We start from the raw sequence: 47,637 nt of genomic DNA, 5'->3' as shown, positions 1-47,637 counted from the left end.
GAGGCTTCAATCGCTTTCACGAACTCCACATGGACCTGCGACGCCTGTGGATATGTGGATAACACCCTGACGGTCAGGCTAATTTAACGGCATTGTTCCATGGTGGACGCGGCATCGGGGTCGACCGCAATCAGACTCATGCATCCATGATATCCGTCCGGATGCCGCTTCGTGCTCTCGAACTGGAATTCGACCATGATTCTTTGAAGGAATTCGTGATCATCGTCGAGCGTTTCGCAAATGCCTCATCTCGGGCATTCGGATTGCCGTGTGGTTCCTTTTTGGGGTGGGGGCGGCGCGTCGGGCAGAGGGCAGGCGGAGCCTGCCCGACGAAAGCTGCACTCAGGGGCCGCAGAGGCTCCAAAGTCAAGGGTGGGACGGAGTCCCATCGCGAAGCGACGCCGAAGGCGCCCTTGACTTTGGAGGGGCGGCCCCGTACGCAGCGCCGCCCCCACCACAATTCCACGAACATCGATCATGCTATGGCGTACGATCCGATGGACCATGCGGCGAACGATGGCGCTGGTGGTGCAGTTTGCAAAGGAAGATGGTGATCTCAGAGTGGCAGTGACGCCTCGCTCGGTCGGCCTTCAGGGGATGGGTGTCGCGACGGCCGTGACCTGCGCGGTCATGGGGACGGTGACGGCTTGCTCCAGTGACGAAGCAGAAGGCCGACCTACGCGGGCGGCGTCGCCGTCGAGGCCGCCGTCGGGGCCGCCGAGTTGGCCCACGAAGCGGGCGTGGACTCCCGACGCGCATGTCGACGAAGCGGCCTGCCGGAGAAAGAAGCCTGCTCCGTGGCGGAAGTCGAGTGACCCTTATGCCGGGGCGGGGCCGCACTACGTCCACCCGATCAGGGTTCAGATGGACCCCGCCGCACCGGAGCACGCCATGGACAGCAAGGATCTGTCCACGATGCCTGATGACATGCAGCTGCCTCAGGAACGGATTCCGGACGCCTGGCAGCTCATCGCGTGCATCTACAGCGGCCACCCGACTCGCCGGGCCGGCACGGTGAAGTGCTATTTCAACAACGTGAAGAAGTCGAAGACGTTCCCGTTCTATGAGTCACGTTACGAGGTGATCGTGCGGGAGGCGCGGACCGGCAAGAAGGTGACCACGGTCAGTGTTCCTGGGACCAAGAGTCGCAACGGCAACTGCCCGAGTTTCGTCGTGGACGCGAAGGACACCATCATCTTGAAGCCGATGGACGGCCGTGCCCTCGGCGAGAAGCTCCGGCCCGTCTTTCGTGCCGTGAAGAAACCCTGATGCGCGCTGTGAAGAAACCCCTGATGCGCGCTGTAAAGAAACCCCTGATACGCGCCGTGAAGACGCCCTGATACGCGCCGTGAAGACACCCTGATAAGGACCGCGGCGCGGGCATCCGGACGGCATCGCCTTCTCAAGCCGGTCCCACTCCGGCGAACAGGTCGTCCTCGGGCAGCGACACCTCCACGTGGGATCGTGCCAGGTGGTAGTCCTCAGTAGGCCACACATCGCGTTCTGTATCGCGGTCGTGGAGCATGAATCCGGCGTTGGGGGCGACCTGCGTGGCGTGTGCCAGCAGCGCCCGGTCCCGCACCGGGAAGTACTCCGCGCAGGGCACCCTGGTGGTGAACTCCGGCGCGGGTGTGTCCTCGCCGAACTCGGACAACACCTCCTCCATACCGGACGGGATGCCGCGTGCCGTCATGCCGTCGTGCAACGCCTGGAACCATGCCTTCGACAGGGCGCCCTGGTAGTAGAGCTTGAGCGGCTGCCAAGGCCGTCCCGTCCCGGGGAACCTGTCGGGGATGCCCGCCGCCTCGAAGGCCGCGACGGTCACCTCGTGCGTTCTGATGTGGTCGGGGTGCGGGTAGCCGCCGGTCTCGTCATAGGTGATCACCACGTGCGGCCGGAACTCGCGGATCACCGCCACGAGGGCTTCGGTCGGCTCCTCCAGCGGTACGGCGGCGAAACAGCCGTCCGGCAGCGGCTCGCCGGCGGCGGGTAGTCCGGAGTCGACGAAGCCCAGGAACCGCTGCCGGACGCCGAGGATCTCTCGGGCTGCGGCCATCTCGGCGCGGCGGATCCGGGGGAGGTTCTCGCGCACGTCGGCCCTGTCCATGGCGGGGTTGAGCACGTCGCCGCGTTCGCCGCCCGTGCAGGTCACCACCAGCACGTCCACCCCCTCGGCGGCGTACTTGGCCAGCGTCGCGGCGCCCTTGTTCGACTCGTCGTCGGGATGGGCGTGGACGCTCATCAGGCGCAATGGCTGTGCTCGGATGACGCGAATGTTCACGCGCGCCTCCTTTCCGTCCAGTCCGCCAGGCGGCGGAGGAACGTGGTCGTGATGGGCGGCGGTGCGTCGGTGAGCAGCGCCAGGTGGAAGACGTGGGGCAGGCCCTCGTAGACGTCGAGTTCGACGGTCGTGCCCGCCGCGTCGGCCGCGGCGGCGAGCCGCCGGGCGTCGTCGACGAGGACTTCGGCCGAACCCGCCACCACCAGCAGATCGGGGAGGTCCGCCAGGTCTCCGTGCAGGGGCGACTGTGGCGGCTGGTCGGGCTGTGCTCCTGCCAGATATCCGGCGCGGACGTGCTCCAGCACGTCCTTGCTGATCAGGTCTCGGCCGTTGTTCGCGGTCAGCGACGGGCTGGACAGGGTGAGGTCGGTGAGCGGCGAGACCACGACCGCCGTCGCGGGCAGCGGGACGCCGATCTCCTTGAGTGCGAGCAGGGCCGACAGGACGAGGGTGCCGCCGGCCGACTCGCCGAACAACGTGATCCGGGACGCGGGGACACCCTGGTCGATCAGGCTCCCGTAGACGGCGGTCACGTCGTCCAAGGCCGCTGGGTACGGGTGTTCTGGGACGAGCCGGTAGTCCACGCCGAACACCGGACGGTCCATCGCCCTGGACAACCGGTACGCGAGTGCTCGTTCCGCTTTCGGATCGGTGTGCGCGAAGCCGCCGCCGTGCAGGTAGAGCGCTACTCCCGCCTCAGCCGCCGTCCGGGACGAGGCGTTCACCCACTGGCCCGGAACCCCGCCGGTCCGGGGGAGTGCGGGCGCCAGGTCGATGTCTCCGGGCGGCTCCGGTAGCCCGTCCGCCAGAAGGCGCAGGCGCCGCCTGATCTCCTCGATCTCCGCGGCGCCGCACTGGATGTCCACGCATGTCTCCTCTCCGCCGAGGAGAAACATAGGTTGAACCTAAATATGTGTCAAGCATGATTTGCAGCCACGCCGCCGCCCTACGACGGACGTGAGTGATGGCGCGGCATAGCTCGATGCCTGGCGGCCTGGCGGCCTGGCGGCCTGGCGGCCCGGCGGCCGGTGGCTCTGTGCGGGGGTGCGTTACTTCTTCGGCGGGGACGGCTTCAGGAGACGGGCGGCGAGGATCGTCGCGCCCCTTACCGCGGCCTGGTCGTCCAGCTCCGAAAGGGTCAGGCGGGGCGCGTCGCGGAAGGTCAGGCGGTCCGCCAAGCGGGTGGTCAAGGGGTTCAGGAGCGACTCCCCGGCTTTGGCCAGGCCGCCGCCGATGACGATGAGGGACGGGTCCAAGAGGAGCGTTGTCGCCGCCAGGCCGTCCGCGAGGCAGTCGAGTGCTTCCGACCAGACCTCGGCGGCCTTTTCGTCGTTCCGCCTGGCGCGGGCTATCACTTCCTCCGCCGGGACGGAGGCGCCGTAGCGGCGGGAGATGGCGGCGGCCGAGGCGTATCTCTCCAGGCATCCTCTGTTGCCGCACCCGCAGGCTGCGCCGTCCGGGCGGACGACCACGTGGCCTATCTCGCCGCTCCAGCCGACGGTGCCGGGGTAGGGCGTGCCGTTCAGGATCAGGGCGGCGGCTATTCCGGTGCCGATGGCCATGAAGACGAAGTCGCCCGCGTCGCGTCCCGCGCCCAGCACCGATTCGGCGAGGCCGCCCGTCCGGACGTCGTGGCCGATGGCGACGGGAATGGCGAGCCGTTCACGCGCCAGTTCGAGCATGGGGACGTCGCGCCAGCCGAGGTTCGCGGAACGGACGGCCGTGCCCGTCGATTCGTCCACGATGCCGGGCAGTGCTATTCCGGCGGCCTGCGCCGGGGAACCCAGTGCGGTCGCGCGGGACGCGAGGTGGGCGGCGAAGTCGAGAATGCCGCCCACCGGGTCCTCGCGGTCGGTGGGCCATGACTCGGTGAGCAGGATTTCGGAGTCCTGGGTGAGGGCGGCCTTCATGGAGGTGCCGCCCACGTCCAGGCCGATCAGGCTCACTTGATGGAGCCCGCGGTCAGGCCGCCGATCAGATACCGCTCGACGAAGATGAACAGGATGACGACCGGGATGATCGCGATCAGGGACGCGGCGAAAAGGTACTGCCAGTGCGCCTGGTACTGGGTGACGAAGGACGGGATTCCGACCGTCAGCGGGCGGCGGTCCGGGGACGCGGTGACGGTCAGGGCGACGATGTACTCGTTCCACGCCGCGATGAACGTGTAGACGACGGCGGTGACCACTCCCGGCATGGAAATGGGGAGGGTGACGCGGGTGAGGGCGCCCATGCGGCCCGCGCCGTCCAGGAAGGCTGCCTCTTCCAGCTCCTTCGGGATGCTGGAGAAGTAGCCGTGCAGGATCCAGACGCAGAACGGCAGGTTGAACGCCGCGTTCACCAGGATGAGCGACATCAGGGTGTCGGTCAGGTTCAGCGCGACCATTTCCCGGTAGATGCCGATGACGAGCGCGGTCGGCGCGAACATCTGCGTGACCAGGACGAGCAGCAGGAACGCCCCGCGCCCCCGGAAGCGGTTGCGGGCCGTGTAGTACGCGGCCGGCAGCGCGCAGGCGAGGGTCACCAGGGTGGCGGCGGCCGCGACGGTGAGGGAGACCCGCAGGTACGTCCAGACGGGGGCGGCCGACCAGACGTCGACGAAGTTCGACCACGTCCACTGGGAGGGCAGGTAGGTGCCCGGGGACTCCGTCAGCTCGCGCTCGGGCTTGAGCGCGGTGAAGAACATCTGCAGGTACGGCACCAGGAAGGCCAGTGCCACCAGCCAGCCGACGCCCGCGAGGATGACCTTTCGCGTTCGGCGGGAGGCGCGGACGGCCGCGCCCTCCGACGCGTCACCCGACGCCCCCTCGGCCCCCTCCTCGCGCGCACTGCTCTTGCGCATGGGCGCGGGGTCCTCGGGCAGAGCGCCCTCTTCCTCCGCGGCACGGCCGGTCATCGGATCTCCTCACGCCAGCGGGCGGCCCGCAGGTACAGCAGCACCATCACCAGGATCAGGACGAAGTTGACGACCGCCATCGCGCCGGACTCGCCGACGTTCTGGTCGTAGAAGGCGAGTTTGTACATGAACGTGGTGGTGGTGTCGGTCTTGTGGCCGGGCCCGCCGCCGGTCATCGCCCAGATGATCGGGAAGCTGTTGAAGACGTTGATCACGTTGATGATCGAGGCGATGAGGACGGCCGGGCGCAGCAGCGGGAGGGTGATCCCGAAGTAGGTGCGGAGGTGGCCGGCGCCGTCGACGCGGGCGGCCTCGTACACGTCCGACGGGATGGTCTGCAGCCCGGCGAGGATGACGAACGACGTGAACGGCAGCGACACGAACACCGCGACCCACATCATCCACAGCATCGCCTGGGTCGGGTGGGCCAGCCAGTTCACCGGCTCGTCGATCACGTGCAGGTCGAGCAGGACGCGGTTCACGATGCCGGAGTAGTTGTCCAGCATCCACTTCCAAATCAGCGCCGTCATCAGCACCGACGCCGCCCACGGGACGATGACGGCCCAGCGGACGACGCGGCGGCCCGGGAAGCGGGCGTTCAGCAGCTGGCCGAGCGCGAGGGACAGCACCATCGTGACGACCACGACGCCGGCGACCCACAGCAGCGTCCGCAGCACGACGGGGATCAGGTCGTCCTCGCCGAACAGGTCGGTGTAGTTGCCGCCGCCCCGGTAGCCGAGCGTGACGCCGGACGAGCTGATCTTCTGCAGCGACGTCCGGACCATCTCGATCACCGGCCACAGCACGACGACCGCGATGAGGACGAGCGCCGGGCCGAGCCACAGCAGCGGGGTCAGCGCGCGTCCGGTCCGCCGGAGGAGGGAGGGGCGGGGGGCCGGGGAGGTGACGGCCCCCCGCTCCTTGGCCGTGGCGTCCTGCACTCAGCCGGCCTTCTCGGCGGTTTCCTGGATCTTCTCCAGGACCTTCTTCGGGTCCTCGTTCGCGACGGCGGTGCCGAGGTCCTGCTTCACCGCGCCGGCGACCGCCGACCACGCCGGGTTGGACGTGGGGGCGAACTTGGAGCTGGGCAGCGCGTCCACGAACTGCTTCATGTACGGGTCGGCGCTGAGCGCGTCACCGGCCGACTTCGTCACCGGGAGGAAGCCCTCGGTGGTGAGGAACTTCGAGGTGTTCTCCTTCTGGTAGAAGAAGTCGAGGAACTTCTTGATGGCCTCCTTGTTCTTGCCGTCGTCCTTCTTGAACGCGGCGAGGACGTCCATCACGCCGAGCGTGTTGTGCTCGGAGCCGCTCTTGCTCGGCAGCGGCGCGACGCCGAAGTTCAGGTCCTTGTTCACCGGGTCGATGAATCCGGCCTTGGTGAACGGCCCGCCGATGGCCATGCCGACCTTGCCCTGCGCGAACTGGTTGAACACCGTCTTGCGGTCGGTGGTCTCGGGGTTCGGCTGGGTCAGCCCGGACTTGTTGAGGTCCTTGAGGAAGGCGAGGGTGTCGATGTTGGCCTGCTGGTCGATCGCCCATTTCCCGGACGAGTCGACCCAGCCGCCGCCGTTGTTCATCGCCCACGAGTAGAACTCGGCCTGCGACTCCTCGGGGCCGAGCGGCAGCCCGTAGCCGATCGCGCCGGCCTTCTTCACCTTCTCCGCGCCGGCCTTCACCTCGTCCCAGGTGGCGGGCGGGTCGGTGATGCCGGCCTTCTTGAACAGGTCCTTGTTGTAGAAGAGCAGGCGGGCGCTGGAGATGAACGGCAGGCCGTACTGGGTGCCGTTGTACTGGGCCTGCTCGACGAAGGTGGGCGTGAAGTCGCCGAGCGTCGCGGGCGACAGCACCTCGGACGCCTTGTAGATGAGGCCGTCGCGGGCGAAGTCGGAGAACGCGTTGTAGTTCAGGATGTCGGGGACCTGCTTGGTCTGGACGTAGGTCTTGACCTTGGCGTCCATCTGGGTCCAGTCGACCATCTCCAGGTTGACCTTGTACCCCGAGTTCTTGGCCTCGAAGTCCTTGATCAGTGCGTCCCAGTAGGGCTTGGTGTTGTCGTCGTAGATCGCGGCGACGAACTTGATGGTCTTGCCGTCGGAGTCTCCGCCCGACGAGCTGCCCTTGCCGCATCCGCTGACGCCGAGCGCGACGGTCAGGCCCGCCGCGACGACGCCCATGAGGTGCCGTTTCATCTGTCCTCGCCTCTCCGGCTTTCGCGCGTGCAAAATAGTGCTCGATGGGATGGCCCAGCGAGCACAATCGCGCGTGGTGGGGTCGAAGATAAACACCGGTCCGTACCAGTTCAAGAGGCGCATTACTCACGAGTCTCAACCGTTACGCGGCCCCGGAGCCGCGCGGAGTGGACGCCGTTCTGGTCTGGTGTTCACGCTGGGGTGGTCTATACGGCCCCGCCCGAAGCCTCGCGAATGCTCACGCTGGGTGATCGCCGCTCCGTCCTGATGCGGCCATCGGCGCCCCCGTCCCGGCGGGCTCCGTGCCCTCTGGCGGTCAGGGACGCCTTGGTCTTGGCCTGCGGCCTGTTTTGCCCGGTATTGACCGGGTAACCCCGGGGCCTATCCGACTGGACGGCCAGGTGGAGGCGAGGTGGACACGACATGAAGACCCGGTCCGGCCCGGGCACCGGCGCCGCGGCCGGCACCGCCGTCGGCGTCGCGGCGGGGGCCGGCGCGGTGGCGGCCGCGCTGTCGGCCCGGCGTCTCGGCCGCCGCGCGCTGCGCGGGGTGGTGCGCAGGGTCGAGCGGCGGCTCGAGCGCGGGACCCGGGGCCTCATCGAGCGGGCGGAGCAGGCGGGCCCGCTCGGCAAGGCGGCGGTGGCGGGGATCGCGGCCCTGCGGAACGGCAAGTCCCCGTTCCGCGCGCTGCTGACCTTCGGCTGGACGGCCCTGAAGGAGACCCTCGCCCGCATCTTCGGGCGCGGGCGGGGACGCAAGCCCACCAACATCGTCGAGCAGACCGACATCGGTGCGCCGCGCCGGCTGGTCTACGACCAGTGGACGCGGTTCCAGGACTACCCGTCCTTCATGAAGAAGGTCATCAGCGTCGAGCAGGCCGACGAGACGAAGCTGAACTGGAAGGCGAAGATCTTCTGGTCGGCGCGGACGTGGGAGTCCACCATCGTCGAGCAGGTCCCGGACGAGCACATCGTCTGGCGGTCCAAGGGGCCGAAGGGCCATGTGAACGGGGCGGTCAGCTTCCACGAGCTGTCCCCGGACCTGACCCGCGTCCTGGTCGTCCTCGAATACCACCCGGCCGGCCTGTTCGAGCGGACCGGCAACCTCTGGCGCGCGCAGGGCCGCCGGGCGCGGCTGGAGCTCAAGCACTTCCGCCGGCACGTGATGACGCATTCGCTGACCAGACCCGACGAGGTGGAGGGCTGGCGCGGCGAGATCCGCGACGGCGAGATCGTCTCCTCCCCGGGCTGACCGGCTCCCCCACGCCCCGACCCAGACGACCGACCCAGACGACTGACCTACACGACCTGCACGACCTGCACGACCTGCACGACCTGCACGACCTGTACGAACTGACCCAGACGACGACCGAGATCCAACTGATCAACTCGAGTGAGGTAGCACCATGGCACGCGGAATCCTGACCGGCGGATCGCCCGTCGGACAGATCGCCAAACGGCTTCCGGGCGGGCGGCGCAGCCGCGTTCCCGTCCTGGGCCGTGTCACCAAGAGCATCCCGAAGGCCCTTCCGAAGAGCCTGCCGGGCGGGCGGACCACCGGCGCGGCGGGCGGCGTCCTGCTCGGCGCCGGCGCGGCCGTCGCGGCGAGCCGCGCGCTCGCCGGGCGCCGCGGCGAGCAGAGCGGTAACCCCTCCGAGGCCGAGGAGAAGGACACCGCCCCGAAGGGCACGGCGAAGGACACGGCGGAGGACGACGAGAAGAACATGGCGAAGGACGGCGGCAAGAGCGGCGGCAAGGGCAGCGAGAAGAGCGCCCCGAAGGCCGAGGCCGGCGACAGCGGCAGCAACGGGCAGGGCGTTCTCGGCCGGCTCAAGGACACCGTCGGCGGCGCCCTCCCCGGCGGCGGCGGGGACGACGCCGAGGGCGACGGGAAGAAGAGCGGCAAGGGCGGCGGCGGTGGCGGCAAGAAGGTGAAGGTCACCAACATCGTCGAGCACATCGACATCGGTGCGCCGCGCCGGCTGGTCTACGACCAGTGGACGCAGTTCCAGGACTACCCGTCCTTCATGAAGAAGGTCATCAATGTCGAGCAGGCCGACGAGACGAAGCTGAACTGGAAGGCGAAGATCTTCTGGTCGGCGCGGACGTGGGAGTCCACGATCGTCGAGCAGGTCCCGGACGAGCACATCGTCTGGCGGTCGAAGGGCCCGAAGGGGCACGTGGACGGGACGGTCAGCTTCCATGAGCTCTCTCCGAACCTGACCCGCGTCCTGGTCGTCCTGGAGTACCACCCGCAGGGCTTCATGGAGCGGACCGGCAACATCTGGCGCGCGCAGGGCCGCCGGGCGCGGCTGGAGCTCAAGCACTTCCGCCGCTACGTGATGACGCAGTCGCTCACCCGCGCCGACGAGATCGAGGGCTGGCGCGGCGAGATCCGCGACGGCGAGGTCGTCCGGACGCACGAGGACGCGATCGCCGACGAGGACTCCGCCAGCTCCGGCAAGTCCGAGAAGACCGACAAGACGGAGAAGACGGAGAAGGCCGACCAGGCGGAGAGCGCGGAGAAGTCCGAGAAGAAGCCCGCCAAGGGCCGGAACGGCTCCAGCACCAAGTCCAAGGACACCGAGAAGGAGTACGAGGAGGTCTGACCGCCGGGACACGCCTCCCGGCGGCGCCCGGCGGCCCCCGGCTCATCCGCTGAGCTCAGCGGATGAGCCGGGCCAGCTCGACGCGCGACCGGATCCCGAGCCGGGTGAAGACGTTGCGGAGATGGTGGTCGATCGTCCGCGGGCTGAGCAGCAGCCGCGCCGCGATCTCCCGGTTGGTGGCGCCCTCGGCCGCCATCCGGGCGATGTGCGCCTGCTGCGCGGTGAGCGTGCCGAATCCGCTCGCCGCGCGCGGGGCCGCGGAGCCGGGGGACCGCGTGCCGCCCGTCCCCGCCGTCCCCCGTTCGGGGACGGGCGGCACGGCCGCCGGGGGCGCGACCGTCTCCCCGGCGGCGCGCAGCTCCGCCCGCGCCTGCGCGGTCCACGGGACGGCGCCGTACCGCTCGAAGATCCGTAGTGCGGCGCGCAGGTGGGCGCGGGCCGCGCGGGGCCGCCGGCCGCGCCGCAGCCGGTGGCCGAACAGCAGCTCCGTGCGGGCGAGGTCGAACACCGCACCGGCGGCCTCGTGCAGGCGCAGCGCCTCGGTGAAGTGCTCCTCGGCGTCGGCGTCCCGCTCGGCGAGCAGCGCGCGGCACCGGCGGTTCAGCGCCTCCCGCCCGGGAGCGCCGTTCAGCCCGGCGGCCCGGCGGGGCCCGTCGGCGGTGCCCATGCCCTCCGTCCAGGCGCGGAACCGCTCGTAGGCGCGGGCGGCCTCCTCGTGCTCGCCGGTGCGAACGAGCGCCTCGACCAGGTGCGGGACGGCGAACAGCCGCGCCGGGAGGTGCGCGAGCCCGGCGCCGCCCGGCAGCCGCAGCCGGGCGGCGGCGTCGGCGGGGCGGTCGGCGGCGAGGTCCAGGCAGGCGGGCGCCCACGACCCGAACGCGGCGGCGCGGGTGCGGCCGCGCAGGTCCGCGGTGCCGGTGAGCGGCGCCAGCCGCGCGGTCGCGGCGGCGGCGTCGCCGTTGAACGCGGCGGTGAGCGCGAGCGTGGCGAGCTGCTCGGTGGCGTGGCCGTGCAGCCGGGTCGCGCGGGCGAGGCGCAGCCCGTCGTGGCAGGCGGTGATCGGCCCCGGCGGGTGCCCGAGGAGCGCCTCGCACCGCCCGGCGACGAGCAGCGCGTACGACTCGGCGGGCGCGTCGCCGAGCCGCCGGGCGGACGTGGCGGCCTCGGCGGTGAGGTTGCGGGTGCGCGGCGCGTCCCCGAGCGCGAACGCGGCGAGCGCCGCCCACACCAGCGCCGGCGGGTCGGCGATGCCCGCGCCGAGCCGGACGGCGGTGCCGAGCAGGTCCGCCGCCTCCCGGTACCGGCCGCGGACCATCGCCGCCATGCCGCCGAGGTGCGCCAGCATCAGCTCGCCCCGGGCGCCGCCGGGACGCGTCGGAGAGGAGGGCGGCGACGCGGGGGCGGGCAGCGACGCCGCCCGGTCGGCGATCTCCAGATAGGCGTGGGTGTCCCCGGCGGCGTCGGCGGCCTCGGCGGCCCACATCAGCGCGTCCAGGGCCGCCTGGGCGTCGTCGCCCGCGAGCCGTTCGGCCGCGTCCCGCAGCACGGGCACCGCCGCCGCGGGGGTGCCCGCCGCGACCTCGATCTCGCCGCGCAGCAGGGCGGCGCGGGCGGCGCTCGTCCCGTCGCACGCGGGCGGCCGGACCTGCCGGAGCATCGCGCGGGCCCGCCGGGACCGGCCGCTCGCCCAGGCGTCGCCGGCGGCGGCGAGGAACCGGCCGGTGCGGTCGCCGTGCTCGACGGTGAGCGTCGCGGCCCGCTGCCAGAGCCGCCACGAGTCGGCGTAGCGGCCCGCGCGCCGGCAGGCCGCCGCGGCGTCGGCGAGCTCGGCGGCGAGCGCGTCGTCGGGTTCGCCGGCGACGGCCGCGCGGTGCCAGAGCCGCCGGGGCCGCTGCCAGTCCTGGACGAGGACCTCGGCGAGCAGCGCGTGCGCGTCCTGCCGTTCCGCGCGGGACGCGTCCGCCCACAGCGACGACCGGACGAGCCGGTTGCGGACCGCGACGCCCTCGCCCTCGAACCGCAGCAGCCCCGAGTCGCGGGCCGCGTCGAGGTCGGCGGGTTCGATGCCGTCCAGCCGGGTCGCCCGCGCCAGGGTCGCGGCGCCGAGCCACTCCTCGGCCACCGCCATCAGCACGAGCCGCCGCGCCCCGGCGGGGAGCCGCAGGTGGCGGCGCCGGAAGCGGGCGCGCAGCGAGCTGGAGGCGGGGAGCGCGCGCGGCGGCGGCGCCGCGCCGGACAGCTGCCCGGGTGTCAGCGCGGCGGCCAGCTCCCGGATCGCCAGGGGCCGTCCGCACGCCAGGTCGACGACCTCCTCGGCGAGGTCGCCCTCCCCGGCGCCCGCCGTACCGGCCCCGCCCGCGCCGCGGCCGCCTGCGCCCGTGTCCCCGCTCAGCGCGTCCTGGAGCACGCGGCGGCTCGCCTCCTCGGCGAGCGGCGCGAGCCGCATCCGCGGGATCCCCGCCAGAGCGCCCGCGCCCGCGTCCCCCGCCTCGTCCCCGTCCCCGTCTCGGGCTGTGTCGCCGTCGGCGGTTCCGGGGGCGCCGGTGCGGTCGTCGCGAACGGCGAACAGCACCGCGACCGGCTCGTCCTGCACGCGGCGCGCCGCGAACGCCAGCACCTCCAGCGAGCCGCGGTCGAGCCGGTGCGCGTCGTCCGCCCAGCACAGCACCGGGCCCTTCCGCGCGGCCAGGCTCAGCAGCTCGCACACCGCCGTGTAGAGGACGAACGGCGCGGCGCTCGGCGCCCCGTCCATGATCGTGCCGAGCGCGCCGCGGTGCGCGGGCGGGAGCTCGGCGATCTCGGCGGCGAGCGGCCGCAGCAGCCGGTGCAGGCCCGCGTAGCGGACGCCGGTCTCCCCGGGGACGCCGGTGGTCCCGAACGTCCGGAAGTCCTCTCCGGCCCTGCGGACGGCGGCCTCCAGCAGCGCGGTCCGGCCGATGCCGGCGTCCCCGGCGATGGTCAGCGCGCCGCCCCGCCCGCCGCGGGCCCGGTCGAGCATCGCCTCGATCGCCTGGAGTTCGCGCTCGCGTCCGTGCAGCTCGGTCCGGGACAGGGGCAAGGGCAGGGGCAGAGCCGGAGACGGGGACAGGGGGCGGGGAAGGGGGTGGGAGCGGGAGTGGGAGTGGGGCTCGGGATGGGGGTGGGTCATGCCGGTCCCTCCTCATCGGGGAACTGCCCTCGGCTGGGCGCCGTAGGAGGCTCCTCTATTGGACGGGGTCTCAAAAGGGAAGGGGACCATAGGTGAGCACGGTCACCCGCCGGCGGTCCAGAGCCCGCCTCCGTTTCGTGGCCCCGGCGCAATCCGGACGCGCCCCCGTTGTGAGCCCGCACAGTCTGGGCGCCCCGCGATGGCCCGCAGGCGCCCGCGATGGCACGATGAGGCCCCCGCGTTGTGCTGGAGGTGGCCCGCGATGACGGCAGGAAGGTCCGCGGCGGCGGAGGGGACGGCGGAGCGGCGGCCCGATCTGGCCGGCCCGGCCGACGGCGACCGGACCATCATGCGCAAGGCCGTGCTGCGGCTGTCGGACCGGCTCCCGGACCTCGCCGACCGGCTCACCGCCGAGATCCTGTCCGGCGACCGGGGCGACCGCGACGACGCGTTCCGCCACGACGTGTGGGAGATGTGCCACACCGGGCTCGGGCACGGGTTCCGGACGATCCTCGAACCGGGACGGGGCCGCGCCGACCTGGACTGGGCGCGCCGGCTCGGGCAGCGCCGCGCGCACCAGGGGCAGCCCCTCGACCAGCTGCTGCGCTCCTACCGGCTCGCCGGGCGGGTGTTCTGGGAGGCGGTCGTCGAGGTCGTCGGGCAGCACGACCCGGAGAACGTCCCGGCGCTGATCCGGCAGGCGACCCGCACCTGGGACACCATCGACCAGCAGTCCGGCGCCGCCGCGGCCGCCTACCACCGCACCGAGCTGGCGCTCGCGCGGCGCAGCGAGGAGCGGGTCCAGGCGATCGTGGACGCGCTGCTCGACGGGCAGGGCGCCGACGGCGGGCTGCTCGCGACGGCGACGTCCGTGCTGGGGCTGCCCGTCACGGGCCGGTACGCGGTCGTGATGCTGGGCGCCGAGTGCGGCTTCGGCGACGGCGTGGACCGGCGCCCCGCCGACACCGGCGGCATGCGGTTCATCTGGCGGCTGCGCACGGACGCGCAGGTGGCGCTGGTCGCGCTCGGCACCGCCTGCCTGGACGACCTGGTCGCCGCCGTCCGCCCCTACGCGCGCTCGCACGCCGGGGTGAGCCCGGTCGTCGGGTCGCTCGCCGAGCTGGGCGGCGCCCGCTGGTTCGCCGAGCTGGCGCTGCGCACCTGCCGCGGCCCCGGCAACCAGATCGCCCGGCTGGACCGCCGCCTCCCGGACGCGCTCGTGCTGTCCCAGCCGCGCCTCGCCGGCCGGCTCGGGCATGTCGCGCTCGGCGGCCTCGGCGAGGTCGATCCCGGGTTCCGCGACGTCCTGCTGACCACGCTGGAGACCTGGCTGGAGTGCGACGGCTCCGCGGCCCGCGCGGCCGACCGGCTGTTCTGCCACCGCAACACCGTCCTCAACCGGCTCCGCAAGATCGAGCAGCTCACCGGGCGGACGCTCACCCGTCCCGGCGACCTCGTCGAGCTGTCCCTCGCGCTCAGCGCGCTGCGGCTGCACGGCGCGGAGGGCGGCGCCGACGACGACATGGCCGGGCCGCCCGTGCGGGGAGGCAACGGGCGGCCCAGCCGGTAGGGGGAGCCCCGGGGTGCTGCGGGGCCGGGGCTCGGAGTCCCGGGTCAGGAGTTCGGGCAGGTGTCCCGGTACTCGGAGATGTTCAGGTCGCGGCCGGGCGGCGGGCACAGGAACTGGTCGTAGCGGGTGTCGTTGTCGATGTACCGCTTGAGCCAGGAGATGCTGTACTTCGCGATCGTCGTGTTCGAGATGTTCGGCGCGAAGTGGCTGGCGCCGTTCAGCTCCAGGTACGCCTTCTCCGACGCGGCCGGGATGCTGTTGTAGAACGGCTCGGAGTGCGTGGCGACCGGCGCGATCGTGTCCGCCTCCGCGCCGATGATCATCGTGGGGACGCGCACGTTCGAGAAGTTCTTCTGCAGGTCCCACGGGGTGAGCGGGATCGCGGCCTGGAGTGACGGGCGGTCCTCGGCGGCCTCCAGCGTCCCGCCGCCGCCCATGGAGTGGCCCATCACGCCGAGCCGGGTCGCGTCGATCCGGGTCCGGACGCTGCTGCGCTGGGTGAGGTAGTCGAGCGCGGCCAGCAGCTGCCGGGAGCGGCTGTCCGGCTGGTCGAGCCGGGTGTTGGTGTCGATCGTGAAGATCACGAAGCCCTGGGAGGCCAGCCGCGGGCCGAGCCAGGCCATGCTGCTCTGGTCGGCGGTGAAGCCGGGCGCGACCGCGACCGCGCCGAACGTCCCCTCGGCGGTGCTGGTCGGGTAGTAGATCGTCCCGCCGCCGAAGCCGGTGACGCTCAGCGACGACACGCTGGTCTGGGACGTCGCGAACGGGCCGCGCAGCGCCTCGATGCTGCTCACGGTCGGGGCGGGCCCGCGCTCGTAGGGGTTGTCGGCCGCGTGCGCGGCGGTCTGCGCGGCGGCCTGCGGGACGGCGAGCGCGCCGGCGGTGAGGGCGGCGGCGAGCAGGGTCTTCGCCGTCCGGCCGGGGGCGCGCCTGGGGATGGATCGCACGTCGGATCGCTCCTTCGGGGGGAGGAGCCGGGAGCCGGCTCCCCGGAAACGGGGGCGGAGCCGGGGGACCGGCTCCGGGTAGCGCACATTCTCGGCGCGCGTCCCGGCTCCCGGCATCGGCGAAATCGCCGGTCATTCCGGGACGGCGGCCCTGACCAGCCGGAAGTGGTCGAAGGGGCGCAGCGCGTCCGCCCGCCGCCAGGTCCCCGGCGGCACGGCGCGGCGGGGCTGAGCGGACGCTCTCAGCGGGCTGACAGCGTTCTGCCAGGCCGCCGCCGGAGGCTCGTCCCGGAAGGGAGAAACACCATGATCGACGTCCTCATCATCGGAGCTGGCCCGACCGGCCTGACCCTCGCGGTGGACCTCGCCCGGCGCGGCGTCAGCCACCGGATCATCGACCCCGGCGCCCGCACCGGCTCGCGCGGCAAGGGCCTCCAGCCGCGCACGCTGGAGGTCTTCGACGACCTCGGGGTGATCGGCGCGATCCGCGCGGCGGGCGCCGTGTACCCGCCGATCCGCGCCTACGCGGGAAGCGAGGTCGTGTGGGAGGGGCGGATGAGCGAGCCCAAGGCCGCGACGGCCGCCGTCCCGTACCCGATCGTCCTGATGGTGCCGCAGTGGCGCACCGAGGAGATCCTCCGCGACCGCCTCGCGGACCTGGGCGGACGGGTGGAGCGGGGCGAACTCGCCGCCTTCACCCAGGACGCCGACGGGGTCACCGCCACCCTCGCGGACGGCGGCACCGTCCGCGCCGCCTACCTCGTCGGGGCCGACGGGGGCCGCAGCACCGTCCGCAAGACCCTCGGCATCGGGTTCGGCGGCGAGACCCGCGACGAGGAGCGCATGCTGATCGGCGACGTCCGGACCGCCGACCTCGACCGGGAGCACTGGCACACCTGGGCCGACATGGCGACGCAGTCCCTGCGCCTCGGCCTGTGCCCGCTCCCCGGGACGGACGACTTCCAGTTCACCGCCCCGATCGCACCGGACGAGGACCCCGAGCTCACCCTCGCCACCTACCAGAAGACGCTGGAGGCGGCGACGGGCCGCACCGACGTCCGGCTGACGGACCTGACCTGGAGCTCCATCTACCGGGTCAACATCCGGATGGCCGAACGCTTCCGCGCCGGCCGCGTCTTCCTGGCCGGCGACGCCGCCCACGTCCACTCCCCGGCGGGCGGGCAGGGTCTCAACACCGGCGTCCAGGACGCCTACAACCTCGGCTGGAAACTGGCCGCGGTCATGGACGGCGCGCCCGCGTCCCTCCTGGACACCTACGAGGAGGAGCGGCTGCCCGTCGCCGCCGGGGTCCTCGGCATCAGCACGGCCCTGTACCGGAAGGCGGTCGAGGGTCAGGCGGACGCGCACCGGCGCGGTGAGGAGACCCAGCAGCTCCTCCTCGGCTACCCCGACAGCTCGCTCTCGGACGGCCCGCTCGGCGGCACCCGCGCCCAGGACGGCGTCCTGCACGGGAAGGACGGCGCCCGGCACCGCGTCCACGACCTGCTCCGCGGCCCCCACCTGACCGTGCTCGGCTTCGACGCGGGCTCGTCCGGCACGCGGTTTGCGCATTCCGGTGTCCGCGTCTTCATGATCGGGGACACGGGCGACTACCAGGACCCGGACGGCGAGGTCCGCGCCGCCTACGCCCCCGGCGGTGCGGCCCTGAGCCTCGTCCGTCCGGACGGCTACATCGCCTGCACGGGCGACGCCGACACGATCCGCGCCCACCTGGGCCGCCTCGGCCCCACGGCATGACGACCGGCGGCGGGGCATGACGACCGGCGGCGGGGCATGACGACCGGCGGCGGGGCGTCCGGGCGACCCATAGGATCGGGGCCCGAGCGTCCCCGCCGACCGTCCCGCCGACCGGAGCAGGCCCCACCGATGACGAATGCCGAGCAGCAGGAAGATCCGCTGGAGGCGGTGCGCGTGCTGCGGGCCGAGTTCGGCATCGACGCCCGGCGCATCGACCAGGTCGGGCGGCTGCTGGCCGCCGGTGACTTCCGCACCGTCGAGGACGTCGTCGCCGCCACCGGGACATCGCGGCGGACGGTCGAAGCGGTCTTCCGGGCCCTGGAGCCGGACCTCGAAACGTCCGGCGGCGGCAAGCGCATCGCACGGCGGAACGCCGCCGCGTACCGCGACGTGTTCGGTGAGCGCGAGCCGTTCGGGGCCCGCGACCCGTGGGCGGAGTCCGCGCGCCGCGACCCGGCGGCCGTCGCCGCGGCGGAGGCGCTGATCAATGCGGCGCCGCCGCCCGTGCAGGCGCTCGACCATGTGCCCGCCACCGCCGAGACCGTGGTCAAGCGGGCCCGCTTCATGCTGGACGGCTTCGACCTGACCGGCGCGCACGCCCTGTTCGTCGGTGACCACGACCTGACCTCGCTCGGCCTCTTCCTCGCGGGCGGGGCGCCGGGCCTGCGGGCGAGCGTCGTGGACGTCGACGAGCGGCTGCTGGAGTTCATCGACACGGAGGCGGCGCGGCGCGGCTGGGACGTCCGGTGCCACTTCGCCGATCTGCGGCTCGGGCTGCCCGCCGTGCTGCGCGAGTCCGCCGACCTGGTGTTCACCGACCCGCCGTACACCCCGGACGGCGTCCAGTTGTTCGTGGCCCGGGGCCTCCAGGGGCTCCGGGACCACCGCAACGGCCGGGTGCTGCTGGCCTACGGGTACGGGGAGCGGCAGCCGGCGCTGGGGCTCGCCGTCCAGAAGGCGCTGAACCCGCTGCATCTCGCCTACGAGGCGATGCTGCCGAATTTCAACCGGTACACCGGCGCGCAGGCGGTCGGCAGCGCCGCCGCGCTGTACGTGCTGCGCCCCACCCGCCGGACGGACGCCGCCGCCAGGTCCGCCGCGGACGATCCCCGCACCGCCATGTACACCCACGGCGCCCAGTCCGTCGAGGCCGGCGGCGGCCTGAGCGCCGAGTCGGCCGCCCACGTCCTCGAACTCGGCGCGGACCCCGCCGACAAGACGCTCCTGGCCGGTGCCGACTGGCCCAAGGACGTCCCGGGCCGCCGTATCGCGCTGCCCGCGTTCCTCGGCGCGCCGCTGCCCAGGAGCCTGCAAGACCACGGGACCGTGCTGGTCAACCTCTACCCGGGGTTCGGTGCGTCGGCGGTGCGGGCGCTGCTGGCGGCCAACGCGCCAAGAGCGGGGCTCGTGTGCCGTGACGACCTTCCCTTCCTGCGGGACGAGGCGGGGCAGCGGGAGTTCGCCCGCCTCATCGGGCCCAAGTACCGGATCGTCCGGTGGCTGCGCGGCACGCCCGGCCCCGGGCAGGCCCTCGTCCTCGCGGAACGGGCCCGGCCGGACGAGCGGTCCGGCGCCGCGCGCGTCCTCGGCTTCATGTACGCGCGGGCGCACGGGAAGCTCGGCAACGGCTGGCGGGAAGGGCTCATCGCGCTGCGGAAGGCCGCCGGCGGGACGCTCACCAAGGGCGAGGCCCGCGCCGCCATCGAGGCGTCCGCGAGCCGCCCGGACCTGCTGGAGCGCTCCCTGATGGACCTGCCGCTCCACCTCTTCGCCGTCCTCGAACGGGACGTCGAACGCTCGGTCGCGGCCCTTCCGGAGCAGCCGTCCTCCTGACCGGCGGCCCGCCTGATCAGGCGAATGGCCCGCCTGATCAGGCGCGGGTCCTGACCGTTCCGCCGTTGGTGAGCAGGATCTGCCCGACGAGCATGGGCAGCCGCTCGTCGGCGAGGAACGCGACCGCCGCCGCGATCTCGTCGGGGGTCGCGATGCGGCCCAGCGGCACCCGCTCCTCCTCCCGCCTGCGGAACTCCTCGTCGGCCACGGCGGTGCGCTCCGCGGCGTCCAGCAGCCACGGCGTGTCGATCACGCTCGGCGCGATCGCGTTCACCGCGATGCCGAGCGGAGCCAGTTCCCGGCCGAGCGCCTTGGTGAGCGCGATGATCCCGGCCTTCGCGGCGGACCAGGCGGTCGCCTCCGGCTTGCCGACCAGGCCGCTCTCGGCCGCGACCAGCACCATCCGGCCCCCGCCGCGGTCCACCATCCCCGGCATGACGGCCTGCGCGCACGCGAACGTCCCGCCGAGGTCGACGTCGATCACCCGCCACCAGTCGTCCGGGTCGTGGTCGGTGAGCGGGCCGGTGGCGAGGTGCGCGGCCCCGGCGACCAGGATCCCGATGTCGGTGCCGGTCTGCCGCTCCACCTCCTCGACCATGGCGGCGACCGCCTCCGGGTCGGCGACGTCGGCGGGCGCGGCGATGCCGTCCAGTTCGGCGGCGAGCTCCGCCACGTCCCGGTCCGGGCGGTCGTTGAGCGCGACGCGGTGGCCGCCCGCGGCGAGCCGCCGCGCGACCGCCGTGCCGAGCCCGCCGGCCGCCCCCGTCACCAGCGCGACCGCCATCAGATCACCGTCCCGGAGTTGGGGGAGAGGACCTCCCCGGCGCAGAACGTCCCCTCCTCGATCAGGTACGCGCCGGCGATCGCGACCTCCTCCGGCGTCGTGAGCCGCCCGGTCGGCACCGTCTGCAGGTACGCGGGCCGCCGCCAGGGCGAGTTGGGCCGCAGCATCGCGGAGTCGGTCGGGCCGGGGGCCAGCGCGTTCACCCGCACCCCGGACGGCGCCAGCTCCGCCGCCAGCGACCGGACGAGCCCGATCATCGCGCCCTTGGCCGCGATGTAGTGCGCCTCGCCGTCCCCGCCGCCGATCGCCAGCGCGGACGACACCCCGACCACGGCCCCCCGTCCCCGCCGCACCATGCCCGGGGTCACGGCCCGGCACATGTTCGCCATGCCGCCGAGGTGGACCCGCAGCATCCGCCGCCAGTCCGCCCAGGCGATGTCGGACACCGGGACGATCGCGTAGTGCCCGGCCGCGAACACCGCGGCCTCGATCGGGCCCAGCTCCCGCTCGACCCGCCGGACGGCGGCGTGCACCTGCTCGGGGGCGGCGACGTCCACGCCCACGCTGTGGTCGGCGTCCGCCGCCGGGGCGAGGTCCAGGCCCGCCGTCCGCCAGCCGCGGCCGGCGAACTCCCGCACCATCGCGGAGCCGATCCCCCCGGCCGCGCCGGTGACGAGTGCGACGCGCTCGCGCATCAGATCACCTCGAATCGCTCCGAAGATTCCAGGCAATCCCGACATCGGCGCAGGTGGCAAGGCCGTGGGGGTTTTGTTGGACGAACGCACGACGGCACGCCCGGAACGTCGTGCCCTTCTCCAACGCACGGTCTTCCCCAAATCACGGTCACGTGCCTCGGCCACCCCGCGCCCGGGTGAGAAGGTGAAAGTGTGACCAGCGATTCCGCAGTGCCGTACGGCACCGTCCGGCAGCTCCTGGAAGTGCCGAGGTTCCGGCTGCGCCTGGTCGCCGGCGAGGGCGGTCTCGACCGGCCGGTCCGCTGGGCGCACTCCACCGAGCTCCTCGACCCCGGGCCCTACCTGCGCGGCGGCGAGATCGTCCTGACCGCGGGCGCGTCGCTGCGCGACCCGGGCGCCTGCGCCGCCTTCGCCGAGTCGGTCAAGGCGGGACGGGCGAGCGTGATCGGCTACGGCGTCGGCGACGTGACCGACGACGTCCCGGAGGCGCTGCGGGACGCCTGCGCCCGGCTCGGCCTGCCGCTGGTCGAGGTGCCCGCCGAGGTGCCGTTCGTCAGCTTCACCGAGTGGTTCGCCGAGCGGGACGCCTCCACCCGCGACGAGCGCTACGAGCGGGAGGAGACCGGGCGGCTGCTGCGCATGATCCGGCAGGGCCACGCGTCGGCCGAGGTGCTGCGCGAGCGGATCGACGACGCCGGCCTCGACCCGGGCGCGCTGCTGGTGATCGCGATGGAGGGCGTCGACGAGGAGCTGCCCGGCGTCCTCGGCCTGGACGACGGGACCACGCTGCTCATCACCAACGACGCGCACGCCTGGTCCGAGCCGGCCGGCATCGGCAGCCCCGGCCCGCTCGATCACCTGCCGGTGTCGCTCGCCGAGAGCCTCGCCGGGCTGGACGCCGCGCGCCGCAGCGGCGGCGTGGTGCACGCCGCCGACCTCGCCACGTTCCAGGCGCTGCTCGGCCGGCTCGAACACGACCAGCTGACCCCGTTCGTCGAGCAGATCGCCCGCCCGCTGAAGGAGTACGACACCGCGCACGGCACCCGGCTGATCGAGACGCTCCGCACCTTCATCGACATGGGCGGCGCGGTCGGCGCCGCGTCCCGAGCCCTCTTCCTCCACCCGAACACGCTCCGCCACCGCCTCGCCCGCATCGAGTCCCTCACCGGCTGCGACCCTCTCCGGTTCGAGGACCGCGTCGCCCTGGCGATAGCGGTCTGGGCCACCCGCTGAGCCGGTTAGGGACGTATTTTCCTGGGCGCCTTTGTTTCGTGTGTGTTGCCATTTCCTGATGGTGGGGTGCGGTGGCCGAGGGTTCTTTCTCCGCTTTCTTGTCGAACGTCCGCAGGGAGCCCTGCGGGGGTCTTGTGGAGGGGGCGCGGCGGCGGTGATCCTCACGAGCAGTACAAAAGCCGCTGAACGGTTCAGATCGCACGGAATTGGATGCCCGGCGGGTGCGGACGGCGTTCGGTGCGGACAGGGGAGGGTGGCCTTCATGTCGGCGATCACCCCGGTCGGAGCGGTGCGGGGATCGCGGCGGCGAAATTCCCGCTGGTCACTTCAGTCCCGTCCGCCGTTCTCCGGCGCGCCGGTCCCATGATCCCGTCCGGCGAAGGGCCGCTGACAATGTCCCGAATATGACCGCGGACAGGACCGTATTCGGCGTTCCCGGCCGCCCCGGGACGGACCGGTCTACGTTGGCAGCGCACGGAGCCGTCGCCCCCGAAGGAGCGTCTGACGATGACGAATGCGACCAGCGGCCCGGTCCAGGGATCGCAGGCGAAGATCAACACCGCCGTTCCGCAGTCCGCCCGGATCTGGAACTACTGGCTCGGCGGCACCGACAACTACGAGATCGACCGGGTCGCCGGCGACCAGTACGTCGCGCTGTACCCGGGGATCGTGCCGATCGCCCGCGCCGGGCGCTACTTCATGGACCGCGCGATCAGGTTCCTCGCCCTCGAACGCGGCGTCCGCCAGTTCATGGACTGCGGCACCGGGCTCCCGACCGTCGACAACACCCACGAGATGGCGCAGCGCGCCGCCCCGGACTCGCGCGTCGTTTACGTCGACAACGACCCGCTCGTCCTCGCGCACGCCCGCGCCCTGCTGACCGGCACGCCCGAGGGCCGCACCTCCTACATCGACTGCGACCTGCACGACCCCAAGACGATCATGGCTCGGGCGGCGGAGATCCTCGACCTGTCGCGGCCGGTCGGGCTGCTGCTGATCGGGGTGATGGGCCACATCGTCGACCCCGAGGAGGCGTACGGCGTGGTCCGCGGGCTGGTGGAGCCGCTGGCGTCCGGCAGCTACCTGATCCTGCACGACTCCACCGACCAGAACGAGGCGTTCAACGCCGCGCAGCGCGCCTACGACGCGACCGGCGCCATTCCGTTCCGGCTCCGCAGCCCGGAGTTCATCCGCGCCTATTTCGAAGGGCTGGAGATGGAGGAGCCGGGGCTCGTGACCAGCGGCGCGTGGCGGCCCGAACTCCCGGGGATGGAGGTCGAAGAACTTCCGACCCTGTGCGCGGTGGCGCGGAAACCCTGACGCCGGAGGGAGGTCGCTCACCGTTTCCTTCCCGCAGCACTGCGTGAAGCTATAGTGAGGGCGGTCAAGCCATCCCCCCGATGGGAGTCCCGTTGGCCTCCGTCACGAGCAACGGCGTCACCAGCAGCGGTATCACCGGCAGCGGCATTACCGGCGCGGCGGGCGCGGCAGGGAAACGGCCGGCGCGGGCGGCGCGCCCCTGCGGGGACCCGCTCGTCCCCCGGATGCTGCTCGGCAGGCGGCTGCGCGAGCTGCGCGACCGGTGCGGGCTCTCCCGGCGGGAGGCGGCCCGGCTCCTGCACGGGTCCGAATCGAAGATCGCCCGCCTGGAGGTGGGCAAGACCGGCTGCCGCCCGCGCGAGATCGCCCGGCTGCTGGCCGGGTACGACGCCGCCGAGGACGAGCGCACGACCCTGCTCGCCCTCGCCGAGCAGACGACGGCGCACGCCTGGTGGCACGACGACGCCGACATCCTCCCGCAGTGGGTGCGGCCGTACCTGAGCGCCGAGCAGGCCGCGAAGCTGGTCCGCACCTTCGAGGCCCAGTACGTCCCCGGCCTGCTCCAGACCGAGGAGTACGCCCGCGCGCTGATCGGCGGCGCCGCCTCCGCCTCGGGGGCCCCGGACGAGGACGACGTCGAGCGGCGGGTGGAGTTCCGGATGCGGCGGCAGCGCGTCCTGCGGCGCCGCCCGCGCCCGCTGAACCTGTGGGTCGTCCTCGACGAGCAGGCGCTGTGGCGGCCGATCGGCGGCCCGGAGACGATGCGCGGCCAGATCCGGCACATCATCGAGCTGTGCGGGCGGCCGAACGTCACCGTGCAGCTCGCCCCGCCCGGCATCAGCGGCCGGATCAGGGGCGACGGGCCGCTCACCCTCGTCCGGTTCCCGCAGCAGGGCCTCCAGGACATGGTCTACCTCGAACGCGCCGACCGCGCCCTGTACCCGACGCGGCGCGCGGAGATCGAGCGGCACTGGCACGACTTCAACACGCTGGTCACCGAGGCGGCGCCGCCCGAGCGGACCCCGCGAAGGCTCACCGAGCTGCTCGCCACCTTCTGACGCGCGACCCCGCTCAGCCGCGAACCGCTCAGCCGCGAACCACCGGCCGCGATCAACCGGGCCGACCACCCGGTGGGGCACCGACAGCGCACCTAAGCGGGCCGACATGGGCTCCCGCTGTCATGAAGTTACGCGAACATGAACATCCCGAGTTGAGTCTCCGGGATAGACGCATGACTCAACTCCAGTCCAACATAACGGAATGGGAAAAAGCGCTGACCAGCAGTGATCTCCGGGCCGGGTGCGCATATATTCCCGAGTGACCACTTCCGGCCCCTCTTCACGAATCCCGCATATTCGCGGGTCGCCCGGGGCGGTTCGGGGACGTACGTCACAGGGGCCTCACGATGGTCCATGTTTACCCGGGCCACCGCCCGGATATCGGGCATCGATGAACGCCCCGCGCCGCCGCCGCCCCGAAGGAACGCCATGTCCGTCAGCGAGCGTTTGTGGAACGAGACCGAGGAACGCCGCACCCGCCTCGAACTCCAATCCCGGGAGAACTTCCCGGTCGCCACCCGCCTGCTGCCCGCGCGCCACCGCGAGCATCTGCTGAACGTGTACGGCTACGCCCGGCTGGTCGACGACATCGGGGACGAGGCGCCGCCGGACGAGCGCGCCGGGCTGCTCGACCTCGTCGAGCGCGACCTCGACCGCGTCTACGCGGGCACCCGGGCGGAGCTGCCCGTCCTGCGCGACCTCGCCGGGACCATCAGCGCGTGCCGCATCCCGGCGGAGCCGTTCCGCCGCCTCCTGGAGGCCAACCGGCGCGACCAGGAGGTCACCCGGTACGCGACGTTCGACGACCTGCTCGGCTACTGCGCCTACTCCGCCGACCCGGTCGGACGCATCGTCCTGCACGTGTTCGGCGCCGCCACCCCGGACCGGGTCCGGCTGTCGGACAAGGTCTGCACCGCGCTGCAGATCATCGAGCACTGCCAGGACGTCGGCGAGGACCACCGCAACGGCCGGATCTACCTGCCGCAGGACGACCTCCGGCGGTTCGGCTGCACCGAGGACGACCTGACCGCCGCGGTCACGCCCACCCGGCTGCGCGGCGTGGTCGCCCTCCAGGCCAAGCGCGCGGCGGGCCTGCTGGACGAGGGCGCCGCACTCACTGGCCGGCTCCGCGGGTTCGCCCGCGTCGCCGTCGCCGGTTACGTCGCGGGCGGTCTCGCCGCCCTCGCGGCCCTGGAGCGCGGCGCCTACGACGTGCTGGGAAGCGCCTCCCGGCCGAGGAAGGCGCGACTGCTGGCCGAGTGGTCGCGGACTCTGGGAAGGAGATAGGCAGATGGACGCGCAGATGGACGCACCGAGCGCCTACCGGCACTGCGAGAACGTCGTGCGCACCCAGGCGCGCAACTTCTCGTACGGGATCCGGCTGCTTCCCCCGCCGAAGCGCCGCGCGCTGAGCGCCGTGTACGCGTTCGCCCGCCGCATCGACGACATCGGCGACGACCACGACGCGCCGCCCGCGACCCGGCTGGCCCGGCTCGCCGAGGAGCGGGAGCGCCTCGCCGACGCCGCCGCGCACCCGTCCGATCCGGTGCTGGTGGCGCTGTCGGACGCCGCGCGCCGGTACCCGATCCCGCTGGAGGCGTTCGGGGAGCTGATCGACGGCTGCGAGGCCGACGTCCGCGGCGAGACCTACGACACCTTCGACGACCTGCTCTGGTACTGCCGGTGCGTCGCGGGCGCCGTCGGGCGGCTGTCGCTCGGCGTGTTCGGCACGTCCGACCGGGAGACGGCGGTGCCGCGCGCCGACGCGCTCGGCGTGGCGCTGCAGCTGACGAACATCCTGCGGGACGTCCGCGAGGACGGGCTGAGCGGCCGCGTGTACCTGCCCGCCAAGGACCTCGCCCGGTTCGGCTGCACGCTGGAGCGGGACGCCTCGGGCCGGTTGACCGACGACCCGGAGCGGCTGGCGGGCCTCATCCGGTTCGAGGCGAACCGGGCGGAGGAGTGGTACGCGACGGGCCTGCAACTGCTGCCGATGCTCGACCGGCGCAGCTCGGCGTGCGCGGGCGCGATGGCGGGCATCTACCGGCACCTGCTGCGGCGCATCAAGGCCGACCCGCTCACCGCGCTCGATACCCGCACCTCGCTGCCGACCTGGGAGAAGGCCGCGGTGTCGGCCATGGCGATGTCGGGAGTGCACCGATGACCACGCGCACGGGGGACGCGCGCGCGGACGGGCAGGGGGAGGTCGCCATCGTCGGCGGCGGCCTCGCCGGGGTCACCACCGCGCTGGCCCTCCAGGAGACGGGCATACGCACGACCATCTACGAGGCGCGTCCGAGGCTGGGCGGCGCCACGCACTCCTTCACCCGCGGCGGGCTGACGGTCGACAACGGGCAGCACATCTTCCTGAAGTGCTGCTCGGCGTACCAGGGGCTGCTCGGCAGGCTCGGCGCGGCCGACCGCGTCCGCGTCCAGGACCGCCTCGACATCCCCGTCCTCACGCCCGGCGGCGCCACCGGGCGGCTGCGCCGCGCCAAGGCGCCGGGCCCGCTGCACCTGGTGCCCGCGCTCGCCCGGTACCGGCTGCTGCCGCCCGCCGACCGGGTCCGCGCCGTCCGGGCGTCGCTCGCGCTCGACCGGCTCGACCCGGACGACCCGGCGCACGACGGGACCACGATCGGCACGTGGCTCGCCCGGCACGGCCAGCGGCCCGCGGCCCGCGACGCGCTGTGGGACCTGTTCGTCACCGCCGCGCTCAACATCCGGCTGGACGAGGCCGCGCTCGGCCCCGCCGCGATGGTGTGCCAGACAGGGCTGCTCGGCCGGTCCGACGCCGCCGACATCGGCGTCCCCGCGATCCCGCTCGGCGACCTGCACGGCACGCTCGCGGCGGCGAAGATCGAGCGGGGCGGCGGCCGGATCGAGCTGGGCGCGAAGGTCACGGCCGTCGACGCAGGTCAGAAGCTGGTGGTGAACGGCTCCCCGGTGAGCGCGGACGCCGTCGTGGTGGCGGTGCCGCACCGGGTCGCGTCGTCGCTGGTCCCGGCGGAGGCGTCGCCGGAGCGGGGGCGGTGGGACGGCCTCGGCTCCAGCCCCATCGTCAACGTCCACGTCGTCTACGACCGGCCCGTCCTGCGCGTCGACGGGCGGGACGAGCCGTTCGCCGCCGCCGTCGGCTCGCCCGTCCAGTGGGTGTTCGACCGCACCGCGATCAGCGGCCTGGCCGGCGGCGGCCAGTACCTCGCGGTGTCGGTCTCGGCGGCCGACCGCTGGATCGACACTCCCACCGCCGAGCTGCGCTCGGTGTACCTCGCCGAGCTGGAGCGGCTGTTCCCGGCCGCCCGCCGCGCCCGCGTCACCGACTTCTTCGTGACGCGGGAGCGGCACGCCACTTTCCGCCAGAGTCCCGGCAGCGGCGCGCTGCGACCCGCGTCCGCGACCCGCCTGCCGTGGTTGTTCCTCGCCGGCGCGTGGACGGACACGGGCTGGCCCGACACGATGGAGGGAGCCGTGCGAAGCGGCCTCACCGCCGCCCGCCTCGTCCGGCGGCACCTGAACCGGGTGCGCAGCGACGGGGTGAGCGGCCGATGACCACCGTTCCGACCTCGATCACCGACGGGCGCGCGCTCGTCGACGACGCGATGAAGGCCGCCGCCGAGCGGCTCGACCCGTGGACCCGCCGGGTCGTCGCCTACCACCTCGGCTGGACCGACGAGGACGGCCGCCCGGCCGAGGCCGGCGGCAAGGCGCTGCGGCCCGCGCTGGCGCTGCTGTCCGCGCGGGCCGCCGGGGCGCCCCCCGAGACGGCGCTGCCGGGCGCGGTCGCCGTGGAGTTCGTGCACGCGTTCTCGCTGCTGCACGACGACATCATGGACGGCGACCGGACCCGCCGGCACCGGCCCGCAGCGTGGACGGTGTTCGGCCCGTCCGCCGCCATCCTCGGCGGCGACGCGCTGCTCGCGCTGTCGGAGGAGCTGCTGCTCGACCAGCAGACGCGGGGCGCGCACTGGGCGGCGCGCGCCCTCACCGCCGCCACGCAGCGGCTCATCTCCGGGCAGGCGTTCGACCTCGGCTTCGAGCAGCGCACCGACGTCACGGTCGACGAGGTGGTCGCGATGGCGGCCGACAAGACGGGCGCGCTGCTGGCCTGCGCATGTTCGATCGGCGCGATGCTGGCCGAGGGGCCGACGCCGCTCGTCACCGGGCTGACCGGGTTCGGCGCCGAGATGGGCCTGGCGTTCCAGCTCGTGGACGACCTGCTCGGCATCTGGGGCAGCCCGGAGACGACCGGCAAGCCCGTCCTGTCGGACCTGCGGGCGCGCAAGAAGTCGCTGCCGGTGGTGTACGCGCTCACCGCCGGGACACCGGAGTCGGCCCGGCTCGCCGAGCTGTACGGCAGGCCGGAGCAGCCGACCGAGGACGTCCTGCGCGAGATGGCGCGGCTGGTCGAGGCCGCCGGCGGCCGGGACTGGGCGTCCGCGGAGGCGGACCGGCGCATCGCCGCCGCGGAGCGGCACCTGGAGGAGTCCGGCGTGGACGACCTCGCCGCCGCCGAGTTCCGCGACATCGCCCTGTTCGTCACCTCCCGGGACCACTGAACCCGCCTCACGACAGAGCCCGGCCGTCCCGGCGCGGACGGCCACCCGCGCAAGAAGGAGATCGCCGAATGACGACGACGGAAGCTCCGGGGCTCACCGGCGCGGCGGCCGCGGCCGTCGACGCGGCCCGCGCCCACCTGCTCGGCCTCCAGTCGCCCGAGGGCTGGTGGAAGGCCGAGCTGGAGACGAACGTGACGATGGACGCCGAGGACCTGCTGCTCCGCCAGTTCCTCGGCATCCGCTCCGAGGCGGAGACGAAGGACGCGGCGCGCTGGATCCGCGGGCAGCAGCGCGAGGACGGCACGTGGGCGAACTTCCACGGCGGCCCCGCCGACCTGTCCACCACGATCGAGGCGTACATCGCGCTGCGGCTCGCCGGGGACCCGCCCGACGCCGACCACATGCGGCGCGCGGCCAAGTTCGCGCGGGACGCGGGCGGCATCGAGGGCAGCCGCGTGTTCACCCGGATCTGGCTGGCGCTGTTCGGCCAGTGGTCGTGGGACGACCTGCCGGTCATGCCGCCGGAGCTGATGTTCCTGCCGAGCCGGGTCCCGCTGAACGTCTACGACTGGGCGTGCTGGGCGCGGCAGACGATCGTCCCGCTGACGATCCTCGGGTCGCTGCGCCCCGTCCGGGACCTGCCGGTCGACCTCGCGGAGCTGCGCTCCGGCACCGTGCCCGCGAAGGAGGCGAAGGGCTGGGGGAGGGCGTTCAACGCGCTCGACCGCGTCCTGCACGTGTACGAGAAGCGGCCGGTGCGGCCGCTGCGCACCGCCGCGATGCGCCGCGCCGCCGACTGGATCATCGCCCGGCAGGAGGCCGACGGCTGCTGGGGCGGGATCCAGCCGCCGTGGGTGTACTCGCTGATGGCGCTGAACGTCCTCGGCTACGACCTCGACCACCCGGTCATCAAGCGGGGGCTGGACGGCCTGGAGCGGTTCACGATCCGGGACGAGAAGGGCCGCAGGCTGGAGGCGTGCCAGTCGCCGGTCTGGGACACCGTCCTCGCGATGAACGCGCTCGGCGACGCCGGTGCCGCACCCGACGACCCGGCGCTGGTGCGCGCCGCGCGATGGGTGATCGGCGAGGAGGTCCGCGGGCCGGGGGACTGGGCGGTGCGCCGCCCCGGCCTCCCGCCGGGCGGCTGGGCGTTCGAGTTCGACAACGACGTCTACCCCGACACCGACGACACCGCCGAGGCGATCCTCGCGCTGCGCCGGACGTCGCTGCCGGAGGCGGACGCGCCGATCGAGCGGGCCGTCCGGTGGCTGAACGGCATGGCGTCGAAGGACGGCGGCTTCGGCGCCTTCGACGCCGACAACACCCGCGAGCTGTGCACGAAGCTGCCGTTCTGCGACTTCGGCGCGGTCATCGATCCACCGTCCGCCGACGTCACCGCCCATGTCGTCGAGGCGCTCGCCAAGGAGGGCCTCGCCGAGACGACCGTGGTGAAGCGCGCGGTGGTGTGGCTGCTGAAGGCGCAGGAGGAGGACGGCTCCTGGTTCGGGCGCTGGGGCGCCAACCACGTGTACGGGACGGGCGGCGTGGTGCCCGCGCTGGTGGCCGCCGGCGTCCGCCCCGACAAGCCCGCGATCCGCCGCGCCGTCGCGTGGCTGGAGCGGCACCAGAACGAGGACGGCGGCTGGGGCGAGGACCTGCGCTCCTACGACGACCCGTCCTGGATCGGGCGCGGCGCGTCGACCCCGTCGCAGACGGCGTGGGCGCTGCTGGCGCTGCTCGCCGCAGGGGAGCGCTCCCCGGCGGTGGACGCGGGCGTCCGGTGGCTCGTCGACAACCAGCGGCCGGACGGCAACTGGGACGAGGACAACTTCACCGGCACCGGGTTCCCCGGCGACTTCTACATCAACTACCACCTGTACCGGCTGGTGTTCCCGATCAGCGCCCTGGGCCGGTATCTGGACGGCTCCTCATGACACGGCTCGTCGTCTGCGCCGTTCCCGGCGTCGAGGCCCGCGCCCTCGCGGGCCACGGCGCCGAGGGGCCGCGCGTGGTCCGGACGGGGGCAGGGCCCGCCGAGGCGCGGGCCGCCGCCCGCGAGCTGCCGGACCACGACGCGCTCGCCGTCGTCGGCTACGGCGACGCCCTCGACGACCGGCTCCGCCCCGGCGACCTGTTCGTGGCCACCGAGGTCAGGGGTCCGTCCGGGACGGTGCCGTGCCCGACGGCGGAGCCGCTCGCCGGGCTGCTGGAGCGGACGGCCGGCGGGGCGGCGGTGCATCGCGGGCCGCTCGTCACCCTCGACCGCGCCGCGACCGGCGCCGAGCGCTCCCGGCTCGCCGCGGACGGCGCGCTCGTCGCCGACATGGAGTCGGCGGCGCCGGCCGAGGCGGCGGACGGCCGTCCCTTCGCGGCGGTCTCCGTTATCGCCGGGCCGCCGCGCCGCCAACCGGTCGACCCCGCCGCGATGCAGGCCGTCGGCCCCGCCCTGCGCGCGTGGGCCGCCGCGGCCGGTCCGCGACGGCTGCTGCTCGCCGGTCCGCGCTCGTTCTGCGCCGGTGTGGAACGGGCCATCGAGATCGTGGAGCGGGCCCTCGACCTGCACGGCCCGCCCGTCTACGTGCGCAAGCAGATCGTCCACAACACCCATGTCGTGGACGAGCTGAGCGCGCGCGGCGCCGTGTTCGTCGATGAGCTGGACGAGGTCCCGCCCGGTGCGGTGACCGTGTTCTCCGCGCACGGCGTCGCGCCAGCCGTCCGCGACGAGGCCGGACGGCTCGGGCTGCGGGTCGTCGACGCGACCTGCCCGCTGGTGGCGAAGGTCCACGCGGAGGCCCGCCGGTTCGCGGCGTCCGGCCACCTGGTCGCGCTGATCGGGCACGCCGGGCACGAGGAGGTCGAGGGCACCCTCGGCGAGGCGCCGTCCTCGACGGTGCTCGTCCAGACGCCGGCGGACGCCCGCGCCCTGCCCGCGGACCGGCCCGTCGCCTACCTCACCCAGACCACCCTCGCCGCCGACGAGGCGGGCGAGGTGGCGGCCGCCATCACCGGCCGGTTCCCGGACGCCGTCGGCCCGCACACCGACGACATCTGCTACGCCACCACCAACCGGCAGCGGGCCGTCGCCGCCGTCGCCCGCGACAGCGACCTCGTCCTGGTCGTCGGGTCGGCCAACTCGTCCAACTCGCTCCGCCTCGTGGAGGTGGCCGAGGCGCACGGGACGCCGGCGGTGCTGGTCGACGGGCCCGCCGACATCCCGCTGGAGCGGCTCGCGGACGCCCGTGCCATCGGCCTGACCGCCGGGGCGTCGGCGCCGCCGTCCGTCCTGGACGCCGTCGTCGACGCGCTGCGCGGGTTCGGGCCGGTCGACGCCGAGGAGCGCACGGTCACGGTGGAGACCACCGAGTTCACCCTGCCAAAGGAGGTCCGGACACAATGAGCATGCCGCTTCGCCAGAGTCTTCGCATCGGGGGCTACATCCTCCGCAACAAGCTGCGCGGCAAGAAGAAGTTCCCGCTGATCGTGGAGCTGGAACCGCTGTTCGCGTGCAACCTCGCCTGCGCCGGCTGCGGGAAGATCCAGCATCCCGCCGACACCCTGAAGCGGCGGATGCCGGTCGAGCAGGCCGTCGCCGCCATCGAGGAGTGCGGCGCGCCGATGGTGTCCATCGCGGGCGGCGAGCCGCTCATGCACCCGCAGATCGACGAGCTGGTCCGCGAGCTGCTGAAGCGCAAGAAGTTCGTCTTCCTGTGCACCAACGCGCTGCTCATCCCGCGCAAGATCGACAAGTTCGAGCCGTCGCCGTACTTCGCGTGGGCCGTCCACATCGACGGGTTGCAGGAGCGCCACGACGCGTCGGTGTGCAAGGACGGCGTCTTCGAGGACGCGGTCGCCGCCATCAAGGAGTGCCAGCGGCGCGGGTTCCGCGTCACGACGAACACGACGTTCTTCAACACCGACACCCCGCAGACCGTCATCGAGGTGATGAACTACCTCAACGACGACCTCAAGGTCGACGAGATGATGATCTCGCCGGGGTACGCCTACGACAAGGCGCCCGACCAGGAGCACTTCCTGGGCGTCCAGGAGACCCGCGAGCTGTTCCGCAAGGCGTTCGCGGACGGCAACCGCAAGCGCTGGCGGCTCAACCACTCGCCGCTGTTCCTGGACTTCCTGGAGGGCAAGGTCGACTTCCCGTGCACGGCCTGGGCGATCCCGTCCTACTCGCTGTTCGGGTGGCAGAAGCCCTGCTACCTGATGTCGGACGGCTACGCGCAGACCTACCAGGAGCTGCTGGACGAGACCGACTGGGACTCCTACGGCCGGGGACGCGACCCGCGCTGCGCGAACTGCATGGCCCACTGCGGCTACGAGCCCACCGCGGTCATGGCCACGGTCGGCTCGCTGAAGGAGTCGATCAGGGCGATGCGCGACACCTGACCGCGGTATTGAAGACGAAACGCCCGGAGAGTGGGGATAAACCCCCACGCTCCGGGCGTAACGATCTACGATGGCGGCCATGGCTGACGAATGGCCCCCGGCCGAGCTGGACTTCGACAAGCCCACCATCGCGCGCGCCTATGACGCGCTCCTCGGCGGGAAGGACAACTTCGCCGCCGACCGGGCGCTGGCCGACCAGACGGCCGCGCTGATCCCCGGGCTGCGCGAGTCCGCGGTCGAGAACCGCAAGGTCCTCGTCCGGGGCGTCCGCTACCTGGCCGCGGAGGCCGGCATGGACCAGTTCCTCGACCTCGGCAGCGGGCTGCCCACGGTCGAGAACACCCACGAGGTCGCCCAGCGCGCCAACCCGGACGCCCGCGTCGTCTACGTCGACATCGACCCGCTGGTCTCCGTGCACGGGCGGGCGATCCTGGCGAACAACGACGCCACGCGGGTGATGGTCGGCGACGTCCGCGACCCGGCCGCCATCCTCTCGGACCCGGCGGTCAAGGGCTTCATCGACTTCTCCCGCCCGGCCGTCATCATGATGGTCGGGATGCTGCACTACCTGTCACCGGACGTGGTGGACGGCGTGGTCTCCGCCTACCGCGACGTCCTGGCGCCGGGCAGCCACCTTTTCATGACGTCCCTCGTGGACACGGGCCTGCCCCAGCAACAGGAGCTGGCCCGCATCACACGAGAGAACCTCGAAGAGGGCTGGGCGCGCACGCCCGCCGAGATCGAGGCCCAGTTCGGTGACTTCGAACTGGTCGAACCCGGCGTGACCTACACCGCCCTGTGGCGTCCCGACGGCCCGGTGGACCCGGACAACCTCACCCCGGGAGAGCAGCTCGGGATGGCCGGGATCGCCATCAAGCGTCGCTGAGCTTCTTCGGCCGGTACGCCTTGTACTCGCTGCCGGAGTCGAGGCCGTAGTCCCGCGTCCGGTAGTCGGTGCCGTAGTGGCCGCGCTGCTCGTACGCCCAGTACGACGTGTGCGCCTTGTTGGCCCACTTCTCGAAGATGACGACGTGGCGCGTCGTGTTGGTGCCCTGGGCGTCCATCACGAGGTCGCCCTTCTTCAGCTCGGACATCTTGATGCGCTCGGTGAGGCGCGAGGACGTGAGCCCGACGGTGTTCGTCCCGGGCTTCGGCAGCCCGAGCGTCATCGCCACGAAGCCGGAGCAGTCGGTGCGGTAGCCGTTGTGGTAGTCGCTCTGGCTGTAGGGCACGCGCTTGCTGGTGTGGGGGTGCCAGGTCTTGGCCCGCGCGATCACCTTCGACCGCTCGTCGAGCTCGGTGGACGCGGTGGAGCCCTTCTCCGGGGCTGCCTTGGCCGCGTCGGGCGCGGCGGCGCGCTGCTTGGGGATGCTCTGGACGGAGGCGACGGACTTGCCCTCCTCCGACGACGGGCTCGCCGTCGCCTGGAGGGCCGTCGCGGCCACGCCGATGGCGGCGAGGCCCAGGATGGCGCCGTTGGCCCGCGGGCTGAGCCCGAAGAGCCCCGGCTTCTTGCCGGTATTGCCAGTGCCGTGCTTGCCCGTGCTGTGCTTGCCCGTGCTGTGCTTGCCTGTCAAGGGGGACTCCTTGCTTCCATAAGCCGCCTACCGGGTTAGCTGACGGGTTCGGACGTGGAAGTCGCCCTACGGCCTGACAGGCCGATTCACCCCAGTGCGAGGGTGGGTCCCCGGCTCCGCGCTGTGGCGGATTCGGCGGGTGCCGCTGCGAGAATGAAGAGAGCGGCGCTGCTGTTGTAGGGCCCGTTCGAGGGCGCGGGCGGCGTGCATGGGAGGCGCCGCCGGGCGACGCGTGGGGCGCGCCGCCCCCACCGGCTCGGTGCCAGGTGGGACAAGAACGCCTGGTGAGCGCCTTGGCGGGGGCCAAGCTACTCAAACCATCAAGAGAGTGCAAACTGCGACAAAATCAACACCCCAGCTCAGACCCCCTGCCGCGCCTGCTGGTGGGGGCTGCGGGCCCGCCGGGGCCCGCCCGGTGGGCCCTGCGAGACGGGTGCCGCCCGCCGGCTCGTCCTCCACCACGTGACGCCGGGGGGCGAGTGGGCGCCGGGGAGATGGAACGGGGCGGGGGCGGGGGCGAGACCCTGCGGGATGGAACCTGGCGGGACGCTACGGGGTCGGCGGGAAAGTGCCGCCAAGTGAATCCGCACTTCACGCTCGCTTTGCGTTCCGCGTCCGCTCGGGATGGGCGGTGCGGCCTTCGAGGATGATCATTAGGCCATTCTGTGCGCCATGGCCGAATTGCGATGCATCAGAGTATGATCACCGGGCGGATCCGGGCTCAGGGAGCATTCGATGGCGCATCGGAAAGCGGCCGTTCACGGCCTTGTCCTCCTCGCGATGCTGGGCGCCGCGGCGTGCGGCGGCGGATCGGACGACGACGCCGGAGCGGCTCCGGCCGCGACGCGGTCCGCGCCGCCGAGCCCGGCGGAGACGACCGAACCGCCCGAAACAGACCCGGGTGCCGCCCCCGGCATCCGCGGCGCCCGCGCCGCGCTGCAGGCGTTCCTGCGGGGGCAGGCGGCGGGCGACACGTCCGTGTGCCGGTACGTGGCCAAGGACAGCGAATTCGTCAACGGCCCCGCGCTGAGGGGCGACTGCCGCAAAGGCGTGAAGGACACCCCCCATCTGCTGCGGCCCCGGGAACGGCTCGCGCTGGGCCAGGTCCTGGCCACCGGCGGCGAAATCAACAAGGACGACGAGGCGGTGCTGCCCTTCTCGGGGCTGCGCTACACGGACGGACACCTGACGGAGTCGGCGCTCCAGCCCGAGTTCGTCCTCCGCCGCAACGGCGACGGGATGTGGCAGATCGTCCGCTGACGCCGCGGCGGGCCGGCCTCCCGGAGACCCCGTGGCCGGAAGACCGTGCCCGGCCGCCGGGCTCCGCCGCGTCCCGCCGCCCCGCCGCCCGCCGGGGCGCGCCGCCCGCCGGGGTGCGCCGCCCGCCGGGGCGCCGGGATCAGGCGTCGTACATGCGGATCCAGTCGATCTCGAGGGTCGCGTTGCGGTTCTTGTCGATGCCGCGCGCGGTCAGCTTCTTCAGCTCGGGCATCCAGTCGAGCTGGATCGCCTGGCCCATCGCCCGCGGGGGCTGCACGTCCTGCCTGGTGGTGTGGAAGTGCCGGCGCCCGTCCACGTACCCGTTGATCTCCTTCGGGGTCCACTCGATCGCGAACGTGTGCCACTTGGTGAGGTCGACGTTCGCGCGGCCGTCGATGCGGCCCGAGTTGCCTTCGCGCCCCTTCTGCTCCGACCCCTTCTTCTGGTCGAAGTGCAGGAAGAAGTTGGCGCCCTTCCGGAGCCCGTTGTCGCCGTAGGTCTCCATGTAGTCGATCTCGCCGCCGCCGCCCTCCGGCGCGGTGCCGCCCCCGCCGTTGACAGGCCACAGCAGCATGTTGGCGTTGTAGCAGGCGCAGGCGCGGTTCATCCGGACCCGCGCCTCCCAGCGGCCGTACTTCTGGTCGCCGTCGCGCCAGCCGAGCCCGCCCGTCGTCCCGTCCGGCCTGCCGGTGATCCGCAGCGCCCCGTTCTGGACGGTGACCGCGTCCGGGCTGCGCCGCCCGTTGCCGGCGTGCCCCTCGCCGTCGTACAGCTCCCACGCCTTCCGGTCGAGACGCCCGTTGAACTCGTCGTGCGCCACCGGACGCCCCCAGCCGTACCGCTGCGCCGCCGTCGCCGCGCCGGACGCGGGGGCGGCCTTCTTCTTGGACGTCCCGCCGGTCTTCTTGGTGGTGCGCTCGGCCTGCACGGAGCCGCGGGCGGCGTCCTCGGCGGCACGAGGAGCCTTCGAGGGGGCCGCCGGTTTCCCGGCCGGAACCGGGTGGAACTCGGCCGCCGTGCCCGTGCGGCCCACATCGGCGGAGCTCTCGTGCAGGGCGGCGAACGCCGAGACCCCGACCGTCACCGCCGTGACCGTCACGACGACGGCGCGTCTTCGGAATGAGAAGGACACGGTTCAACCTCCGCACCGGACGAATTGTGCCGACAGCCGATTCAGCCGATCCGCACTCCGTTAATTCGTCCGAAACCTACTTCGACCGCGCCGCGCGGCCCTAGGGCCCTAGGGCCCTACCGGCGGGCCCGGGGGACCTCAATCGCGTCCCGGCAGGTCAGTCCCGCGGGGGCATTCCGAGCCAGGTCACGATGGCCGTGGAACGGTTCGGCGCGCCGAGCTTGGCATAAAGGCGGTTGATGTAATTCTTGACGGTCTTCTCGGTGAGAAATAGCTTGGCGGCGATCGCCGAGTTCGGATGTCCCTGCGTGATCAGATCCATGACCTCGGCCTCGCGCTCGGAGAGCCCGAACCGCCGGCGCTGCTCGGCCGGGTCGGCCGCCGCGGGCGCGGCGGCGGGGTCCGTCCGCGCGGCGTCGATCAGCGCGGCCGACGCCGCCTGGGAAAGGGGGTGGGCCCGATGCCTCGCGGTGTCCAGCACCGCTGCCGACAGTTCCTCCGGGGTGAAGCTGTTGTGCACCAGGTAGCCCACCGCCCCGTTCCGGACGGCCGCCAGCACCACCTCCGGATCCTCGACCTGGGTGAGCATGATGACCCGGCTGATCGCGCTCAGTGCGGCCGCGGCGGAGACCCCGTCGACGTGCGGCATCCGGACGTCCAGCAGGATCACGTCCGGTGCCAGCCGCCGCGCCATCTCCACGGCCTCGCGGCCGTCGCCGGCCTCGCCCACGACCTCGATCTCGCCGCTCGCGTCCAGCGCCAGGGTGAGCCCGGAGCGGATGAACGGGTTGTCGTCCACCACCATCACCCGGCACTTCACACCCGCGTTCATTCGCCACTTCCCTCCATCGGCACCATCCCGCTCCCGGCCGGGGTTCTCCCGGCCGTCCCGTTTCGTGCCACTCCGCCGCCGGCCGCCCCGCCGGGGAACCGGACGGTGATGCTCGTCCCGCCGCCCGGAACCGACTCGACGGTGAGTTCCCCTCCGCCGCGCCGGGCCCGTTCGTGCATGCCGAGGAGGCCGTAGTGACCCCCGTCGGCGAGCTCGTGCAGCCAGCCGTCCCCGCCGGGGCGTCCCGGCAGGCCGAGTCCGTCGTCCCGCACCTCCACCCGCACGCCGTCCGGGCCGCCGGACACGCTCACCTCCACCGTCGAGGCGTCGGCGTGCCGCCGGACGTTCTCCAGCGCCTCCGAGATGATCGCCACGGTCTCGTGCCGGGGGTGCAGCGGCAGGTCGACGCCCTCCTCGATGCGCGTGACCACCCGCAGCCCCGTCGCCCGGCCCCACTCCGCCGCGAGCTCGGCGGCCACGACGTGCAGCGGCCGCTGCACGGTGCCGGACCGCAGCTCGGAGATGAGCGAGCGCGCCTGCCTCGTCGCGATCTGCGCGGCGGTGGCGATGCGCTGGGCCTCCTTCTCCGCCCGGTCCGGGGACTTGCGGACGAAGGCGGGGAGGCTCGTCGCCGCCAGCGCGATCCCGGACAGGGTGCCGCTCAGCGAGTCGTGCATCTCTCGGGCGAGCCGCGAGCGCTCCTCGGCGGCCACGGCCAGCGCCTCCGAGCGCCAGAGCGCCTCCTCCGCCGCGGCCTGCTCGTCGAACAGCCGCCGGATCACGGTTCCCACCAGGGCGCCGATCCCGTAGAAGGCGGGCATCGCGAGCAGCAGCGGGAGCGTCGTGCTGTGCCGGATGCCGTCCGTCCCGTCGCCCTGAAAGAGCGCGACGTAGTACAGGACGGCCTGCTGGAGGCAGAGCGCCACCGTCGTCGGCCACCGGTACAGCAGCCCCGCCAGACCGGCCGCGATCACCGTGACCAGGAAGTACGGGCCGAGGATCCCGCCGGCCTTGAGCACCGCGTAGCCGACGAGGACGTCGCAGGCCAGCAGGGCCGGCTGCGCGTACAGCCGGGAGACGACCTGCTCCCAGCCGAGCAGCATCAGCCCGGAGAGCAGCGCCACCCCCGCCAGCACACCCAGGGCCCAGAAGTCGCCCCGGACCTGCCGGTCGATGAGCACCGTCACCCCGACGACCAGCACCCGCACCTGGATGAGCAGCACGAACGCCGTGCCGATGCGGGATTCGACGGACCCGCGCAGCGATCCGGGAGCGTGCTTGGCGAGATCGGACATCGGCGGTCCTCCGCGAGTTCGTTCCGTCAGTCCGGAACCGTAAGCGCAGGCGTCTGCAAAGGGAACACTAGCCACATCTCCATTGGAGGTCGCTACGATGCCCACGACCAACAGTATTTCTACGCAAGAAGGGACGAAAGTGCCAGGCCGCAGGGCGGTCCCGCAGCCGGACGGCGTCAGCGACGCCGCCGGGTTCATCGCTCTGATGCGCAGGCTCCAGCGCTGGTCGGGACTCAGCCTCGCGGAACTCGAAGCCAGGATGGGCTCCGCGCATGTGCTCCTTCCAGAAGGCCTGGCCGGAATGCTCGGCGGAAGCACACTTCCGCGACGGGAAGTTGTGTCGGCATTCATCAGCGCTTGCGGATGCGTGCCCGAAGTGCAGGCCGATTGGATGCGCGCCTATGCGAGGGTCAGCGGCACGTCCCCCGCGCCTTCCCCCGCGCCTTCCGCGGCGCCTTCCGCGGAGGCCGCCGCCTTCACCCCGCGTCCATCGCGGGAGGCGCCGCAGGAAGAACCGGAAGTGCCGGAAAAGCGATCCCGCCCCCGCCACCGCAAGTCCGCGGGAAAGCGCCGCCACCAGCGGACGCGCCGCTCACTGTCCCCGCTCGCGGCCGCTCCCGCGTTCGTCACCGTCCTGGTGATCGCGGTGGCCATGCTGACCGGGACGGGCGACGACTCCGGCAAGCCCGAGGGCCAGCAGGACGGGAAGCGCCCGACGGCGACCCCGCCGGGCAACGGCTGGTACGGCATGCAGACGGAGACGTCCACGTCCGTCGGCGACTGCCTGTCGATCTTCCCCGACAACGAGTTCGCGCCGACCCTCTCCCAGGAGCAGTGCGACGAGGAGGACCCGCTGCAGCGCTTCTGGCTTGAGCCGGACGCGGGCGGCGTCTACGCGATCAAGGCGTACACGGTCAAAGAGCAGCTCTGGTGCCTCACACTGGACGCCCCCAACGACGGTGCACGCCTCCATCTGAAGGCGTGCGACGAGGCGAGCAAGTGGCAGCGGTTCACCCTGCAGGCGACGGAACCGCCGAGTTCCGGAAAGGCCGGCGACAAGACGTCCCAGCCGTCGCCCCTCTTCGCACTGCGGGCGGCCGAGACCCGCGACAAGGGAATGTGCGTGGGGATCGATTCCTCCAATACGGGGACCGTCCAGGCCGTCCACACGGCATGCACGAAGGCCGGGGTCTGGGGCTACAGCTTCATCCCGACCGTATCACCCGAATAGCCGGACCCGCATCCGAGTCCAAACACCTGCAAGTAGGGTCCCCAGATCGCAAGGAATAGGCCCTAGGGCCCTGACTCCGAGCCATTCTGAATGGCTACCTTCTCTGAAGTCAACGGCGGCCGACAACGAAGGCCCCGCTCCTTCAGAAAGGTTCAGCGATGAAGAAGACGAACGTACTGGTCGCGACGAGCGCACTGGGACTCACCCTGGCCGGCGGCGCGGTGGTCGCCGGCCTCTCGTCCGAGCCGGCGAAGCCCGCGTCCCCCGTCGCCGGCACCGGCACGCAGACCCTCTCGGGCGGGTCGCTCTCCGGCGGGTCCCTCTCGGAGCAGTCGCTCTCGCAGCAGTCCGCCGCGAAGGTCGTCAAGAAGTCCGACTACGGCCCCTGGAACAGCCACTTCGCCAACACGAAGCTGAAGTGCCGGACCTACGCCAGCGCCGGCACCTCCGGCGGCCGCATCTGGCACTACGGGAAGATCGAGTGCAACAAGAAGGTCGCGACCATCGACGTCTACTCGGGCATCAACCCGGGGAAGCCGGGGGTCTCGAAGAAGCTCTGCAGGGACACCAAGAGCTGCGCGGTCGAGGGCTGGGTGAAGAACCCGTCCGGCAAGCAGTCGTGGTCGGTGACCACCACCGGAGGCGCCGGAGTGCTGCTGCTCTCGGGCAGCCGACTCTCCGCCCACGTCACGTTCACCGCCTGACCGGCCGACACGAGCGCACCGGCGCCCAGCCCGCCCCAGCCTGGGCGCCGGTGGCCCCATCGCCGTTCCGTGTATGTTCCGGATCATGGATTCCGCACCAGGCGATGGCGCCCGCTCCTGGCCGATCCGCCATTTCTCACAGGCGAACCCGAAAGGCGAGGGGCAAGGAGACGTACCCGCTCTCCTGCGCAGGGCGGCCGACTCCATCGAAAAACTGGGCCCAGTAGAGATCCAGGACCTGATCCTGCACGAAGAAACCACCGCCGACGGCCCGTGGGTAAGTCTGACCGTCTACTTCCACCCCGCACCATGACCCGCACCGAGACGCGCAGAGAATGTGCACGAAGCGCCCTTATTCACATGAGGTGCCGCAGTGTGTATTCGGGAGAGGCGTAGTCGCCGCCCTGCGGACCGTCCTCGCGGAAGAAGTCCTCAGCCAACCCATCCGCAGCATCGACCGGCTCGTAACCGCCGGCGAGACTCCAGAAGCGCCGCGGGTTGGCGGAGACCGCGTACATGACGCTGAAACCGGCCTGGGGAGACGTCAAAGCATCCAGGAAGAACCCCTGGCAGTCGCGGGGGCTCAGCCACGTGGCCAGGTGCCGCGACTCGAACGGCTCGTGCTCCAGGCTGCCGATCCGCACGCACACGACTTCAAGGCCGAACTTGTCGGCATACAGCCTGCCCAGCGCTTCGACGGCGACCTTGCTGACGCCGTACAGCCCGTCCGGGCGAGGTGGCGCATCCGGGGACACTGTCTCCGAAATGGGATAACAGCCGGTCAGCCGATTGCTGCTGGCCAACACGACCCGGCGCACACCGGCGCGACCCGACGCCTCCAGCACATGATGAGCCACCAGCACACTGCCGCGCAGCAACGTGTCCAGCGGCGCCTCATCGGCGACGCCAGCAAGGTGCACCACGGCATCAGCGCCTTCAACGGCACGCATGGCCGTTTCAACGCCGTCCAGGTCGAGCGTACGAACCTCCTCCCTCGCATAGTCGGCGGACAGCGGCGATCGATCGACCGACACAAGCCGCTCAGCCGCAGCACTCAACGGTTCCCGGAGCACACTCCCGACCAGTCCGGCCGCACCCGTCAATACAACAGTCCCCAACGACACGCCCCACAGCCTTCCACCCACCACCGACACAACAAGCCCTCAGCGCGCGCCCGCATAGCGCGCAAGCCCGAGGCACCTGGCCAGAGAAGTCGGTGGCCGTCAGGCGCGAACGCCTTTCCAGTACTCCTCGTGGCTCATGACGAAGTCGTCGGGGCGAGCTCGGCGTAGAGTTCAACGCCGGAGCGCGCTAAGGCGTGCGCTATCGGCTATTCGCTGCGGTCTTGCACTGGGGAAGATTCTGCCTTATCGAGAGCCAGCGACCAGGGAAAATTATTCAATCGGTTGTCGCCAGAACCAGGGGCATGCGGTTTGAATTCGCCTGGGCCTCCTATGAGGATGCGGACACTTTCCCGCCGGAGTGTGTTGATGCTGCTCTGGAATGCGGTCCGGCTTGCTAGGGCCGTGTTAACGAACGGCAGCACTATTACAGGGATGCCCAGGGCGGGGGCCTCGGCGAGAATACCCAGTGCGTAGGTATCGCTTATGCCGTTGGCCCATTTGTTGATGGTGTTGTAGGTGGCGGGGGCGACGATGATGGCGTCCGCTTTTGGGGAGCGAGGTTCGCCTGGTTTCCGGTATTCGCTGCGGACGGGACGGCCGGTTTGGGCGTCTAGGGCTTGGGCGTCGATGAAGTCCAGTGCCGCGGGGGTGGCGATGATCTGGACGTCCCAGCCTCGTTGGTGGGCGAGCGTGACGAGTTTTCCCACGTCGCGGGCCGGGCCTGCCGCACACACGATGACATAGAGGACTTTGCGGCGGTCTGCCTCGTCGGTCACACGCGCACTCCGATCTCGGTGGTGAAGTCCCGTAGTTGCCGTTGGGTGCTGGGCGGCGCGGTGGCCATGAGGTCGCGCAGCATGTGATGGATGGCAGGGCGGGCCGAGATCTCTTCGGGGGCGAGCTGGTGCGCGAAGCGTAGGACGTCGTATGCCTTGTCGTGCTTGCCCCATTGGCTGAGGGCGCGTGAAGTGTCGATGAGGAGGGTTGCCCTGCGCTCGGTAAGGGGGATGCGATCCAGGTTGATGCGGCGGGCTTCCTGGATGGCGGCTCCTGCGTCGCCGAGCTGGAGGGCAATGTTGACGCGGTGGAGCTGGACGTTGGTGGGGCCGAACGCTGTCCAGCGGTGGTTGAAGTCTCCGCCGAGTTCACGGCCTGCGTTCTGAGCCTCGTCCAGGAGGGTGGAGGCGGTGTGGCGGTCGCTGCGGTGTCCGGCGGCTACGGCTCCGCGTAGGAGGAGTGCGCCGTAGACGGAGAGGAAGTCGGGGGTGCGCTCGTCGATGTCGTGGTCGATGCGTTCGGCGTAGGTGCTGGCGGTCTGGGTGGCCGCGCCGTGGTGGCCGTCGTTCATCAGAGCGTGCGTGATGATGCGGGCGCTGGATCCGATGATCGTTAGGTCATGGCTGTTGCGGGCGGCCTGCATGCTGCGGTCGGCGGCGACCCAGGCCAAGCCTTCTTGGTCCATCTTGAGCAGGATGCTTGCGGCGACGTGGTGGGCCTCGGCCGAGAGCGCTTCGGCCTTGCGGCGGGTGTCTCCCTCGTAGGTGCCGCATGCGGTGCGCAGGTCGGCCAGCAGGGTCGGGAGGGAGTTGATGACGGAGGAGTATCGGCAGTCTTGGTAGTTCCGTTTTGCGGCGGCCACGGCCTTGTCTAGGCGGGACGGGCTGAGCGTGGTCGCGTCTGGGGCGCTGCTGATGTCGGGGTAGCCGGCGAGAGCGGCGGCGAATGCCTCGACGCCTTCCAAGGGCGCACCGTCCCCGGGCAGGTCGGCGAGGATGGCGCTGAACAGGCTTGCTCCGGCGAGCTTTGTGAACGTCCTGCGGCGCACGGATTCCCCTTCCTCGACGTCGGGATCTACGTCCAGGGAACCCAGGAATGCGGCCGGAACCAAGCCCGCGGGCTCATCCCGAGGTGTGATGACCCTCGCGTGCGCGGTGGCCGCCGGGGCCGTGAGGTTACGGGGTGCCAGGCCGAGCGTCATACGGGCGGTGTCGGGCATCTGGAGCCCGTCGGCGATGCGCTCGAAGACCTCCAGGGTGGTGACCTGGCGTCCGCCCTTCTTCATGGTCTCGCTGACCTTGCCCTGCGACATGCCGCAGGCGATGGCGATCTGGGTCTGGCTGGCGCCGGTGTACTGGCGCAGGAGGTGGAAGACGGTTCTGATGTCTCGGGAGGTCAGGGCCTGGATCATCTGCGGGCGTTGCCACAGCGAGTCCGGGATGACGATCGGGTCTGACGCCCGTCCCGACATCGGATCCTCCTCTGCGTGACTTCGTCGTTGCCGAGCGTATATCCGATGGCGGGATATCGCCTGGGAATGGGCGCTGAACGGGCTTTGGCGGATCTTGGACGGCATGACGCAGCAGCGATAGACGGCCAAGACGGCCGACCGGAACTGCGCGGGTCGTGGGTGGAAGTTCGCCCACCCTGGGCGGGCGGTGCTGGTCGGGGTTCCGGCCGGTTCGGGGCCGGAGGTTGAGCGGGTGCCGTGTCGCTGGTGTGCGCCGCCGCCTGAGGTGCGGGCGGCGTAGTCCGAAAGCTGCGGGGCCGGTGGGGTTTCGTGGCGGCTGTGGCCTGGTCGTGCCGGGGTGGTAGGCGTGCGCGGCTGTGCCGGCGGGTGGTGGAGCGCCCGCAGGCCGCTGGTCCTGCCGGTCCCGCTTCCTTCTTCTTGGGAGTGGTGCCCTGTGGGTGTGTCGGTGCGGGCTTTGTCCCCGGGTGGCGCGTGGCGTCCGGCGGCGCTGGCCCTGGTGGCGGAGCTGGAGCAGCGGGGCCTGGTGGCCGAAGTGCGTGGACCGGGCGTGGTGCGGGTGCGCAACCCGGCCGGGGCCCCCGACGTCGAGGATCCGCAGGGGCAGGTGTTCGCGCCTGGGCTGGGTCAGGAGGTGGTGTGCCGTCGCCGGGACGGAGTGCTCTGGTGGTGGTGGGTGTGGACGGGGCCGACGCGCCATTCTCCGCCCGAGTTGGAGCCGCTCTGCCCGGTCTCCGATGTCGTCACGGCGGTGACCCGAATCGTGCGCGTCGTCTCAGTGCCCTTCGCCGAGTCCTCGGCCGCGTCGCCGCCTGCGGCCCCGGCCCCTGGCTCGTCGGGTCGGTGTGGGTGATGCGGGTGTCGTGGGTGTCCGCGGCCGAGGAGCGGAGTCGGCCAGTCGCAGCGGCGATCGAGCGGGAGTTCGCCGGGGTGGTGGCCTGGTACGGGCAAGCCACGGGTGCTTGGTGGGCGATGGTCCGGGTTCACGGTGGTGTGCGCTTGGTGGAGGCGCTGAGTCCGCAGGAGCTGCGGGCGGCGATCGTCCGGGCACAGGGATGGCCGTGGCCCAGATGAGCGGCGACGACGGTCACAAGGCCGGGCGCTCGGACAGCGGGCCTGGGTGCCCGATGAGGGGCCTGGGCAGTGGCCCCAACCGCGTTCCGCGTATGTTCCGGGGAGCGTGACGAGCGGCGGCTTCCGGTGGCGCATCGCTTCATGTGCAACAAACCCCGGTGCCTGGCTTAGTGCCTGGTCAACCGGGGTTCTTCACGGATTCTTCTGAGGTGCCCCCTGCAGGATTCGAACCTGCGCACACGGCTCCGGAGACCACCACCGAACACGGTTATAACCTGGGCAAATACCCGTAGATGCTCACCATCAGGGTCGCAGATGGAACACGCCACGCGGCTGAGTCGCGCTCTGATGAAGCCGTGCCCTGCGCCAAGCCGGATCCCGTTCACGGCACGCGCAGAGAGGCGGCTGTGGACGTCTGAGGGTCACGTGGTTCCGGAGTTGGACATAGCCGACAGATTTACAGAGAGACCTCTTAGACGGTGGTCAGTGTACTTGCGACCTGCAGTTATGCCCCCTGGTGGCCCCCAGTGCAAGCCTGCCTCCGTCCCGTGCCTGTTCCGTGGGGCACTCTCAACCCGTGACTGACAAGGACTCGAAGCAAGGTCCCACGATGAGGCGAACCACCACCCCGTAGAGTCGATCAGACCACATCAGTACCCTCGGTTGCGCTTCAAAGTTCCGCAACAGAAGATGACATCCTTGGATAGTCACCACAAACCTCACGAATTGGCTATCATTGCCTTATGGGCAAGGGATCTTCCAGTCAGAATCGGCCACCAACTCCGGAGCCAGTCAAGCGACAACTACGCCAGAATGCTGGCTTCGGATGCTGTAGATGCGGAATTCCCGTCTATCAATACCATCATATAATTGAATATAGCGTGGATCCGCATTTTCGAGTTGAAGATATGATGATCCTCTGCCCGTACTGCCACGACGCTGCCACCAAAGGGGCCATTCCGGAAGAGGAGCAGCGACGCATCCAGGCCAACCCACACAATCTAGCCAGAGGGTATGCGTCCGGCGCCATCAAGATTAATCAAAGCTACTGCGCAATTGCATGTGGCGAGACAATGTTCATCGGAAGCTCGTCAGTCATCAACGTGGACCAAGAGCCCTTGCTCAAAATGTCGGTAGGCGCGGACGGCTACATGGAAATATCCGCCAATCTATATGACGAACAAGGAAATACCCTGGCGGTCATCGATAGAAATGAATGGATCTCGGGCGACCCGGCCATTTGGGATATGGAGTCAGACCATCAGCGCCTCACCATCCGTGCCAAGAAGTATAAAGTATCCCTAATGATTGACGCCAAAGGCGAGCCGGTCCGGCTACATGGACGCTTTTTCCGCCATGGCCAGACAATTCGCTTGAACTCTTCAGGTTTCAGCGTGGATGGCGGAATAATCCATGATTCCCAAATGCAAGGAATCGCATTTGTCGGCTTCTCGATTGATTTTGACACCGTCCAAGAAAAGGTTCAATTTGTTCCATACTTGGGCACTGGAATGATAGTCAGCGAATGGGATCCCATCCAACGACTTATCAAGGCCGTTGACGCATGGAAGAAGTTGACCGAAGAGAAGTAGAACTGAACGGTTATGGACTTGTGTGGGATCAGGCCTCATGGTGCCCTATTGTAGGAATAAATAAGGCCCCAGTCATTGAATCGACTGGGGCCCTTGAGGATATCTTACTCGGAGTCCAAGTAAGAAAATGTAGGTTTGGGGTGCATCAGGAAATCGTGGTGGGAGATGTTCCAGGCGTAGGCGCCGGACATGGAGAAGGCGGCTAGGCCGTGTTTCAGAAGTCGTTGGGCGTGGTGGTTGGCTGCGCTATCGGTGAGCTAGCCAGATGATGGTGTCTTTGGCGATCTTGCTTGG

39 protein-coding genes and 1 riboswitch are annotated in these 47,637 nt (G+C 71.5%); of the genes, 22 read left to right on the top strand and 17 right to left on the bottom strand.

All coding sequences use genetic code 11. From position 1 onward, the window contains the following. Positions 1–516 precede the first annotated feature (516 nt). Positions 517–1,269 (top strand): hypothetical protein, encoded by a 753-nt coding sequence (locus tag CHF16_RS39855; RefSeq protein WP_143228246.1) that lies wholly within the window; start codon positions 517–519, stop codon positions 1,267–1,269. Between the two features lie 133 nt (positions 1,270–1,402). Here CHF16_RS39855 and mca read toward each other — a convergent pair whose 3' ends face one another. From mca to CHF16_RS35415, 6 genes are all read right to left on the bottom strand, one after another. Beyond that, the gene (mca, locus tag CHF16_RS35440; RefSeq protein WP_089330552.1) at positions 1,403–2,242 is read right to left on the bottom strand and encodes a mycothiol conjugate amidase Mca; all 840 of its coding nucleotides are present in this window, start codon (positions 2,240–2,242) and stop codon (positions 1,403–1,405) included. Between the two features lie 35 nt (positions 2,243–2,277). Further along, positions 2,278–3,147 carry an alpha/beta hydrolase fold domain-containing protein gene (locus tag CHF16_RS35435; RefSeq protein WP_245869732.1) on the bottom strand — a complete coding sequence of 290 codons (870 nt, stop codon included), beginning with the start codon at positions 3,145–3,147 and terminating at the stop codon, positions 2,278–2,280. 183 nt (positions 3,148–3,330) lie between these two features. After that, positions 3,331–4,227, bottom strand: coding sequence for an ROK family protein (locus CHF16_RS35430; protein ID WP_089330550.1), 897 nt, complete (start codon positions 4,225–4,227; stop codon positions 3,331–3,333). Beyond that, positions 4,224–5,177 (bottom strand): carbohydrate ABC transporter permease, encoded by a 954-nt coding sequence (locus CHF16_RS35425; RefSeq protein ID WP_245869731.1) that lies wholly within the window; start codon positions 5,175–5,177, stop codon positions 4,224–4,226. Before CHF16_RS35425 ends, CHF16_RS35430 begins: the two co-directional genes overlap by 4 nt. After that, positions 5,174–6,118 (bottom strand): carbohydrate ABC transporter permease, encoded by a 945-nt coding sequence (locus CHF16_RS35420; RefSeq protein WP_245869730.1) that lies wholly within the window; start codon positions 6,116–6,118, stop codon positions 5,174–5,176. The genes CHF16_RS35425 and CHF16_RS35420 overlap by 4 nt, the downstream gene beginning before the upstream one ends. After that, positions 6,119–7,366 carry an extracellular solute-binding protein gene (locus CHF16_RS35415; protein WP_089330549.1) on the bottom strand — a complete coding sequence of 416 codons (1,248 nt, stop codon included), beginning with the start codon at positions 7,364–7,366 and terminating at the stop codon, positions 6,119–6,121. It abuts the gene before it with no gap. 423 nt (positions 7,367–7,789) lie between these two features. Here CHF16_RS35415 and CHF16_RS35410 point away from each other — a divergent pair, with 423 nt between their 5' ends. Next, entirely contained in the window at positions 7,790–8,617 is an 828-nt protein-coding gene (locus tag CHF16_RS35410) for an SRPBCC family protein (protein ID WP_089330548.1), read from the top strand. A 154-nt stretch (positions 8,618–8,771) separates the two neighbouring features. Continuing rightward, a complete protein-coding gene (locus tag CHF16_RS35405) occupies positions 8,772–9,974 on the top strand; it encodes an SRPBCC family protein (protein WP_245869729.1) in 1,203 nt (400 codons plus the stop codon). A 55-nt stretch (positions 9,975–10,029) separates the two neighbouring features. Here the strand turns inward: CHF16_RS35405 and CHF16_RS35400 are convergent, their stop codons facing one another. Then, positions 10,030–13,122: a helix-turn-helix transcriptional regulator gene (locus CHF16_RS35400; protein ID WP_089330547.1), complete on the bottom strand. Its 3,093-nt coding sequence runs from the start codon at positions 13,120–13,122 to the stop codon at positions 10,030–10,032. 262 nt (positions 13,123–13,384) lie between these two features. Between CHF16_RS35400 and CHF16_RS35395 the strand changes: the two genes are divergently transcribed. Then, positions 13,385–14,692 carry a PucR family transcriptional regulator gene (locus tag CHF16_RS35395; RefSeq protein ID WP_089330546.1) on the top strand — a complete coding sequence of 436 codons (1,308 nt, stop codon included), beginning with the start codon at positions 13,385–13,387 and terminating at the stop codon, positions 14,690–14,692. A 44-nt stretch (positions 14,693–14,736) separates the two neighbouring features. On the opposite strand, the gene bdeA is transcribed toward CHF16_RS35395, so the two are convergent. Continuing rightward, positions 14,737–15,639 carry a bis(hydroxyethyl) terephthalate hydrolase gene (gene bdeA / locus CHF16_RS35390; RefSeq protein ID WP_089330545.1) on the bottom strand — a complete coding sequence of 301 codons (903 nt, stop codon included), beginning with the start codon at positions 15,637–15,639 and terminating at the stop codon, positions 14,737–14,739. A gap of 306 nt (positions 15,640–15,945) precedes the next feature. Between bdeA and CHF16_RS35385 the strand changes: the two genes are divergently transcribed. Both CHF16_RS35385 and CHF16_RS35380 read left to right on the top strand, forming a co-directional pair. Further along, the gene (locus tag CHF16_RS35385) at positions 15,946–17,397 is read left to right on the top strand and encodes an FAD-dependent monooxygenase (protein ID WP_089330544.1); all 1,452 of its coding nucleotides are present in this window, start codon (positions 15,946–15,948) and stop codon (positions 17,395–17,397) included. Positions 17,398–17,526: 129 nt separating this feature from the next. Further along, the gene (locus CHF16_RS35380; RefSeq protein ID WP_179271858.1) at positions 17,527–19,230 is read left to right on the top strand and encodes a bis-aminopropyl spermidine synthase family protein; all 1,704 of its coding nucleotides are present in this window, start codon (positions 17,527–17,529) and stop codon (positions 19,228–19,230) included. Positions 19,231–19,267: 37 nt separating this feature from the next. Here the strand turns inward: CHF16_RS35380 and CHF16_RS35375 are convergent, their stop codons facing one another. Further along, a complete protein-coding gene (locus CHF16_RS35375; protein ID WP_089330542.1) occupies positions 19,268–20,014 on the bottom strand; it encodes an SDR family NAD(P)-dependent oxidoreductase in 747 nt (248 codons plus the stop codon). After that, positions 20,014–20,709, bottom strand: coding sequence for an SDR family NAD(P)-dependent oxidoreductase (locus CHF16_RS35370; protein ID WP_089330541.1), 696 nt, complete (start codon positions 20,707–20,709; stop codon positions 20,014–20,016). The genes CHF16_RS35375 and CHF16_RS35370 overlap by 1 nt, the downstream gene beginning before the upstream one ends. A gap of 192 nt (positions 20,710–20,901) precedes the next feature. Between CHF16_RS35370 and CHF16_RS35365 the strand changes: the two genes are divergently transcribed. From CHF16_RS35365 to CHF16_RS35315, 11 genes are all read left to right on the top strand, one after another. Beyond that, a complete protein-coding gene (locus CHF16_RS35365) occupies positions 20,902–21,942 on the top strand; it encodes a PucR family transcriptional regulator (RefSeq protein ID WP_089330540.1) in 1,041 nt (346 codons plus the stop codon). A 507-nt stretch (positions 21,943–22,449) separates the two neighbouring features. Then, positions 22,450–23,262, top strand: a complete 813-nt coding sequence (locus tag CHF16_RS35360) for an SAM-dependent methyltransferase (RefSeq protein WP_089330539.1) — start codon at positions 22,450–22,452, stop codon at positions 23,260–23,262. A 92-nt stretch (positions 23,263–23,354) separates the two neighbouring features. Continuing rightward, the gene (locus CHF16_RS35355) at positions 23,355–24,320 is read left to right on the top strand and encodes a helix-turn-helix domain-containing protein (protein ID WP_245869728.1); all 966 of its coding nucleotides are present in this window, start codon (positions 23,355–23,357) and stop codon (positions 24,318–24,320) included. A gap of 429 nt (positions 24,321–24,749) precedes the next feature. Further along, entirely contained in the window at positions 24,750–25,607 is an 858-nt protein-coding gene (gene hpnC / locus CHF16_RS35350; protein ID WP_089330537.1) for a squalene synthase HpnC, read from the top strand. Between the two features lie 4 nt (positions 25,608–25,611). Further along, positions 25,612–26,484: a presqualene diphosphate synthase HpnD gene (gene hpnD, locus CHF16_RS35345; protein ID WP_218826990.1), complete on the top strand. Its 873-nt coding sequence runs from the start codon at positions 25,612–25,614 to the stop codon at positions 26,482–26,484. Next, the gene (hpnE, locus tag CHF16_RS35340; RefSeq protein WP_089330536.1) at positions 26,481–27,872 is read left to right on the top strand and encodes a hydroxysqualene dehydroxylase HpnE; all 1,392 of its coding nucleotides are present in this window, start codon (positions 26,481–26,483) and stop codon (positions 27,870–27,872) included. Before hpnD ends, hpnE begins: the two co-directional genes overlap by 4 nt. Then, a complete protein-coding gene (locus CHF16_RS35335) occupies positions 27,869–28,879 on the top strand; it encodes a polyprenyl synthetase family protein (RefSeq protein ID WP_089330535.1) in 1,011 nt (336 codons plus the stop codon). The genes hpnE and CHF16_RS35335 overlap by 4 nt, the downstream gene beginning before the upstream one ends. 68 nt (positions 28,880–28,947) lie before the next feature. Beyond that, a complete protein-coding gene (gene shc, locus CHF16_RS35330; RefSeq protein ID WP_089330534.1) occupies positions 28,948–30,813 on the top strand; it encodes a squalene--hopene cyclase in 1,866 nt (621 codons plus the stop codon). Continuing rightward, a complete protein-coding gene (gene ispH, locus CHF16_RS35325; protein ID WP_089330533.1) occupies positions 30,810–32,276 on the top strand; it encodes a 4-hydroxy-3-methylbut-2-enyl diphosphate reductase in 1,467 nt (488 codons plus the stop codon). The genes shc and ispH overlap by 4 nt, the downstream gene beginning before the upstream one ends. Beyond that, positions 32,273–33,277: an adenosyl-hopene transferase HpnH gene (gene hpnH / locus CHF16_RS35320; protein WP_089330532.1), complete on the top strand. Its 1,005-nt coding sequence runs from the start codon at positions 32,273–32,275 to the stop codon at positions 33,275–33,277. The genes ispH and hpnH overlap by 4 nt, the downstream gene beginning before the upstream one ends. Positions 33,278–33,356: 79 nt before the next feature. After that, the gene (locus CHF16_RS35315; RefSeq protein WP_089330557.1) at positions 33,357–34,163 is read left to right on the top strand and encodes an SAM-dependent methyltransferase; all 807 of its coding nucleotides are present in this window, start codon (positions 33,357–33,359) and stop codon (positions 34,161–34,163) included. Here the strand turns inward: CHF16_RS35315 and CHF16_RS35310 are convergent. Further along, positions 34,150–34,854, bottom strand: a complete 705-nt coding sequence (locus tag CHF16_RS35310; RefSeq protein ID WP_089330531.1) for an NlpC/P60 family protein — start codon at positions 34,852–34,854, stop codon at positions 34,150–34,152. The genes CHF16_RS35315 and CHF16_RS35310 overlap by 14 nt on opposite strands. An 8-nt stretch (positions 34,855–34,862) precedes the next feature. After that, a riboswitch (cyclic di-AMP (ydaO/yuaA leader) is annotated at positions 34,863–35,002 on the bottom strand. A 587-nt stretch (positions 35,003–35,589) separates the two neighbouring features. Here CHF16_RS35310 and CHF16_RS35305 point away from each other — a divergent pair. Next, positions 35,590–36,114, top strand: a complete 525-nt coding sequence (locus tag CHF16_RS35305; RefSeq protein ID WP_143228245.1) for a hypothetical protein — start codon at positions 35,590–35,592, stop codon at positions 36,112–36,114. A gap of 139 nt (positions 36,115–36,253) precedes the next feature. Here the strand turns inward: CHF16_RS35305 and CHF16_RS35300 are convergent, their stop codons facing one another. From CHF16_RS35300 to CHF16_RS35290, 3 genes are all read right to left on the bottom strand, one after another. Further along, entirely contained in the window at positions 36,254–37,246 is a 993-nt protein-coding gene (locus tag CHF16_RS35300) for a glycoside hydrolase family 16 protein (protein WP_089330529.1), read from the bottom strand. Between the two features lie 157 nt (positions 37,247–37,403). Further along, positions 37,404–38,078 (bottom strand): response regulator, encoded by a 675-nt coding sequence (locus CHF16_RS35295; protein ID WP_089330528.1) that lies wholly within the window; start codon positions 38,076–38,078, stop codon positions 37,404–37,406. Beyond that, positions 38,075–39,373, bottom strand: a complete 1,299-nt coding sequence (locus CHF16_RS35290) for a sensor histidine kinase (protein ID WP_089330527.1) — start codon at positions 39,371–39,373, stop codon at positions 38,075–38,077. The genes CHF16_RS35295 and CHF16_RS35290 overlap by 4 nt, the downstream gene beginning before the upstream one ends. Before the next feature lie 520 nt (positions 39,374–39,893). Between CHF16_RS35290 and CHF16_RS35285 the strand changes: the two genes are divergently transcribed. The 3 genes from CHF16_RS35285 to CHF16_RS35275 all read left to right on the top strand — a co-directional run bounded on the left by CHF16_RS35285 (position 39,894) and on the right by CHF16_RS35275 (position 41,621). Further along, positions 39,894–40,604 (top strand): RICIN domain-containing protein, encoded by a 711-nt coding sequence (locus CHF16_RS35285; RefSeq protein WP_089330526.1) that lies wholly within the window; start codon positions 39,894–39,896, stop codon positions 40,602–40,604. A gap of 158 nt (positions 40,605–40,762) precedes the next feature. Next, positions 40,763–41,308 (top strand): hypothetical protein, encoded by a 546-nt coding sequence (locus CHF16_RS35280; protein ID WP_089330525.1) that lies wholly within the window; start codon positions 40,763–40,765, stop codon positions 41,306–41,308. An 85-nt stretch (positions 41,309–41,393) separates the two neighbouring features. Then, positions 41,394–41,621 carry a hypothetical protein gene (locus CHF16_RS35275; protein ID WP_089330556.1) on the top strand — a complete coding sequence of 76 codons (228 nt, stop codon included), beginning with the start codon at positions 41,394–41,396 and terminating at the stop codon, positions 41,619–41,621. Positions 41,622–41,664: 43 nt separating this feature from the next. Here CHF16_RS35275 and CHF16_RS35270 read toward each other — a convergent pair whose 3' ends face one another. The 3 genes from CHF16_RS35270 to CHF16_RS35260 all read right to left on the bottom strand — a co-directional run bounded on the left by CHF16_RS35270 (position 41,665) and on the right by CHF16_RS35260 (position 44,680). After that, positions 41,665–42,432 (bottom strand): NAD-dependent epimerase/dehydratase family protein, encoded by a 768-nt coding sequence (locus tag CHF16_RS35270; protein ID WP_089330524.1) that lies wholly within the window; start codon positions 42,430–42,432, stop codon positions 41,665–41,667. 206 nt (positions 42,433–42,638) lie between these two features. Further along, on the bottom strand, positions 42,639–43,208 hold the full coding sequence (locus CHF16_RS35265; protein WP_089330523.1) for a flavoprotein: 570 nt from the start codon (positions 43,206–43,208) through the stop codon (positions 42,639–42,641). Continuing rightward, positions 43,205–44,680, bottom strand: coding sequence for a helix-turn-helix domain-containing protein (locus CHF16_RS35260; protein WP_245869727.1), 1,476 nt, complete (start codon positions 44,678–44,680; stop codon positions 43,205–43,207). The genes CHF16_RS35265 and CHF16_RS35260 overlap by 4 nt, the downstream gene beginning before the upstream one ends. 1,814 nt (positions 44,681–46,494) lie before the next feature. Between CHF16_RS35260 and CHF16_RS39850 the strand changes: the two genes are divergently transcribed. After that, positions 46,495–47,343: an HNH endonuclease gene (locus CHF16_RS39850; RefSeq protein ID WP_143228244.1), complete on the top strand. Its 849-nt coding sequence runs from the start codon at positions 46,495–46,497 to the stop codon at positions 47,341–47,343. Positions 47,344–47,637: the final 294 nt, after the last annotated feature.

It is taken from the genome of Actinomadura meyerae (genome assembly GCF_900188445.1).
Classification (GTDB): Bacteria; Actinomycetota; Actinomycetes; order Streptosporangiales; family Streptosporangiaceae; genus Spirillospora; species Spirillospora meyerae.
The sequence above is the reverse complement of the archived record's forward strand: the minus strand, read 5'-3'. Positions and strand labels throughout refer to the sequence as shown.

What these genes read in the sequence shown, in the direction of transcription:
- CHF16_RS35315 (WP_089330557.1), top strand. Translation starts at nt 33,357, where the DNA reads ATGGCTGACGAATGGCCCCCGGCCGAGCTGGACTTCGACAAGCCCACC.
- CHF16_RS39850 (WP_143228244.1), top strand. Translation starts at nt 46,495, where the DNA reads ATGGGCAAGGGATCTTCCAGTCAGAATCGGCCACCAACTCCGGAGCCA.
- CHF16_RS35415 (WP_089330549.1), bottom strand. Translation starts at nt 7,366, where the DNA reads ATGAAACGGCACCTCATGGGCGTCGTCGCGGCGGGCCTGACCGTCGCG.
- mca (WP_089330552.1), bottom strand. Translation starts at nt 2,242, where the DNA reads ATGAGCGTCCACGCCCATCCCGACGACGAGTCGAACAAGGGCGCCGCG.
- CHF16_RS35360 (WP_089330539.1), top strand. Translation starts at nt 22,450, where the DNA reads ATGACGAATGCGACCAGCGGCCCGGTCCAGGGATCGCAGGCGAAGATC.
- hpnH (WP_089330532.1), top strand. Translation starts at nt 32,273, where the DNA reads ATGAGCATGCCGCTTCGCCAGAGTCTTCGCATCGGGGGCTACATCCTC.
- CHF16_RS35290 (WP_089330527.1), bottom strand. Translation starts at nt 39,373, where the DNA reads ATGTCCGATCTCGCCAAGCACGCTCCCGGATCGCTGCGCGGGTCCGTC.
- hpnE (WP_089330536.1), top strand. Translation starts at nt 26,481, where the DNA reads ATGACCACGCGCACGGGGGACGCGCGCGCGGACGGGCAGGGGGAGGTC.
- CHF16_RS39855 (WP_143228246.1), top strand. Translation starts at nt 517, where the DNA reads ATGGCGCTGGTGGTGCAGTTTGCAAAGGAAGATGGTGATCTCAGAGTG.
- CHF16_RS35260 (WP_245869727.1), bottom strand. Translation starts at nt 44,680, where the DNA reads ATGTCGGGACGGGCGTCAGACCCGATCGTCATCCCGGACTCGCTGTGG.
- CHF16_RS35335 (WP_089330535.1), top strand. Translation starts at nt 27,869, where the DNA reads ATGACCACCGTTCCGACCTCGATCACCGACGGGCGCGCGCTCGTCGAC.
- CHF16_RS35385 (WP_089330544.1), top strand. Translation starts at nt 15,946, where the DNA reads ATGATCGACGTCCTCATCATCGGAGCTGGCCCGACCGGCCTGACCCTC.
- hpnD (WP_218826990.1), top strand. Translation starts at nt 25,612, where the DNA reads ATGGACGCGCAGATGGACGCACCGAGCGCCTACCGGCACTGCGAGAAC.
- CHF16_RS35410 (WP_089330548.1), top strand. Translation starts at nt 7,790, where the DNA reads ATGAAGACCCGGTCCGGCCCGGGCACCGGCGCCGCGGCCGGCACCGCC.
- CHF16_RS35425 (WP_245869731.1), bottom strand. Translation starts at nt 5,177, where the DNA reads ATGACCGGCCGTGCCGCGGAGGAAGAGGGCGCTCTGCCCGAGGACCCC.
- CHF16_RS35370 (WP_089330541.1), bottom strand. Translation starts at nt 20,709, where the DNA reads ATGCGCGAGCGCGTCGCACTCGTCACCGGCGCGGCCGGGGGGATCGGC.
- shc (WP_089330534.1), top strand. Translation starts at nt 28,948, where the DNA reads ATGACGACGACGGAAGCTCCGGGGCTCACCGGCGCGGCGGCCGCGGCC.
- ispH (WP_089330533.1), top strand. Translation starts at nt 30,810, where the DNA reads ATGACACGGCTCGTCGTCTGCGCCGTTCCCGGCGTCGAGGCCCGCGCC.
- CHF16_RS35380 (WP_179271858.1), top strand. Translation starts at nt 17,527, where the DNA reads ATGACGAATGCCGAGCAGCAGGAAGATCCGCTGGAGGCGGTGCGCGTG.
- CHF16_RS35305 (WP_143228245.1), top strand. Translation starts at nt 35,590, where the DNA reads ATGGCGCATCGGAAAGCGGCCGTTCACGGCCTTGTCCTCCTCGCGATG.
- CHF16_RS35405 (WP_245869729.1), top strand. Translation starts at nt 8,772, where the DNA reads ATGGCACGCGGAATCCTGACCGGCGGATCGCCCGTCGGACAGATCGCC.
- CHF16_RS35280 (WP_089330525.1), top strand. Translation starts at nt 40,763, where the DNA reads ATGAAGAAGACGAACGTACTGGTCGCGACGAGCGCACTGGGACTCACC.
- CHF16_RS35295 (WP_089330528.1), bottom strand. Translation starts at nt 38,078, where the DNA reads ATGAACGCGGGTGTGAAGTGCCGGGTGATGGTGGTGGACGACAACCCG.
- CHF16_RS35400 (WP_089330547.1), bottom strand. Translation starts at nt 13,122, where the DNA reads ATGACCCACCCCCATCCCGAGCCCCACTCCCACTCCCGCTCCCACCCC.
- CHF16_RS35395 (WP_089330546.1), top strand. Translation starts at nt 13,385, where the DNA reads ATGACGGCAGGAAGGTCCGCGGCGGCGGAGGGGACGGCGGAGCGGCGG.
- hpnC (WP_089330537.1), top strand. Translation starts at nt 24,750, where the DNA reads ATGTCCGTCAGCGAGCGTTTGTGGAACGAGACCGAGGAACGCCGCACC.
- CHF16_RS35375 (WP_089330542.1), bottom strand. Translation starts at nt 20,014, where the DNA reads ATGGCGGTCGCGCTGGTGACGGGGGCGGCCGGCGGGCTCGGCACGGCG.
- CHF16_RS35275 (WP_089330556.1), top strand. Translation starts at nt 41,394, where the DNA reads ATGGATTCCGCACCAGGCGATGGCGCCCGCTCCTGGCCGATCCGCCAT.